Annotated in this window: 59 protein-coding genes and 1 pseudogene (2 of these 60 running past the window's edge); 38 read left to right on the forward strand and 22 right to left on the reverse strand. The window is 60.6% G+C overall.

What is annotated here, in order from left to right; genetic code table 11:
• The 3 genes in view from RXV86_RS14800 to RXV86_RS14810 are tightly spaced (at most 1 nt apart) and all read left to right on the forward strand, a layout consistent with a single transcriptional unit that may run on beyond the window.
• Window positions 1–522, forward strand: the 3' portion of a protein-coding gene (locus tag RXV86_RS14800) for a TIGR01620 family protein (RefSeq protein WP_316301019.1). It extends 471 nt beyond the left edge of the window; the window shows 522 of its 993 coding nt (coding positions 472–993); the start codon falls outside the window, past its left edge; its stop codon occupies window positions 520–522.
• On the forward strand, window positions 519–1,817 hold the full coding sequence (locus RXV86_RS14805) for an SDR family oxidoreductase (protein ID WP_316301020.1): 1,299 nt from the start codon (window positions 519–521) through the stop codon (window positions 1,815–1,817). The genes RXV86_RS14800 and RXV86_RS14805 overlap by 4 nt, the downstream gene beginning before the upstream one ends.
• A 1-nt stretch (window position 1,818) precedes the next feature.
• Window positions 1,819–2,301: a DUF2269 domain-containing protein gene (locus tag RXV86_RS14810; protein WP_316301021.1), complete on the forward strand. Its 483-nt coding sequence runs from the start codon at window positions 1,819–1,821 to the stop codon at window positions 2,299–2,301.
• A gap of 361 nt (window positions 2,302–2,662) precedes the next feature.
• On the opposite strand, the gene RXV86_RS14815 is transcribed toward RXV86_RS14810, so the two are convergent.
• Together RXV86_RS14815 and RXV86_RS14820 are read right to left on the reverse strand one after the other, a co-directional pair.
• Window positions 2,663–3,070 carry a group III truncated hemoglobin gene (locus tag RXV86_RS14815; protein WP_316301022.1) on the reverse strand — a complete coding sequence of 136 codons (408 nt, stop codon included), beginning with the start codon at window positions 3,068–3,070 and terminating at the stop codon, window positions 2,663–2,665.
• Window positions 3,071–3,156: 86 nt separating this feature from the next.
• On the reverse strand, window positions 3,157–3,771 hold the full coding sequence (locus tag RXV86_RS14820) for a hypothetical protein (RefSeq protein ID WP_316301023.1): 615 nt from the start codon (window positions 3,769–3,771) through the stop codon (window positions 3,157–3,159).
• A 48-nt stretch (window positions 3,772–3,819) separates the two neighbouring features.
• Here RXV86_RS14820 and RXV86_RS14825 point away from each other — a divergent pair, with 48 nt between their 5' ends.
• The 3 genes from RXV86_RS14825 to RXV86_RS14835 are packed head-to-tail and all read left to right on the forward strand — an operon-like array spanning window position 3,820 to window position 7,764.
• Entirely contained in the window at window positions 3,820–4,008 is a 189-nt protein-coding gene (locus RXV86_RS14825) for a hypothetical protein (protein WP_316301024.1), read from the forward strand.
• Between the two features lie 34 nt (window positions 4,009–4,042).
• A complete protein-coding gene (ileS, locus tag RXV86_RS14830; RefSeq protein ID WP_316301025.1) occupies window positions 4,043–6,964 on the forward strand; it encodes an isoleucine--tRNA ligase in 2,922 nt (973 codons plus the stop codon).
• A complete protein-coding gene (locus RXV86_RS14835; RefSeq protein ID WP_316301026.1) occupies window positions 6,961–7,764 on the forward strand; it encodes a hypothetical protein in 804 nt (267 codons plus the stop codon). The genes ileS and RXV86_RS14835 overlap by 4 nt, the downstream gene beginning before the upstream one ends.
• A gap of 63 nt (window positions 7,765–7,827) precedes the next feature.
• Here the strand turns inward: RXV86_RS14835 and RXV86_RS14840 are convergent, their stop codons facing one another.
• Window positions 7,828–8,331, reverse strand: a complete 504-nt coding sequence (locus tag RXV86_RS14840; RefSeq protein ID WP_316301027.1) for a hypothetical protein — start codon at window positions 8,329–8,331, stop codon at window positions 7,828–7,830.
• A 123-nt stretch (window positions 8,332–8,454) separates the two neighbouring features.
• On the opposite strand from RXV86_RS14840, the gene RXV86_RS14845 reads away from it, so the two are divergent.
• Window positions 8,455–8,913 carry a methylated-DNA--[protein]-cysteine S-methyltransferase gene (locus tag RXV86_RS14845; protein WP_316301028.1) on the forward strand — a complete coding sequence of 153 codons (459 nt, stop codon included), beginning with the start codon at window positions 8,455–8,457 and terminating at the stop codon, window positions 8,911–8,913.
• A gap of 122 nt (window positions 8,914–9,035) precedes the next feature.
• Here the strand turns inward: RXV86_RS14845 and RXV86_RS14850 are convergent, their stop codons facing one another.
• The 4 genes from RXV86_RS14850 to fsa are packed head-to-tail and all read right to left on the reverse strand — an operon-like array spanning window position 9,036 to window position 12,077.
• Complete coding sequence (locus tag RXV86_RS14850) at window positions 9,036–9,740, reverse strand: CDP-alcohol phosphatidyltransferase family protein (protein ID WP_316301029.1); 705 nt, start codon at window positions 9,738–9,740, stop codon at window positions 9,036–9,038.
• 19 nt (window positions 9,741–9,759) lie between these two features.
• Window positions 9,760–10,683 (reverse strand): tyrosine recombinase XerC, encoded by a 924-nt coding sequence (locus RXV86_RS14855; RefSeq protein WP_316301030.1) that lies wholly within the window; start codon window positions 10,681–10,683, stop codon window positions 9,760–9,762.
• On the reverse strand, window positions 10,680–11,387 hold the full coding sequence (locus RXV86_RS14860) for a DUF484 family protein (protein WP_316301031.1): 708 nt from the start codon (window positions 11,385–11,387) through the stop codon (window positions 10,680–10,682). Before RXV86_RS14860 ends, RXV86_RS14855 begins: the two co-directional genes overlap by 4 nt.
• Window positions 11,388–11,423: 36 nt before the next feature.
• Window positions 11,424–12,077, reverse strand: coding sequence for a fructose-6-phosphate aldolase (gene fsa, locus RXV86_RS14865; RefSeq protein WP_316301032.1), 654 nt, complete (start codon window positions 12,075–12,077; stop codon window positions 11,424–11,426).
• Window positions 12,078–12,175: 98 nt separating this feature from the next.
• Between fsa and RXV86_RS14870 the strand changes: the two genes are divergently transcribed.
• Complete coding sequence (locus tag RXV86_RS14870; protein WP_316301033.1) at window positions 12,176–14,365, forward strand: primosomal protein N'; 2,190 nt, start codon at window positions 12,176–12,178, stop codon at window positions 14,363–14,365.
• Window positions 14,366–14,369: 4 nt separating this feature from the next.
• Here RXV86_RS14870 and RXV86_RS14875 read toward each other — a convergent pair whose 3' ends face one another.
• Complete coding sequence (locus tag RXV86_RS14875) at window positions 14,370–15,431, reverse strand: YeeE/YedE family protein (RefSeq protein ID WP_316301034.1); 1,062 nt, start codon at window positions 15,429–15,431, stop codon at window positions 14,370–14,372.
• A gap of 108 nt (window positions 15,432–15,539) precedes the next feature.
• Here RXV86_RS14875 and RXV86_RS14880 point away from each other — a divergent pair, with 108 nt between their 5' ends.
• The 4 genes from RXV86_RS14880 (at window position 15,540) to RXV86_RS14895 (ending at window position 19,496) form a co-directional block, all read left to right on the forward strand.
• The gene (locus RXV86_RS14880) at window positions 15,540–16,775 is read left to right on the forward strand and encodes an MFS transporter (protein WP_316301035.1); all 1,236 of its coding nucleotides are present in this window, start codon (window positions 15,540–15,542) and stop codon (window positions 16,773–16,775) included.
• Between the two features lie 3 nt (window positions 16,776–16,778).
• Window positions 16,779–18,173: an MATE family efflux transporter gene (locus RXV86_RS14885; RefSeq protein WP_316301036.1), complete on the forward strand. Its 1,395-nt coding sequence runs from the start codon at window positions 16,779–16,781 to the stop codon at window positions 18,171–18,173.
• A gap of 1 nt (window position 18,174) precedes the next feature.
• Complete coding sequence (locus RXV86_RS14890) at window positions 18,175–19,044, forward strand: 50S ribosomal protein L11 methyltransferase (protein ID WP_316301037.1); 870 nt, start codon at window positions 18,175–18,177, stop codon at window positions 19,042–19,044.
• A 107-nt stretch (window positions 19,045–19,151) separates the two neighbouring features.
• Window positions 19,152–19,496 carry a hypothetical protein gene (locus RXV86_RS14895; protein WP_316301038.1) on the forward strand — a complete coding sequence of 115 codons (345 nt, stop codon included), beginning with the start codon at window positions 19,152–19,154 and terminating at the stop codon, window positions 19,494–19,496.
• A 95-nt stretch (window positions 19,497–19,591) separates the two neighbouring features.
• Here the strand turns inward: RXV86_RS14895 and RXV86_RS14900 are convergent, their stop codons facing one another.
• Window positions 19,592–19,798 (reverse strand): DUF1127 domain-containing protein, encoded by a 207-nt coding sequence (locus RXV86_RS14900; RefSeq protein WP_316301090.1) that lies wholly within the window; start codon window positions 19,796–19,798, stop codon window positions 19,592–19,594.
• Between the two features lie 322 nt (window positions 19,799–20,120).
• Here RXV86_RS14900 and ruvC point away from each other — a divergent pair, with 322 nt between their 5' ends.
• The 12 genes and pseudogenes from ruvC to RXV86_RS14960 all read left to right on the forward strand — a co-directional run bounded on the left by ruvC (window position 20,121) and on the right by RXV86_RS14960 (window position 30,874).
• Window positions 20,121–20,627 (forward strand): crossover junction endodeoxyribonuclease RuvC, encoded by a 507-nt coding sequence (gene ruvC / locus RXV86_RS14905; protein ID WP_316301039.1) that lies wholly within the window; start codon window positions 20,121–20,123, stop codon window positions 20,625–20,627.
• Window positions 20,624–21,289 (forward strand): Holliday junction branch migration protein RuvA, encoded by a 666-nt coding sequence (gene ruvA, locus RXV86_RS14910; protein ID WP_316301040.1) that lies wholly within the window; start codon window positions 20,624–20,626, stop codon window positions 21,287–21,289. Before ruvC ends, ruvA begins: the two co-directional genes overlap by 4 nt.
• 3 nt (window positions 21,290–21,292) lie before the next feature.
• Window positions 21,293–22,321 (forward strand): Holliday junction branch migration DNA helicase RuvB, encoded by a 1,029-nt coding sequence (gene ruvB / locus RXV86_RS14915; protein ID WP_316301041.1) that lies wholly within the window; start codon window positions 21,293–21,295, stop codon window positions 22,319–22,321.
• A gap of 210 nt (window positions 22,322–22,531) precedes the next feature.
• Window positions 22,532–23,155, forward strand: coding sequence for a hypothetical protein (locus RXV86_RS14920; protein ID WP_316301042.1), 624 nt, complete (start codon window positions 22,532–22,534; stop codon window positions 23,153–23,155).
• 108 nt (window positions 23,156–23,263) lie between these two features.
• A complete protein-coding gene (gene thpR / locus RXV86_RS14925) occupies window positions 23,264–23,794 on the forward strand; it encodes an RNA 2',3'-cyclic phosphodiesterase (protein WP_316301043.1) in 531 nt (176 codons plus the stop codon).
• Window positions 23,795–23,962: 168 nt separating this feature from the next.
• Window positions 23,963–25,219 (forward strand): NAD(P)/FAD-dependent oxidoreductase, encoded by a 1,257-nt coding sequence (locus RXV86_RS14930; RefSeq protein ID WP_316301044.1) that lies wholly within the window; start codon window positions 23,963–23,965, stop codon window positions 25,217–25,219.
• An 11-nt stretch (window positions 25,220–25,230) separates the two neighbouring features.
• Window positions 25,231–26,364, forward strand: a complete 1,134-nt coding sequence (locus RXV86_RS14935; protein ID WP_316301045.1) for a Rieske 2Fe-2S domain-containing protein — start codon at window positions 25,231–25,233, stop codon at window positions 26,362–26,364.
• A gap of 11 nt (window positions 26,365–26,375) precedes the next feature.
• A complete protein-coding gene (locus RXV86_RS14940) occupies window positions 26,376–27,551 on the forward strand; it encodes a LysR substrate-binding domain-containing protein (protein ID WP_316301046.1) in 1,176 nt (391 codons plus the stop codon).
• 70 nt (window positions 27,552–27,621) lie between these two features.
• Window positions 27,622–28,038: pseudogene (locus RXV86_RS14945) on the forward strand (RidA family protein).
• 71 nt (window positions 28,039–28,109) lie between these two features.
• The gene (locus RXV86_RS14950; protein WP_316301047.1) at window positions 28,110–28,787 is read left to right on the forward strand and encodes a DUF1028 domain-containing protein; all 678 of its coding nucleotides are present in this window, start codon (window positions 28,110–28,112) and stop codon (window positions 28,785–28,787) included.
• Window positions 28,788–28,802: 15 nt separating this feature from the next.
• Window positions 28,803–29,933, forward strand: a complete 1,131-nt coding sequence (locus RXV86_RS14955; RefSeq protein ID WP_316301048.1) for an aromatic ring-hydroxylating dioxygenase subunit alpha — start codon at window positions 28,803–28,805, stop codon at window positions 29,931–29,933.
• Window positions 29,930–30,874: a LysR family transcriptional regulator gene (locus RXV86_RS14960; RefSeq protein ID WP_316301049.1), complete on the forward strand. Its 945-nt coding sequence runs from the start codon at window positions 29,930–29,932 to the stop codon at window positions 30,872–30,874. The genes RXV86_RS14955 and RXV86_RS14960 overlap by 4 nt, the downstream gene beginning before the upstream one ends.
• A gap of 468 nt (window positions 30,875–31,342) precedes the next feature.
• Here RXV86_RS14960 and RXV86_RS14965 read toward each other — a convergent pair whose 3' ends face one another.
• Window positions 31,343–32,197 carry a helix-turn-helix transcriptional regulator gene (locus RXV86_RS14965; RefSeq protein ID WP_316301050.1) on the reverse strand — a complete coding sequence of 285 codons (855 nt, stop codon included), beginning with the start codon at window positions 32,195–32,197 and terminating at the stop codon, window positions 31,343–31,345.
• 10 nt (window positions 32,198–32,207) lie between these two features.
• The gene (locus RXV86_RS14970) at window positions 32,208–32,666 is read right to left on the reverse strand and encodes a hypothetical protein (protein WP_316301051.1); all 459 of its coding nucleotides are present in this window, start codon (window positions 32,664–32,666) and stop codon (window positions 32,208–32,210) included.
• Window positions 32,667–33,013: 347 nt separating this feature from the next.
• Here RXV86_RS14970 and RXV86_RS14975 point away from each other — a divergent pair, with 347 nt between their 5' ends.
• The 4 genes from RXV86_RS14975 (at window position 33,014) to RXV86_RS14990 (ending at window position 35,926) form a co-directional block, all read left to right on the forward strand.
• Window positions 33,014–33,613 (forward strand): thymidine kinase, encoded by a 600-nt coding sequence (locus RXV86_RS14975; protein WP_316301052.1) that lies wholly within the window; start codon window positions 33,014–33,016, stop codon window positions 33,611–33,613.
• A gap of 5 nt (window positions 33,614–33,618) precedes the next feature.
• The gene (locus tag RXV86_RS14980) at window positions 33,619–34,776 is read left to right on the forward strand and encodes a benzoate/H(+) symporter BenE family transporter (RefSeq protein WP_316301053.1); all 1,158 of its coding nucleotides are present in this window, start codon (window positions 33,619–33,621) and stop codon (window positions 34,774–34,776) included.
• Window positions 34,777–34,788: 12 nt separating this feature from the next.
• Window positions 34,789–35,559, forward strand: a complete 771-nt coding sequence (locus tag RXV86_RS14985) for a fumarylacetoacetate hydrolase family protein (RefSeq protein ID WP_316301054.1) — start codon at window positions 34,789–34,791, stop codon at window positions 35,557–35,559.
• A gap of 124 nt (window positions 35,560–35,683) precedes the next feature.
• On the forward strand, window positions 35,684–35,926 hold the full coding sequence (locus tag RXV86_RS14990; RefSeq protein ID WP_316301055.1) for a hypothetical protein: 243 nt from the start codon (window positions 35,684–35,686) through the stop codon (window positions 35,924–35,926).
• On the opposite strand, the gene RXV86_RS14995 is transcribed toward RXV86_RS14990, so the two are convergent.
• The 5 genes from RXV86_RS14995 to RXV86_RS15015 form a co-directional block, all read right to left on the reverse strand.
• Window positions 35,923–37,044 (reverse strand): beta-ketoacyl-ACP synthase III, encoded by a 1,122-nt coding sequence (locus RXV86_RS14995; RefSeq protein ID WP_316301056.1) that lies wholly within the window; start codon window positions 37,042–37,044, stop codon window positions 35,923–35,925. The genes RXV86_RS14990 and RXV86_RS14995 overlap by 4 nt on opposite strands.
• A 349-nt stretch (window positions 37,045–37,393) precedes the next feature.
• Window positions 37,394–38,350, reverse strand: a complete 957-nt coding sequence (locus tag RXV86_RS15000) for a D-glycerate dehydrogenase (RefSeq protein WP_316301057.1) — start codon at window positions 38,348–38,350, stop codon at window positions 37,394–37,396.
• Complete coding sequence (locus RXV86_RS15005; RefSeq protein WP_316301058.1) at window positions 38,347–38,688, reverse strand: tRNA-binding protein; 342 nt, start codon at window positions 38,686–38,688, stop codon at window positions 38,347–38,349. The genes RXV86_RS15000 and RXV86_RS15005 overlap by 4 nt, the downstream gene beginning before the upstream one ends.
• Complete coding sequence (proC, locus tag RXV86_RS15010; protein WP_316301059.1) at window positions 38,685–39,497, reverse strand: pyrroline-5-carboxylate reductase; 813 nt, start codon at window positions 39,495–39,497, stop codon at window positions 38,685–38,687. The genes RXV86_RS15005 and proC overlap by 4 nt, the downstream gene beginning before the upstream one ends.
• A gap of 31 nt (window positions 39,498–39,528) precedes the next feature.
• Complete coding sequence (locus RXV86_RS15015; RefSeq protein WP_316301060.1) at window positions 39,529–40,029, reverse strand: YbjN domain-containing protein; 501 nt, start codon at window positions 40,027–40,029, stop codon at window positions 39,529–39,531.
• 572 nt (window positions 40,030–40,601) lie between these two features.
• On the opposite strand from RXV86_RS15015, the gene RXV86_RS15020 reads away from it, so the two are divergent.
• From RXV86_RS15020 to RXV86_RS15050, 7 genes are all read left to right on the forward strand, one after another.
• A complete protein-coding gene (locus RXV86_RS15020; RefSeq protein WP_316301061.1) occupies window positions 40,602–41,843 on the forward strand; it encodes a branched-chain amino acid ABC transporter substrate-binding protein in 1,242 nt (413 codons plus the stop codon).
• Window positions 41,844–41,934: 91 nt separating this feature from the next.
• Window positions 41,935–42,891 carry a branched-chain amino acid ABC transporter permease gene (locus tag RXV86_RS15025; RefSeq protein WP_316301062.1) on the forward strand — a complete coding sequence of 319 codons (957 nt, stop codon included), beginning with the start codon at window positions 41,935–41,937 and terminating at the stop codon, window positions 42,889–42,891.
• Entirely contained in the window at window positions 42,888–44,192 is a 1,305-nt protein-coding gene (locus RXV86_RS15030; protein WP_316301063.1) for a branched-chain amino acid ABC transporter permease, read from the forward strand. Before RXV86_RS15025 ends, RXV86_RS15030 begins: the two co-directional genes overlap by 4 nt.
• Window positions 44,189–44,944 carry an ABC transporter ATP-binding protein gene (locus tag RXV86_RS15035; protein ID WP_316301064.1) on the forward strand — a complete coding sequence of 252 codons (756 nt, stop codon included), beginning with the start codon at window positions 44,189–44,191 and terminating at the stop codon, window positions 44,942–44,944. Before RXV86_RS15030 ends, RXV86_RS15035 begins: the two co-directional genes overlap by 4 nt.
• Window positions 44,944–45,654, forward strand: coding sequence for an ABC transporter ATP-binding protein (locus RXV86_RS15040; protein WP_316301065.1), 711 nt, complete (start codon window positions 44,944–44,946; stop codon window positions 45,652–45,654). The genes RXV86_RS15035 and RXV86_RS15040 overlap by 1 nt, the downstream gene beginning before the upstream one ends.
• A complete protein-coding gene (locus tag RXV86_RS15045; protein WP_316301066.1) occupies window positions 45,639–46,838 on the forward strand; it encodes a serine hydrolase domain-containing protein in 1,200 nt (399 codons plus the stop codon). The genes RXV86_RS15040 and RXV86_RS15045 overlap by 16 nt, the downstream gene beginning before the upstream one ends.
• A 393-nt stretch (window positions 46,839–47,231) precedes the next feature.
• Entirely contained in the window at window positions 47,232–47,573 is a 342-nt protein-coding gene (locus tag RXV86_RS15050) for a hypothetical protein (protein ID WP_316301067.1), read from the forward strand.
• Window positions 47,574–47,594: 21 nt separating this feature from the next.
• Here the strand turns inward: RXV86_RS15050 and RXV86_RS15055 are convergent, their stop codons facing one another.
• Together RXV86_RS15055 and metF are read right to left on the reverse strand one after the other, a co-directional pair.
• Window positions 47,595–48,086: a PaaI family thioesterase gene (locus RXV86_RS15055; RefSeq protein WP_316301068.1), complete on the reverse strand. Its 492-nt coding sequence runs from the start codon at window positions 48,084–48,086 to the stop codon at window positions 47,595–47,597.
• A gap of 75 nt (window positions 48,087–48,161) precedes the next feature.
• Window positions 48,162–49,025 carry a methylenetetrahydrofolate reductase [NAD(P)H] gene (gene metF / locus RXV86_RS15060; protein ID WP_316301069.1) on the reverse strand — a complete coding sequence of 288 codons (864 nt, stop codon included), beginning with the start codon at window positions 49,023–49,025 and terminating at the stop codon, window positions 48,162–48,164.
• 108 nt (window positions 49,026–49,133) lie between these two features.
• On the opposite strand from metF, the gene RXV86_RS15065 reads away from it, so the two are divergent.
• The gene (locus tag RXV86_RS15065) at window positions 49,134–50,039 is read left to right on the forward strand and encodes a LysR family transcriptional regulator (protein ID WP_316301070.1); all 906 of its coding nucleotides are present in this window, start codon (window positions 49,134–49,136) and stop codon (window positions 50,037–50,039) included.
• Window positions 50,040–50,060: 21 nt separating this feature from the next.
• On the opposite strand, the gene RXV86_RS15070 is transcribed toward RXV86_RS15065, so the two are convergent.
• Together RXV86_RS15070 and RXV86_RS15075 are read right to left on the reverse strand one after the other, a co-directional pair.
• Window positions 50,061–51,041: a phosphopantetheine-binding protein gene (locus tag RXV86_RS15070; RefSeq protein ID WP_316301071.1), complete on the reverse strand. Its 981-nt coding sequence runs from the start codon at window positions 51,039–51,041 to the stop codon at window positions 50,061–50,063.
• Entirely contained in the window at window positions 51,038–52,003 is a 966-nt protein-coding gene (locus RXV86_RS15075; RefSeq protein WP_316301072.1) for a radical SAM/SPASM domain-containing protein, read from the reverse strand. Before RXV86_RS15075 ends, RXV86_RS15070 begins: the two co-directional genes overlap by 4 nt.
• A 242-nt stretch (window positions 52,004–52,245) precedes the next feature.
• Between RXV86_RS15075 and RXV86_RS15080 the strand changes: the two genes are divergently transcribed.
• Together RXV86_RS15080 and RXV86_RS15085 are read left to right on the forward strand one after the other, a co-directional pair.
• On the forward strand, window positions 52,246–53,034 hold the full coding sequence (locus RXV86_RS15080) for an inositol monophosphatase family protein (protein ID WP_316301073.1): 789 nt from the start codon (window positions 52,246–52,248) through the stop codon (window positions 53,032–53,034).
• 187 nt (window positions 53,035–53,221) lie between these two features.
• Window positions 53,222–53,374 (forward strand): hypothetical protein, encoded by a 153-nt coding sequence (locus tag RXV86_RS15085; RefSeq protein ID WP_316301074.1) that lies wholly within the window; start codon window positions 53,222–53,224, stop codon window positions 53,372–53,374.
• Between the two features lie 267 nt (window positions 53,375–53,641).
• Here RXV86_RS15085 and hpaD read toward each other — a convergent pair whose 3' ends face one another.
• Both hpaD and hpaE read right to left on the reverse strand, forming a co-directional pair.
• Complete coding sequence (gene hpaD, locus RXV86_RS15090; RefSeq protein ID WP_316301075.1) at window positions 53,642–54,493, reverse strand: 3,4-dihydroxyphenylacetate 2,3-dioxygenase; 852 nt, start codon at window positions 54,491–54,493, stop codon at window positions 53,642–53,644.
• Window positions 54,494–54,534: 41 nt separating this feature from the next.
• Window positions 54,535–54,705, reverse strand: partial view of a 5-carboxymethyl-2-hydroxymuconate semialdehyde dehydrogenase gene (gene hpaE / locus RXV86_RS15095; RefSeq protein ID WP_316301076.1) — the final stretch only. It continues 1,341 nt past the right edge of the window; only the last 171 of its 1,512 coding nucleotides appear in the window; its start codon lies off the right edge, out of view; the stop codon is at window positions 54,535–54,537.

The raw sequence follows: 54,705 nt of genomic DNA on the forward strand, positions 1-54,705 counted from the left end.
AGGCTGTCCGAAAGGTCAGACGAGCAATTCGATGCCGAAGCCCTTCTGGGCTTGGCCGAGACCGAGTTGCTGACCCCGCTCGACAAGGCCGCTTTGCGCGAGGTCGAAGCCGCCGCCAGACAGGTCGCCACCGTCACCGCCATCGTGCCACTGGCCCTGGCCGACGTGGTCGCCGCGCTCACCGCCAACCTGCGCATGATCCGCCGGGTGGCCGAGGTCTATGGCGGGCGCTCTGGCACTTTGGGCTCCTGGCGGTTGACGCGTGCCGTGCTGACCCACCTTGTCGCCACCGGTGCAGTCGCCGTGGGCGATGACATGCTCGGCTCGCTCGCAGGTGGTGGCCTTCTGAGCAAGCTTTCGCGCCGTTTCGGCGAAGGCGTGGTCAATGGCGCACTCACCGCCCGTGTCGGTGTCGCGGCCATCGAGGTCTGCCGTCCCTTGCCGTTCTCCGCCACCAAGCGCCCCTCGGTCTCGGCCACCGTGGGCCGGGCGCTCAAGGGCCTCTTCGGGAGCAGCAAATGAGCCGGATTCTCGTTGTTGGCGCCTATGGCATGATCGGGGCGGCGATCACCCGCCACCTGATCGAGGCAGGCCATCACGTCACCGGGCTGGGCCGTTCGATCCTGACCGCGCGGCAGGCCTTTCCCGGGCTCGATTGGTATATCCACGACATGGCCCACATGACCGTGCCGTCGGATTGGCTGCCCTACCTGCGCGACATCGACGTGGTGGTAAACGCTGCCGGGGCGTTGCAGGACGGCCCAAGCGATGATCTGACAGCGGTGCATGCCACATCCGTCGCCGCCCTGGCCGAGGCCTGCGCCACCCACAATACCGCGCTGGTGCAGATCTCGTCGATCGGCGTCAGGCCCGACGCCACGACGCATTTCTTCCGTTCCAAGGCCGCGGGTGATGCCGCCGTGCGCACCTCGGGGGCCAAGCACTGGGTCCTGCGCCCCGGCCTTGTGCTTGCCAGCACCGCCTACGGCGCGACTGGCCTCTTGCGGATGCTGGGCGCCGTGCCGTTGGTGCAGCCGCTGGCGATGGGCGGCATCCCGATCCAGACCATCGGCACGCGCGACATTGGTCGCGCCGTCGAGGCCTGTATCAGGGGCGACATACCCTCGGGCACCGAGGCCGACCTGGTTGAGGACAGTCCTCACAGCTTGGGCGAGATTACTGCGTCCTTGCGGTCCTGGCTTGGCTTTGCGCCGGCCAACAGAACGATCAACGCCCCGAAATGGCTGCTGAAGCTGACGTCCTTCGGTGCCGACTTGCTGGGTCGTCTCGGCTGGCGTTCGCCGCTGCGCTCGAACGCGCTCACAGCGCTCTCCGACGAGGTAGTTGGCGACCCGGAACCATGGCGCGCCGCCGGCGGTTTCCCGATCGCATCGCTGGGCGAGACGCTCGCCCGGATGCCCGCCCGCTCCGAGGACCGCCTGGCGGCCCGCGCCCGTCTGGTCATGCCTTTCGTGGTCGGCACGCTGGCGCTGTTCTGGGTGCTGTCCGGCCTGATCGGGCTGGCACAGCTTGATTTTGCGGCGGGTACATTGCTTGAGGCCGGCTGGCCACTCTGGGCCGCCCAGCTTTCGGTCGCGGCTTGGGCGCTGGTCGATATCGGCCTCGCGGCGGCGCTCTTGTGGCGGCCCACGGCACAGAAGGCGGCGCTGGGCATGGTATTGGTCAGCCTGGTCTACCTGGGGCTGGGCACGGTGATAACGCCGTGGCTCTGGGCCGACCCTCTGGGGCCGCTCCTGAAAATCCTGCCGGGCATGATGCTGGCCGTTGTGGCCCTGCCGCTTCTGGAAAGCCGCTAGGATGGAGCTTGTTGACCTGCTGCGCTGGCTGCATGTGATCGGTGCCTCAGTGCTTTTGGGCACCGGGGCCGGGATCGCGTTTTTCATGCTGATGGCGCATCGCAGCGGTGACGCCCATGCCGTCGCCCATACCGCTGGCGTGGTGGTGATCGCCGATATGATCTTCACCGCCTCGGCCGTGGTGATCCAACCGATCACAGGGCTCTGGCTGGCCCATGAACTGGGCTGGTCCCTCACCGAAGGTTGGATCGTGCTGTCACTGGCGCTCTACGTTTTGACAGGGGCTTTCTGGCTACCGGTGGTCTGGATCCAGACCCGCCTGCGCGACCTTGCCCGCGCCGCCGTGGCCGCGAACCAGCCCCTGCCGCCACGCCATTACCGCCTGTTCCGCATCTGGTTCGCCTGCGGGTTCCCGGCGTTTTTTGCGGTGATGGGGATCCTCTGGTTGATGCTGATGCGGCCCGACGTCGTGCTGCCGTTCTGAGGCCGTGCGGGCAGGGTTTCTTCGGTGATCCATGAACCGTGGTTCGGGGGCCTTTCTGATGTGACACAAGCGACGTCTGCTTCGGTCTTGAGCGGTCCTTTGGCTCGGGGAACCCGCACGGAATCAAGGCGCGTAGCGCCGCCGTGCGATCACCAGACCGCCCGCAGGCGCTGGTGATTTTGAAAGGGCAGTGCAACGCAGAGAGTTAGTACGGATTTCTCGGAGATAAAGTTGTTCAAACGTGTGTTGGACCACCATCCCACGGTCTGGTGATCGCACGGTTCATCCTCAAAGGTCCCATCCCGGCTAAAAAACCGTACGTCCATGCGAGAGGGCCGCCTTAAGTGCGACGTTGCCCTTCTCACCGCAGGATCGGCACCCCGCCCGGTCCCTGTATCCGCTCGACAACGCCTGCCCGCAGGGCCCGCCCGATCTTGTGGGCCAGTGCCGACCAGGCCCGTGCCTGGTCCTCGCGCAATTCCTGCGCCAACACCCGATCGAACAGATCTAGCCAGATCTCGAACATGCCCGGGCGCACATTGCCCGCCTGCATATGCGCCACCATCGGGTTGCCGTCATAGTCACGCTCGTTCAGGATCGCATTCGCCCAGAACCGGGCAATCTTGGCCTCATGCGCCGGCCAATCCTCAACATGTGCCGCAAAGACTGGCCCCAGCCCGGGGTGTTCTCGAATACGTGCATAGAAGGTTGCCACCACCCGCTCGATATCCGCGCGGGTCACATCGAACTTCGGGGGTAGGGCAGTCATCTCGTGCGGTCTCCTGTCACCGGCCGGACCCTAGCTGTTTTTCCTGACCCTGTCAGGCGCCCTGATGTCGCGCCATCCTTGGGACCTCAGTCGTCGATGTATATCTTCAGCGGGTAGCCATAGACATTCGGCGTTTTGTCAAATTTCTCGGCCTGCTTGGCCGCGGCCATCACCGCGATCATCCCGAATCCCATCATCAGCATTTTTGACTGTGCCTGACGTGTTTCAGTCGTCAGGTTCACCGCATTGACGGCCTTGGTCAGTGTCTTCGCACCGACAGCGCACGCCACTGTCATCGGCGGTGTCTGTTTCCCATATCCAGGCAGGTTCAGGGGTTTGTCGACCTTGGTCTTGGCGGTGAAAGTTGTGCTTGTCAGCGTGCAATCCGCACTCCAGGCAGCCTGGGGCAGGTCGAAATCTGCCTTGTCGAACGTGAGAACCACCGGCGTCACTGCCTGCATCTTCATTGCCTTGCCCTGTTTGGTCAGCTGCACGCCGTCGGACAGCCTGTAGGTCGCGGTTTGCTGCGTGGTGGGCTTGCGGGTTTGCTTTTGCGGCTTGGCCGCGGGTTTGGTCGGGCTCTTGGTCGCGCTGTCCGCAGTTGGGGCAGAGGTCTGTGCCGTCTGCTTGGCCTGCTCGTCGCAGCCGCTCACAAGCAGGGCCGCCGCAGCGGTAAAGCATGCAATGCGCAATACACTCATCATCAATGTCCTAAACACGTTATAGCTGTTTTGACGCTCTCTAGCGTCATGCCGGTCCTGATGCAAGGCTTCTCGTCCGCCCGCGCCATTCCGCCTCTGGACGCCCCGCGCAACCCGCCCTATAACGCCGCTCAAGATGACAGGTTTCGTGACGATCATTATTCGAATTATTTCCCCGGCGCTCTGAGGCAAGAGCCGCCGGGCCAAGGCGTATGGAATGCCACGCCGATCTCGTGAAACCGAATACCCCCATACAGGAAAGATACGGGCCATGACCGATCAGACCCCCGCAGACAAACGCGACTACAAATCCACCCTGAACCTGCCGCAGACCGATTTCCCGATGCGCGCGGGCCTGCCCAAGCGCGAACCCAAATGGTTGGCGCGCTGGGAAAACATCGGCGTCTACGACAGCCTGCGCGAACAGGGCAAGGCCGAAAACCGCCCGCCCTTCGTGCTGCACGATGGCCCGCCCTATGCCAACGGTCATTTGCACATCGGCCACGCCCTGAACAAGACGATCAAGGACATGATTGTGCGTTCGCATCAGATGATGGGCTTTGACAGCCGTTACGTCCCCGGCTGGGACTGTCACGGGTTGCCGATCGAATGGAAGATCGAGGAACAATACCGCAAGAAGGGCAAGAACAAGGACGAGGTCGACATCGTCGACTTCCGTCAGGAATGCCGGGCCTTTGCCGATGGCTGGATCGACATCCAGCGCGAGGAATTCAAACGCCTTGGCGTCACCGGCAACTGGCCCGATCCGTACCTGACGATGAATTTCCACGCCGAGGCAGTGATCGCCGCCGAGTTCCAGAAGTTCCTGATGAACGGTACTTTGTATCAGGGCTCGAAACCGGTGATGTGGTCGCCGATGGAACAGACCGCCCTGGCCGAGGCCGAGGTCGAATACCACGATAAGGACAGCTTCACCATCTGGGTGAAATTTCCGGTCGCGACCGAGGGTGACCTGCAAGGGGCCAATGTGGTGATCTGGACCACCACTGCCTGGACCATCCCGTCGAACAAGGCTGTGGTATTCGGCGATCACGTCGAATACGGCCTCTACGAGGTCACCGACACGCCCGACGAATGCTGGGCTGCAACTGGTGACCGCTATATCCTGGCCGACACCCGCGCCACTGACACCTTTGCCCGCGCCCGGCTCGAGGATGGCATGTGGACCCGTGTGCGCGATGTACCGACCTCGGAACTGGCCGGTCTGACCCTCAAACACCCCCTCCACGGGGCCGAAGGCGCCAATGGCGAATGGGACGACCTGCGCGACTTCCGCGCCGCCGATTTTGTCAGCGACGAAGAAGGCACCGGCTTCGTGCACTGCGCCCCGTCCCACGGGATGGAAGAATACGAGCTCTACCGCGATCTGGGCATGCTGGAACAGGTCATCACCTACAACGTGATGGACGATGGCGGTTTCCGCGCCGATCTGCCGTTCTTTGGCGGCACCTACATCCTCAACCGCAAGGGCAAGGAAGGCGACGCCAACACCGCCGTGATCAACAAACTGGTCGAGGTTGGCGGGCTGCTGGCGCGTGGCAAGATCAAGCACTCCTATCCGCATAGCTGGCGCTCCAAGGCCCCGGTGATCTATCGCAACACGCCCCAGTGGTTTGCCGCGATCGACAAGGATGCAGGTGGCAACAATGAGCATGGCACCACGATCCGTGAACGGGCGCTGAATTCCATCGACAACCTGGTGAAATTCACCCCTCAGACGGGCCGCAACCGGCTCTATTCGATGATCGAGGCGCGCCCAGACTGGGTGCTGTCGCGTCAACGTGCCTGGGGTGTTCCGCTCACCTGCTTCACCCGCAAGGGCAAACTGCCCACGGACGAAGGTTTCCTGCTGCGTGACGATGCCGTCAACGCCCGCATCGTGCAGGCGTTCGAGGAAGAAGGCGCCGACGCCTGGTACAAAACCGGCGCCAAGGACCGCTTCCTCGGCAATGACTACCATGCCGAAGACTGGGAGCAGGTGTTTGACGTGCTTGACGTCTGGTTCGACAGTGGTTCGACCCACGCCTTCGTCCTGCGCGACCGTGAAGACGGCACCGAGGACGGCATCGCCGATGTCTATATGGAAGGCACCGACCAGCACCGCGGCTGGTTCCATTCCTCGATGCTGCAGGCCTGCGGCACCATGGGCCGTGCGCCCTATCGCAACGTCGTCACCCACGGCTTCACGCTGGACGAGAAGGGCAACAAGATGTCCAAATCGCTCGGCAACACCATCGTGCCGGACGAGGTGATCAAGCAATACGGCGCCGACATCCTGCGCCTCTGGGTGGCCCAGACCGATTACACCGCCGACCAGCGGATCGGTCCGGAAATCCTCAAAGGTGTGGCCGACAGCTATCGCCGCTTGCGCAACACCATGCGCTTCATGCTGGGATCTTTGTCGCAGTTCGACGAAAGCCAACGCGTCGCGCCCGCCGACATGCCCGAGCTGGAACAATGGGTTCTGCACCGTCTGGCCGAGCTCGACCACACCGTGCGCACTGGCTACAAGGCATTCGATTTCCAGGGCGTCTTCTCGGCGGTGTTCAACTTCTGCACCGTGGACCTGTCGGCCTTCTACTTCGACATCCGCAAGGACGCGCTTTACTGCGATGGCGAAAGCCCCCGGGCGCATGTCGCCCGCACGGTTCTCGACATTCTGTTCCACCGCCTGACCACATGGTTGGCGCCGATCTTGGTTTTCACCATGGAAGACGTTTGGCTGTCGCGCTTCCCCGACGATGCGGGCTCTGTGCACCTCACGGATTTCCCCGACACGCCCGCCGATTGGCTCAATGAACCGCTGGCCGCAAAATGGTCCAAGGTCCGCAAGGCCCGTCGTGTCGTGACCGCCGCGCTGGAAGTGCAGCGTAGCGACAAGGTGATTGGGGCCTCGCTCGAGGCCGCTCCGGTGGTCCACATCCGTGAAGAGGACATGCTTGCAGCGCTGAAATCGGTGGCCTTTGATGACATCTGCATCACCTCGGCCATCGCGTTGACTGGTGACCCAATGCCAGCTGAGGCCTTCCGCCTGCCGGAAATCGAAGGCGTCGGCGTGGTGTTCGAGAAGGCAGACGGTGAGAAATGCCAGCGCTGCTGGAAAATCCTGCCGGACGTGGGCACCCACGGCCATGGCGGTGTCTGCGGCCGCTGTGACGCGGCGCTGGGATGAGTGATCGCACATCAACCGATACCGCGCTGGCCAGGCAAATTGCCGGCCAGCGCACGGTTGATATCGACCGGCTTGATGCCACCGCGCGGAGGGCGCTGGGGGACGCGCTCTATCCCGTCCAGCAACTGATCTTCCACGGGCCCGAGAAGGAAGAGTTCCTCGACCACGTCATGTTCCCCGACGCGGAACGCAACATGGTGCGGCTCTATCTCGACGAGGCCGGCGCCACCGTCGGGTTCTGTGCCGTGCACCGCTATCGCCGCAAGCTCAATGGCCGCACCTATCTGGTGCTCCGGGCCGAGGCGGGGTTGCACCCCGATTTCCGCGGTCGCGGCAGCACCTATTGGTTCGGCATCACCCGGGCGCTGCGGCAGAAACTGCGCCACCCGTTCACGCCGCTCTACTATCTCGGGACGCTGGTGCATGTCTCGTCCTACCACCTGTTCTACAAGTATTTCCCCAAGATCTACCCGACGCCCGACCGTGACATGCCCGACAGGGTGCGCGATCTGGCGCTTGATCTGAGTGAAAGCTTCCACTTTCCGGCGGTCGATCCGTCCGATCCGCTGGTGCGCGACGCAGGCTGGACCACGATCGAGACCCCGCAGGAGGCCGTGCTGTCCCATCAGGACAACCGCCTCGACGTTGCCTATTACCGGAAACGAAACCCGGGCTATGCACATGGCCACGGGCTTGTCGTGCTGGTGCCACTCAGCTGGCCCAATCTTGCCGGGGCGGTGTTTCGCCGCCTGCGCGAAGTGATCAGCCACAAGGTCACGGGTCGCAGGCCGCATCTGTAAGCAGCGAGGCTCCGTATCCGAGGCCAACTGTCGTCATGAACGGACGTGTCAGGTCGTGGCGCACTATTTTATGTCGAAAGACTGCAGGACTTGATTAAATGCAGGCTGATGCATCTTCCAAAAGCTCGTACCGGTTTCGCAATCCAAGGCGTAAGCCTTTTTTCCGACAACGAAATACAGGCGCTTAGAACGCCCGCCTGTTCGGAGATCGACCAACTCCTCATAGCCCTGAGCGCCGGATTTTGTTTTAGCCTTCCGGTAACTGAGCCGAACCTGGGAAAGCCCCTGCTTCGCAAGCTCTCTCTTTGTAAAGTTTGACAGGTACGCTGCTAATTCTGAAGAAGACTTAAAGGCGGATTTGGTCACGTGAATACCACAGAGAGCGGTTTTGTCCGCAGACCACAACTCGGTTGTGATACGGTCAACTCTTCGCATGCTCCACCCCGCTGGCAAAACGGCAGTCCATCCTTTGCCGTCAATTGCCCTCGGCCCTGCCTCGGTAGGCTGCACCGCGAGCAGGAAGATGGAAACCAAACCCACAAAGGCACGACTGCATATGCGTTTCATCACGTTGCCCTCCTCGCAGCGATTGTCGTTCAGTCTACCGCGCGTGCACCATGATACGGATCATTGACAGGAAGTGCAGGAAACGGATTGCTTGGCGATGACGTGATAAGGCATGTTCCATCCATGCCCCGCCTGACCCTCGATACCCCAACCGGCCTGTTCTCGATCACCGAGGAAGAAGGTGCCATCATCCGCGCCGAATGGGACGCGGGCGGCGGTGCCGACGAAACCCCGCTGCTGCTCAAGGCGCGTGATCAACTCACAGAGTATTTCGCCGGCACGCGAGCCGAATTCGACCTGCCGCTCCGCGTTCACGGCTCCGATTTCCAGCGCGCGGTTTGTGACGCCATACTGGCCATCCCGCTGGGCGAGACCTTGACCTATGGCGACATTGCCAAGGCGCTGGAGGTTCCCGCGCAAGCGGTGGGACAGGCCTGTGGCGGCAACCCGATCCCGGTGATCATCCCTTGCCATCGCGTGATGGGGGCAGGGGGCAACCTCACCGGGTTTTCGGGCGCCGGCGGGGTCGAGACGAAAGTCTGGCTCTTGCGCCATGAAAAAGCCGGCGGATTGCTGATCTGATAACGCAGCGCGCGCCGCTTTAACGTCTTCCTGAACGAGATCCTGCCCCACCGAACGCCAGACGGATGCCAGCCGGAAACCAGACGGATTCCATACACCAGACATCCGCCAAAATTTGGCTGTTAACCTGCCGGGGCGCCCCGCTCATAAATGATTTGCTGGGCGATCCCGGCAAACAGCAGATAGACGCTGGTGATGATCAACCCCCAACTGGCCCAGCTCTGCGGGTGAAAATCGACCCACGCCGCCCAACCGGCAAAGAAGGTCCAGGCCAAAGCCATTGGTAATGTTACATTTCTCCAGCGTTCCGTGCGCACCGGGTGGACAAATTTCAGCGGCAGGAACATCGCCACGGCCAGTCCTGTCACCAGCGCAAGAATGACCCAGAAATTGGGCGTCAGCGCAAAGACGACAATCGCCACCATGTTCCAGCACCCGGGAAAACCGGAAAAGGAATTATCCTTTGTTTTCATGCGCGTATCGGCAAAATACAAGGCGCTGGTAAAGGTGATCACGATGATCACAAACCACCCGGTCCACCCCTCGAATAGCCCTGATTTGAACAAGGCAAAGGCGGGAATGAAGACATATGTCAGGTAATCGATAATCAGATCGAGCAGCACCCCGTCGAACTCGGCTGCGTATTCCTTGACCTGGTATTTGCGCGCCAATGGCCCGTCGAGCCCGTCCACGGCAAAGGCCACCACCAGCCACAGGAACATCATGTCCCACTGTTTCTGAGTCGCTTCAAGCATCGCCAGCATGGCAAAAACCGCCCCGGTCGCGGTCAGAAGATGAACCGACAATGCCTTGAATTGGTTTGACATTTTCTCTCCCTCTCCGCGTCTACCCGGCCTTGGGATGGGCCTTGTCATAGACTTCCATCAGGCGCGCCTGGTCCACACTAGTATAGGCTTGCGTCGTCGAAAGCGAGGCGTGGCCCAACAGCTCCTGAATGCTGCGCAGATCGCCCCCCGCGCTCAGCAAATGCGTGGCAAAGGAATGGCGCATCGCGTGCGGCGTGGCGCTCGCCGGTAATCCCAGTTGCGCCCGGACCTGCTCCATTACCTTTTGGATCGCCCGCGGATTGAGCCGCCCCCCGCGGGTGCCACGAAACATCGGTCCGTCGTCTTCTTGCGGATAAGGGCATTCGCTCAGATAGCGCTCGACCGCTTGTCGGGCCGCATCGATCACTGGAACAACCCTTTCTTTACCTCCCTTGCCGACAATACGCAGCACGGGCGGTAAAGGCGCATCGCACCCATTCAAACTCAACGCTTCGGAAATCCGCAGCCCGCAGCCGTACAGAAGGGTAATCACCGCCATGTCGCGCGCTGCGATCCATGGCTCGGCATGTTGCAGCTCGACCGTGTCGATCATGGCCCGTGCCGCATCCACGGCCAGCGGGCGCGGCAGCTTGCGCTGGAATTTCGGTGAGCGCGCCGCCAGAACCGCGCTGATTTCGGCGCCTTCGCGCTCGCTCAGCCAACGAAAGAAGCTTTTCACCGAGGAAAGTTTCCGCGCCAGGCTGCGTGGTCCGACCCCGGTGCCACGGGTGAATACCATCCAGGCGCGCATGTCGCTGATGCTCACGGCCATCAGCGGCTTGATCCCCTGGGCCTCGCCCTTGTGTTCGGTGATGAACGCCAGAAACCCACCCACGTCACGGCCATAGGCATCCAGTGTGTTCGGGGACGCACCTTTGAGCGCTTTTGCGTGCGCCAGCCAGCCCTCAAGCGCATCACGCGCGGCTGGCGAAATCAGGCTCATGACAGCCAGCGGCGCATCGCTCTTTCAAAAACGCCCGCAAAAAATACAAGAAGATCAGTGCCTTGCTGTGGAGTGAACAAGTGCGGATCCTCTGATCCCATGATCAGCATCCCCGGCAGTTTGCCCTCGCCCAGGTCCAGCGTCAGGCAGGCCTCGGAGCGGATCCAGCTCGCCTTGTCGCCATAGACATCGTCGTCGCCCTTGTCGATCTGGCGCAATGTCGCCTGCCGCATCGGCGCGCCGCGCTCGCCGGTGACGTACGCGTCGATATAGCCCGGCTCGGCCACGCTCAGCACCTGGCCCAGCCGTTGCACAGCCGGGTCATCGTCGCTCTGCACCGATTCCAGTACCAGCTTGACGCAATCCACCCGCAAAATCTCTGCCACTTCCCCGCTCAGATCGCGCAGGAAGCTTTCAAATTCCGTGGGGTCCAACATCCGCAGAATGGCTCGATGCACCTGGTTGGTGCCAGCCAGATTTTCGTAGGCCGCCGCAATCACGCTGCGATGGGTGTCTTCAAGCCGGTCCAGCCGGGCTTCAAGCCGCTCCATCGCGATACCACGCAGATCGACGATATTGCCGCCCATCGAGCGTTCATTGGCCGCGATCAGGGCGCGCATAACGTCCTGATCTTCAAGGATAACCTCGGGGTCCGCGATGATTTTCTCGCGAAGGGAATCGTCCATACGGGGCGAACTGCTCATTTTTGCCTCGTTAATTTTCGGGCTTTATATCATAGGTTACAGAATATTCTGCCCTGTTTTTTCCCAATCGGCCATAAATGCCGCAAGCCCGTTATCGGTCAGCGGGTGCTTGACCATTGCCTTGATCACGTTGGGCGGCGAGGTGATGACGTCAGCCCCGATGCGGGCACAATCGGCGATGTGATTCACCGACCGGATCGAGGCTGCTAGAATCTCGGTTTCAAACCCGTAGTTGTCATAGACCTCGCGGATATCGGCAATCAGGTCCATCCCGTCGAGGTTGATGTCATCTAGACGCCCAATGAAGGGGCTGATGAAGCTCGCGCCGGCCTTGGCGGCAAGGATCGCCTGATTGACGCTGAAGCACAGGGTGACGTTGACCATATTTCCTGCGGAAGACAACACCTTACAGGCTTTCAACCCATCCCATGTCAGCGGCACTTTCACCGCGATATTATCGGCGATCTTGGCAAGCTTGCGGCCCTCTTCGATCATCGCGTCGGCTTTGAGCGCCACCACTTCGGCACTGACCGGCCCGTCGATCATCTCGGCGATTTCTTTCGTGACCTCGACAATGTCACGGCCCGACTTCATGATCAGCGACGGGTTGGTGGTCACACCATCTGCCATGCCCAGGTCGTTCAGCTCGGCAATCGCGTCGACCTCGGCGGTGTCTACAAAAAATTTCATGGTTTTAAACCTTGCGTGGGTTGGGTTTTGTCAGCGGCGGGTTTAACCGATAGATTGACCTCTCGAAACCCTTAATCCAACTGGCGGGCATTGCGGGCGTGAAAGACTTTTTCGACCAAGGCGATCTTGTTGCGGTGCAAACCACGCAACCGCTCGACCGGCTGCTCGACTACAAGGCACCCGCCGGCGGCTGTCATGTAGGTGCCTTTGTCGAGGTGCCTCTGGGCCCGCGCAAGGTGATCGGTGTGGTCTGGGGGCCGGGCAAGGGCGACTATGACCGCTCGAAAATCCGCTCGGTGATCCGGGTGCTCGACGTGGCCCCGATGCGCGAAGAAATGCAGGGCTTTCTGGAACGCGCCGCCGCCTACACGCTAACGCCCATGTCGGCGATGCTGCGGCTGGCCACCCGTGCGCCGGGCCTGTCCGATCCGCCCTCGATGCGCAAGGTTTACCGCCCCGGAGCGGGTGAGCCGGACCGAATGACCGATGCCCGCGCCCGCGTGATGGCAGCTTTGGCCGAGTACGGCGGGTTATCCTTTACTTTGAAAGAGTTGTCGCAGGCAGCTGGCGTAACACCTTCAGTGGTCAAGGGTCTTGTTAAACAAGGCGTTGTTCGGGAAGAGGACACGCCGCGCGATGTCCCGTTTCCCTATCTCGACGTTGATTTCGGCGGCAAGGATCTGACGGGCGATCAGGCCGGTGCGGTTGCAACGCTCAACGTAGGCATCAGTGCCGGAACCTATGGCACAACGCTTCTGCGCGGGGTGACAGGGTCGGGCAAGACCGAGGTCTATCTCGAAGCGGTTGCCGAAAGCTTGCGCCAAAAACGGCAAGCTCTGGTTCTCTTGCCTGAGATTGCCCTGACGGCCGAGTTCATGACGCGGGTCGAGGCGCGTTTCGGGGCCAAACCCGCCGAATGGCACTCGGGTGTGACCATGACCGAACGCCGCCGGGCGTGGAAGATGGTTGGGCAGGGCGGAGCCCAGCTGGTTGTCGGCGCACGCTCGGCGTTGTTTCTGCCGTTCCTTGATCTGGGTCTGATCGTCGTCGATGAAGAGCATGATACCTCCTACAAACAAGAGGATAGCGTGCTTTACAACGCTCGCGATATGGCCGTTTTACGCGCCTCGCTGTGTTCCGCACAGGTGATCCTCGCTTCGGCTACGCCGTCGCTTGAAAGCTGGGCCAACGCCGATGCGGGCAAATATACCAAGCTGGAATTGACCGCGCGCTTTGGCACGGCGGTGCTTCCGAAAATGCGGGCGCTGGACATGCGTGGGGTGCAACTGCCGTCGAACCGCTGGATTTCACCCGAACTGGCGGGCGCGGTGAAATCGCGTGTCGAAAATGGCGAGCAGGCGCTGTTGTTCATCAACCGGCGCGGCTATGCACCGGTCACGATCTGTCGCGCCTGCGGGTTCCAGATCGGTTGTGACCACTGCGACGCGCGTATGGTTGAACATCGTTTCCTGAAGCGGCTGATCTGTCACCAATGCGGTGAAAGCAAACCCATCCCCGAAGCCTGCCCTTCTTGTCAGGCCGAGGGTAAACTGGCCGCCGTCGGGCCGGGCGTGGAACGCCTGACCGAAGAAGCGACCGAACTGTTCCCCGACGCTCGAATCGCCACCCTGTCGTCGGATCTGTTCGGCTCTGCGCGCGCTTTGAAGGCTGGTATCGAAAACATTGCCGAGGGCGGCGCGGACATCATCATCGGTACGCAACTGGTTGCAAAGGGGCATAATTTCCCGCTGCTGACTCTTGTGGGCGTGATCGATGCTGACCTCGGATTGCAAGGTTCAGACCTGCGCGCCGCGGAAAGAACCTTTCAATTGATGCGCCAGGTGTCGGGCCGGGCCGGGCGCGCCGACAAACCCGGCGAGGCAATCTTGCAGACCTATCAACCCGAACACCCCGTCATTCGCGCCATCCTTGCGGGTGAAGAAGAGGCATTCTGGAAGGCTGAGGCGGATGAGCGCCGCCGGGCCGGAGTGCCGCCCTATGGCCGAATGGCCGGGATCATCCTGTCGGCGCCGGATGTGCAGACGGTGTTTGATCTGGGCACCGAATTGGCCCGCCGTGATGGGCCGCTCAGGCAGGTCGGGGCGCAGGTGTTTGGCCCGGCGCCAGCGCCGATTGCCCGGATCAGAGGGCGCCACCGGGTGCGCCTGCTGGTCAAGGCCCCGAAGGGTGTGGCGTTGCAACAAGCGGTGGCGAAGTGGATTGGTGGCGTCAGGCCCGGCAACAACGTCCGCCTGACCGTCGATATCGACCCGCAGAGCTTCTATTGAGCACCTAGACGGTGGCGGCCACGCGGCTTTGATCGAACAGGATATCCGTGGCCATCGCGCCAACCCACATCGAGAACAGTGCCAGCCAGGCCGTCCCGGCAAAGACCGACCCGCCGGTCACGCCCGCGCCGATGGCACAGCCTCCTGCCAGCATCGCGCCGAACCCCATCAGCACTGCGCCGATCATCGCCCGGCGCATGCGCGAGGTGTCGGAAAAGCCCTGGAACTTGAACTCGCGCGCCAGGACAGAGGACGCGAACGACCCGACTACAACGCCGATCACCAGCCCGACGTCGAACCCGAGGATCGTGTCGCGTTCCAGGAAGAACATCAGAGTATGCGCGGAAGGTCCTGAAAACGTGACGGATTTGATCGCCACGGGCTCGAACGCCACCTGGCTGAGCGAAAAGATCAGAACGTAGCCCAGCGCGACGGCGAACCCGACGCCCGAGGCGAAGACGAGCCGTGTCCAGCCGATCCTGTATTGCGCTGACAGGATCAGCGCCAGCACAGCAAAACCCAGGCCGATCAGCAGGCCAGAAATCTTCGGCAGGCCGAAATAGGACAGCAAATCAACGTTTTGTCCGCCAGTTGTGATCCAAAGCGAAGCCAGGTAATCCCGCGCCGGCGACAACCAGCCTGATAGCGCCATCTGCGCCACAACGGCAAAGATCAGCCCTGACACGATTGAGCGCAGGTTGCCGGTTGCTGCCAGAACCAGAAGCCGCCCGGAACAGCCGCGTGCCAACACCATGCCGATGCCAAACAGAAGCCCACCAATGATGGCACCCGACCAACTGCCGGGAATGGCCATGACGCGGGCGTCTTCGCTGCGCATCAACCCCAATAACTCCGCCCCCTGGACCCAGACAATGGCGGTGGAAATGGTCAAGAGCCAAACCGCAACCTTGTCTTGCATTACCCCGCGGGCAAACTCGACCGTCGCCGCACGCAGGCAGAACCGCGAACGTTGGGCCGCCACTCCGAAGACCAGACCGGTGATCAGACCTAAAAGGGCCGCGGTCCGGCTTTCACCAATCATTTCGATAAGTTGTACAAGATCCATGCCACACCGCTCCGATGATTCCTGTGGACAAATGCAGTTTTTCTAATATGACACATTGATCTAGATCACTAGGCTGGGAATGTGCGGCGAAAAGACGTATGCCGGGCCATGACCAAGACGATTCCCATATCCGATGCGGCGTCCCTTCCAATTTGGCGGCGGCCGGTGAGTTTGTTGTTCGTGATGGCGGCGGCGATGCCGATTGCTTTTGCCACCTGGTCGGCACTTCTAAACAATTTCATCATCGAGGTGGGCGGGTTCGACGGGTCCGACAATGGCTGGCTGCATACGGTTCGGGAAATCCCGGGCTTTCTGGCCATCGGGGTGATTGCCATCATCATTTTCGTCCGCGAGCAAGTGCTCGGCATCGTGTCACTGATCCTGCTGGGCGTGGCGACGGCGGTGACCGCATATTTTCCATCGATGGGCGGCATTTTGACAATAACCATGCTGTCGAGCATCGGCTTTCACTACTACGAGACGGTCAACCAGTCGCTTCAGTTGCAATGGTTGCCAAAGGATCGTGCTCCGAAAGTTCTGGGGGTGCTTCTCGCGGTTGGATCGGCGGCAACTCTGGTGGCGTATGGGTTGATCGTTCTCACCTGGAAGAGTTTCGATCTGAGTTACAGCTTCGTCTACCTGACTGCTGGTGGCGTCACCGCTGCCATCGCGATCTTTTGCCTTTTTGCCTATCCGCAATTCGAGGCCCCGCATCCGCAGCGCAAACAGATGATCCTGCGAAGACGGTATTGGCTTTACTATGCACTCCAGTTCATGTCCGGCGCCCGGCGGCAGATCTTCATGGTCTTTGCCGGCTTCATGATGGTCGAGAAATTCGGCTTCGAAGTGCACGAGGTCACGGCGCTTTACCTTATCAACCTGGTGATCAACATTTTTGTTGCCCCCCTTCTGGGACAGGCGGTGGCGAAGTTTGGTGAGCGAAATGCACTGGTGTTTGAATATGTAGGTCTGGTGTCCGTGTTTCTGGCCTATGGCGGGATCTACTATTTCGGCTGGGGGGTTGTGCTTGCGGCGACGCTGTACGTGATTGATCACATGTTCTTTGCCCTGGCTTTGGCACTGAAAACCTATTTCCAAAAGATCGCCGATCCTGGAGATATCGCCCCGACCGCTGCCGTGGCCTTTACGATCAACCATATAGCAGCTGTGGTCCTGCCTGCATTGCTCGGCTATCTCTGGCTGGTCTCGCCCGGGGCCGTGTTCATGTTGGCGGCGATGATGGCCGGGGTGTCGCTCTTGCTGGCGCTGTTGATCCCGCGCCACCCGGAGCCGGGCAATGAAACCATTTTCACGCGGTTCGTTGCCACGCGTCCGGCCGAATAGGTCATGTCGCGCGACGCCCGATTTCTGACTGGTCCGACCATGGGCCACGTGGCGCGCATGACCTTGACCGGGGCGATGGGGATCACCTTTGTTTTCTTGGTCGATGCCGCCAATCTCTTCTGGATTTCACAGCTCGGCGACGAGAGGTTGATGGCGGCCATCGGCTTTGCTTTTGCGATACAGTTCTTCTCGGTCTCGTCTGGTGTGGGGTTGATGATTGCGGCCACCGCGCTGGTTTCGCGCCGTATAGGGCAGGGAGACCGGGCGGGCGCGCGGCACTTGGCAACGGCGGCGATGGTAATGACCTGCGGTATCCAAAGCCTGGTGGCGCTGTTGATCATCCTGTTTCGCTGGCAACTTCTGGACATGGTCGGCGCGGAAGGCGAGACCCGGACCCTGGCGGCACGTTACCTGGTGATGACCGTGCCGTCGCTGGCCTTGATGGCGATCGGCCTCATCGGTTCGGCGGCGTTGCGTGCCGAGGGCGACGGCAAACGGGCGATGTTCGTCACCCTGACCTCGGGCTCGGTCAGCATGGTGGTCGATCCGATCCTTATATTGTGGTTGGGGATGGGGCTGGATGGCGCGGCAACCGCCCTGGTGATCAGCCGTCTGGTGCTGACCGTCATGGCGTTGCGCTTTGCCACTGGCACCAATGACCTTCTGGCCTGGCCCAGCCTGTGGGCGGTTCGTGAACATGCGCGCGCTTTCCTGGGACTGGCCGCACCGGCTATTCTGACACAACTCAGCGCCCCGTTCGGCAACTACCTGCTGACCGGTGTCATGGCCCAGTTCGGTGATGGCGCGGTGGCGGCTTGGGCCGTGGTCAACCGGCTCTATGTCATGGCCTTTGGCGGCATTTTCTCGCTCAGCGGCGCCATCGGCGGGATCTTCGGGCAAAATTACGGTGCCCGGCTTTATGACAGGCTGCACAGCACTTATCGCGATGCGCTGATCTTCTGTATCCTGTATTCTCTGGTCGCCTGGGGGGCGCTGATGTTGGTGACACCGCTGGTGGTGCGGGGCTTCGGCCTTGATGCCGCAGGTGAAGAGGTGCTGCGCGCCTTTACTTTCACCACCGGGGCGGCACAGATGGTGATGGGCATGGTTTATGTCTCGAACGCGGCCTTCAACGCGCTGGGGCGGCCGATGCGTTCAACCCTGGTCAACTGGCTGCGAGACGGGGTGCTGTTGCTGCCAGTGGCGTGGTGGACGGCCGGTATTTGGGCCGCACCTGGTGTTATCTATGGCCAGGCCATGGTCGGGGTATTGGTCGGCATCCTGGCGGCGCTCTGGGCCTGGCGATTTGTTCATCGGTTCCGGGCCGATGCGGGGTCGGCGCTTGACCTGACCGCGCGCCGGGGCTACCGCGACGTGAACAGATACCGGAGGCGTTGACGTGCCCACCTTTACTGCCCTGACCACCCTGACCGGAAAAGCCGCGGCGCAAGCCTTGGGAGAAGCGATGGAACACCTGACCCCGGAACCCACCGGCGTAGGTGTTTTTGAAATCGAGGACGGCTCGGGCCTGTGGGAAGTAGGCGGATACTTTACCGAAGAACCGGACAAGGCCGGTCTGGCTTTGCTTGAAGCGATGTTCGACGCCAAACCATTCAGCATTTCCGAATTGCCCGAAACCGATTGGGTTGCCGAGGTCAAACGCGAGTTGGCCCCGGTCGAGGCCGGGCGGTTCTTTGTCTATGGCAGCCACGACGCTGACAAAGTGCCCGAAGGAGTTGAACCGCTGTTGATCGAGGCAGCGATGGCGTTTGGCACCGGGCACCATGGCACAACGCTGGGCTGCCTGCGGGCGTTGGATCATCTGATTGGACAAGGGTTTCACGCAAGAAACGCAGTTGACATTGGCTGTGGCACTGCCGTTCTGGCGATGGCCGCGGCGCGGATCTGGCCTGAGCCGGTGTTGGCCAGCGACATTGATGAGGTCGCCGTCGATGTGGCGTTGGCCAATGTCCGGGCAAATGGGCTGGAGAAGCGAGTCCGCTGCGTCGAGGCTGCCGGGTTCGATCACCCGGACCTGCGCGCGGCTGCGCCTTTTGATCTGATCTTTGCCAATATTCTCAAAGGGCCACTGATCGCGCTGGCCTCGGATATGGGCGTGTCACTGGCCCCGGGCGGCAGGGCGATTCTGTCCGGTATTCTGAACGAGCAGGCCGACGAGGTGATCGAGCATTATGCACGATCTGGCATCAATCTTGTGTCCCGCGATGAGATTGGTGAATGGACCACGCTTCTGCTTGAAAAACCCTAACGCATTTTCGTCGAAATCCGGCCTCAATCGAATATTATGCCATAATCCTGCCGTAATTCGGACCTTTAATTAAGATCATCCAGTGGGGGCTAGCACTGGAGGCTGCCATGCTTGGTGGACAAAAGAGTTTCGACAAGCGCCTGCACGGGATCAACAAGGCGCACCGGCGCGCACCCAAGCGTGCGGCCTATGTCGTTAATGCAAACGGCACGATTGCGGCGCGCCGTACCCGCAAAGGGCCAAATATCTCGATCAAGGGGATACTATACCTGGCCTTGGGCCTCGCCCTATTCAAATCCATCGCGATGGCTCAGTTTGGTCTTCCCGTCTATACCGAACGTGTGGAAGCCTTGCGCCAAGGCACATTTGTTGAACAAGCTGGCGCTGTGGTTATGCAGCCCGACCGGATTTCCATCCTCATCGCCGGACAGATTGCACCTTATCTGCGCTGATCTCCGCACCCCGTCATGCAAAAGAAAAGCCGCGCAACCCAGATGGGTGCGCGGCTTTGTCCGTCAAACCGTCGCGAACAGAAGCGTCCGGCGGTTCAGTGGTTGTCGGCGATGAATTCGATGTCACCGCGGCACAGGCCGATATCTTCCAGCTCGCGATCGCTGAGTTGCGATAGCGCGTTGCGGGTTACGCGGGCGTCGTTCCAAGCAATGAAGCGCGCTTGCACCGATGCAAAAATATGGCCGAAGAAGCCGTGTGTGTCAGCGGAGAGCGTGACGCGGGGTGTGTCGATTGCAGCCATATCTGTGTTCCCTTTTCTGGAGTTGATGGTCAGCGGTTTTAACAAAACGGCAGATAATCCGGGAAATGCGCTGCGACAAGCGGTGAAAACTGCATAGGGCCTATGCATTTTTTGCATGGGTTTCCTGTGTCCCAGAAACCATGAAAATAAGGCCCAAATGCGTCTTTTCGGGTGTCGTTTTTGTCGCTTTTGGTTGCAAAAAGCACCGTTCATGTCGCCTGTGGGAAACTCGTGTCGATTTTCGCCATTTTCACCTTTGCCCTTGGTAAATGTTCCCGTTTCGTGCTAGTGGTTCCCAAAAGCAACAGGGCAGTGGAAAATCATGAGGGTTTTAGGGATCGATCCCGGGTTGCGGAACCTCGGCTGGGGTGTGATCGACGTGGATGGCTCGCGATTGTCCCACGTTGGCAATGGTATTTGCCGCTCAGTGGGATCTGATCTGGCTGCCAGGTTGTTGTCATTGCATGAACAACTCAGCGCGGTGCTGGCGCGGTTTGCTCCCGATACGGCGGCGGTCGAACAGACCTTCGTCAACAAAGATGGCGCATCGACGCTGAAACTTGGTCAAGCGCGTGGTATTTGCCTGTTGGTCCCGGCACAAGCCGGGCTCGCAGTGGGTGAATACGCCCCCAACACGGTCAAGAAAACCGTTGTTGGTGTCGGCCACGCGCAAAAGGCGCAGGTGGACCACATGGTGAAGATGCAACTTCCCGGCGTGCAGATCGAAGGGTCGGACGCGGCGGATGCACTGGCTGTCGCGATTTGCCACGCCCATCATACCCGCAGCGGTGCGGCGGTGCGGGATGCGCTCAGGAAGGTGGGCACATGATTGGCAAGATTGCAGGCCGGATCGATTATCGTGGCGAAGATCACGTGCTGATCGACGTGAAAGGCGTGGGCTACCTCGTCTATTGCTCGGACCGCACTCTGGCGGCGCTACCCGGCCCCGGCGAGGCGGTGGCGCTCTACACCGACCTTCTGGTGCGCGAGGACCTGTTGCAGCTTTTCGGGTTCACCTCGCTTGTCGAAAAAGAATGGCACCGGTTGCTGATGAGTGTTCAGGGTATCGGGGCCAAGGCGTCGATGGCGATCATGGGTGCACTGGGTGCAGAAGGGGTTAACCGTGCAATCGCGCTGGGCGACTGGAACGCGGTGAAGGCTGCCAAGGGGGTCGGCCCCAAGACCGCGCAGCGGGTGGTGAATGAACTAAAGGATAAGGCGCCCACAGTTATGGCGATGGGGGGTACCGCGCCGGACGTGCCGGTGATCGAAGAGACGGAAGTAATCGAACCTGTGACGGCCCTCAAGGCGCAACCTGTACCCAAGGGCAACATGGCGGCCCAGTCCGAGGCGCTTTCGGCCCTGTCGAATCTTGGTTACGCGCCCGGTGAAGCTGCCGGCGCGGTGGCACAGGCTGCGGGTGAGGCCCCCGAGACCGATACCGCCACGCTTATTCGTGAAGCGCTTAAGCTGTTGGCGCCGAAGGGGTAATGGATGGAACAGCCTGACCCCACATTGCGCGCCACCCCCTTGCCCGAGGATACCGATCGTGCGCTGCGGCCTCAATTGTTGGACGAGTTCGTCGGCCAGGAAGAGGCACGGGCGAACCTGAAGGTGTTCATCCAGTCGGCCCGGATGCGCGGCGAGGCGATGGATCACACGCTGTTCTTTGGGCCTCCCGGCCTGGGCAAGACCACGCTGGCACAGATCATGGCGCGCGAGTTGGGGGTGGGGTTCCGGATGACGTCCGGCCCGGTGCTGGCCAAAGCGGGGGACCTGGCGGCGATCCTGACAAATCTTGAAGCCAACGATGTGCTGTTTATCGATGAAATTCATCGCCTTAACCCGGCGGTGGAAGAGGTGCTTTATCCGGCGATGGAGGATTTCGAGCTGGATCTGGTGATCGGGGAAGGCCCGGCTGCACGCACGGTGCGGATCGAATTGCAGCCCTTTACGCTGGTGGGCGCAACTACGCGGTTGGGGCTGTTGACGACTCCGCTGCGAGACCGGTTCGGCATTCCGACGCGGCTACAGTTTTACGAGATTCACGAGTTGAATCAGATCGTTACCGCCAATTCGCGCAAGTTAGGTGTGATGGCAGACGCGGAAGGGGCCTTGGAAATTGCCCGCCGTTCACGGGGCACGCCACGAATTGCCGGACGCTTGCTGCGCCGGGTGGTGGATTTTGCACTGGTTGAGGGTGATGGCAAGATCACCAAGGCGCTGGCTGATGGAGCGCTGACCCGGTTGGGGGTGGATCACCTTGGCTTGGACGGCGCGGACCGGCGTTATCTTACTATGATTGCAGAGAATTATCAGGGTGGCCCGGTGGGGATCGAAACCCTTGCGGCGGCGCTATCCGAAGCGCGCGATGCGATTGAAGAGGTGATCGAGCCGTTCCTGTTGCAACAGGGTTTGATCCAGCGCACGCCGCGCGGGCGAATGCTGGCGCAGAAGGGTTGGAACCATCTCGGGCTGGCGGCACCCGTACCCAAGGGGCAGAACGACCTGTTCGACGGGTAGGGCGGGCGTTGCGTTAGGTACGGATTTTCGAAAGAAAGCCGGGGTCTGGAATCCGTATGGCACCTGCCGGCTATCCGTCTGGCAGGTGCGCGGCTCCGGCGAATCGGGGGTGGCGTCAACTTTTTTCCGGGTCTCGGGCAGATGCGACGGGCTTGCCCTGCTGGACCATTCGCGGCATGTGGAGGCACGTGACGAAAGAGGGCCCAAGCGATGACACCGGACGAGATTGAAAAGCTGTTTTCCCGTGGCGACGGGAGTTATCTGTTTGCCCGCTGGGGCCGACCCATCGTGCCGGTGGTTTTTGGCGTTGACGACAACACATTGTCCGTGATCAAGGGGGCCATCGAGGCGGTGGTGACGCTGGCCGGGCACAAGATGGCCGAGACCGATCCGGAGCTGGGCTCGAACCTCATGTTCTTCTTCTTCCGTGAATGGGACGAGCTCTTGGAGCTTGAAGGGTTCGAGCAGATGGTACCCGAGATCGGCGACACGGTGCAGAAATTGAAAGCACGGGGGGCCAACCAGTACCGCTTCTTCCGCTTCGAGAAAACCGGCGAGATCAAGGCCGGGTTCGTCTTCCTGCGCATGGACAGGGCGTTGGGAGCGATGCCGGCAGAAGACTTGGCGCTGGCCCAGGCGGTGCAGGTGATCCTGCTCTGGGGCGAGACGGCCTTTGCCGAGCGCTCGCCGCTGGCAAAACTGCCCGAGGGGCAGGTGGTTTTGCGGCCCGAGATCGCAAGTGTGATTGCGGCCGGGTATGATCCGATGATGCCAGGGATGGACCAGGACGGCGCGGCCCACTCTTTGCGGATGTTTGCGCGGATGCGAGGGTGAGGATGACCCTGCAAAGGCACACCCTGCAACCGCCCTGTGCCCGTGTACGGCCATTCGGAGCCCCGCCCCAAACCCCGGGATGTATTGAGCAAGATGACGGGAGGGATCATGCGCGCTTTTGTGGCTATTGAACTGCCTGATGGCTTAGCCGAGTCGCTGGAAGGGGTGCAGGAGGGGCTGCCGGGGCGGCATGTGGCCCCGGGCAATCTGCATCTGACGCTGGCTTTTCTGGGGGATGTATTCGAGGGGCAGGTCTGGGCCTTGGCCGAGAGACTGGCCGAGTTGCGACTGAAGGCGCCGGTGTTGCGGGTGACCGGCCTGGACATGTTTGGCGGAAAGCGGCCGAACCTGTGCTTTGCCTCTGTCGGGAAGGATCAGGCGCTGGAGGCGGTGCGAGACACGGTACAGCGGACGTGCCGGGAGATCGGGATCGATCTGCGCCGCGAACGGTTTCGCCCGCATGTCACCCTGTCCCGGTTCGGCCGGGAACTGGGGCCAAGAGAGGAAGAGCGATTGGCTGCACAACTGGGACTGGTGCACATACCGGAGGTGCCGGCGGAGCGCTTTGCGATTTACCGATCCGATCTGCGGCCTGAGGGGGTGATATACACACCGGTTGCCGAGTTTGAATTCGATTAGTTTATAGCTAATCAAAAACTAGCAAAAAAATTCTTTTTCCTAAGAAACGTGCAAGGCATTGTCCCGCCAAAGGCGCGCGATTCCCGAAAAGGAAGCCTGGTCACGAATGCGGGCAACACGCTTGCCCTTGTGGGCATTACGGTGCGCAAGCGAAAAAAAGGTCGAAAAATGGCTGTGGAGCGAACGGATACATTGGTGATCGGCGGCGGTCAGGCAGGGGTGGCGATGAGCGAACACCTGGGCAAGCAGGGTGTGCCGCATCTGGTATTGGAGCGTGGGCGAATTGCAGAGCGCTGGCGCTCGGAACGCTGGGACAGCCTGGTGATGAACGGGCCTGCATGGCATGACCGGTTTCCGGGGATGTCGTTTGACGGCGAAGACCCGGACAGTTTTCCCGGCAAGGAGCGGGTGGCGGATTACTTCGTCGATTATGCCCGGATGATAGAGATGCCGATCCGTGAAGGGGTGGAGGTGATGCGGGTTACGCGCAATGAAGGGCGCGCCGGCTTTACCGCCGAGACCTCGGATGGAGTGATCGAGGCGTTGCGGGTGGTGGCCGCGACCGGGCCCTTCCAGCAGCCGGTGATCCCGCCAATCGTGGCCGAGGGTGCGGATGTCGTCCAGATGCATTCGGCGCAGTACAAGAACCCGGGCCAGTTGGCCGACGGTGCGGTGCTGGTGGTCGGCGCCGGATCATCCGGAGTGCAGATCGCAGACGAGTTGAACAAGGCCGGGCGCAAGGTTTACCTGTCGGTCGGGCCGCATGACCGTCCGCCGCGCTCCTATCGCGGGCGCGATTTTGTCTGGTGGCTGGGCGTGCTGAACATGTGGGATGCTGCTGCGCCGCCCGCCGGGGCTGAGCACGTGACCATTGCCGTCAGCGGCGCCGAGGGTGGTCACACGGTGGATTTTCGCAAGCTGGCCGAGCAGGGGATCATTCTTGTGGGACGTACCGAGGGTTTTGATGGTGTGGTGATGCGCTTTGCCGGGGACCTGGTCGACAATGTGAACAATGGCGATGCCAACCTGATGTCGGTGCTGGATGCGGCGGATGCTTATGTCGCCCGCAACAGGCTGGACCTGCCTGAGGAACCCGAGGCGCGCAAGGTTGGGCCCGATCCGGATTGCATGGTCAATCCGCAGCGCACACTGGACCTGAAAGAGGCCGGGGTCACGACGATCCTCTGGGCCACCGGGTTCAAGACCGATTACAGCTGGCTTAAGGTTGATGCCTTTGATGAGAACGCCAAGCCGATACATCAGCGCGGTGTGTCCAGCGCGCCGGATGTGTACTTCGTAGGGCTGCCTTGGCTGTCGCGGCGGGGGTCGTCCTTTATCTGGGGCGTGTGGCACGATGCCAAGTTCATCGCCGACCAGATTGCAATTCAACGTGGTTACGCGGCCTACAAAGGCCCCGAGGACTAGGAGACGAGACAATGGCAAATGATCTGACCCCGAATGCACTGGAAGAGCTGGCCGCGAATGTGGCTCAGCCATTCGAGAGCGCACATGCAATGCCGCCATCGGTCTATACCAGCCAGGCCTTCATGGAGCAGGAGATCGACGGGGTTTTTGCCAAGGAGTGGTACTGTGTTGGCCGTGCCGATGCGTTGAAGGAACCGGGCGATTATGTAACCGCCGAACTGGCGCGGCAGCCGGTGGTGGTGCTGCGCGACCGCGACGGCGACTTGAAGGCACTGAGCAATGTCTGTCTGCATCGAATGAGCACGATGCTGGAAGGGCGGGGTAAGGCGCGTGCCGTGACCTGTCCTTATCACGGCTGGACCTACAACCTTGATGGCACGCTGCGTGGCGCCCCGGCGATGACGCTGAATGAGGGTTTCTGCAAGGAGAGCTACAAACTGCCATCCGTGCGCTGCGAGGAATGGTTGGGCTGGGTGTTCATCACGCTGAACGCCGATGCTCTTCCCGTGGCCGAGCAGTTGCGCGAAGTCGAGGCGATGGTCGCCGGGTACGACATGACCAATTATACCGAGACCTTCTACGAAGAGCATGAGTGGAACACCAACTGGAAGGTGTTGGCCGAAAATTTCATGGAAAGCTATCACCTGCCGGTGTGTCACGCGGGCACGATCGGCGGGCTGAGCAAGCTGGAAGAAATGGTCTGTCCGCCGGGATTGGAGGCGTTCAACTATCACACCATCCTGAAGGATGATCAGCTGCGCATCGCCATGGCGCACCCGACCAATGATCGTTTGGAAGGCGAGATGCGGCGCACGACTTTCTTGTTGGCGATCTATCCCTCATTGCTGATCACCCTGACACCGGGGTATTTCTGGTATCTCAGTTTGCGTCCGGTCGAACCGGGCAAGGTCCACATCCGCTTTGGTGGTGGCATGTCGGACGATTACAAGAACGACGAGGACGCGCAGGAAAACTTTGTCGCGCTGAAAACGCTGCTCGACGAAGTGAACGTCGAGGACAAGGGCTGTACTGAAAAGGTTTATGCGGGACTCAAGTCTGATCTTGCGCGACCGGGGCATCTGTCGCACCTTGAACGCCCGAACTATGATTTCGCGCAATATCTCTACGCGAAGCTCAAACCATGAAGGTGTATCGCATGACCCACTCCCCCGATGCCGCCCTGCGCGACAGGTTCATCGGCGGGATGAGCCATGCGGCGGCCACGGTCAATGTGGTGACAACCGACGGCCCGGCGGGGCGGGGCGGCGTGACGGTTTCAGCCATGTCATCGGTCAGCGCCGACGGGCCGCGCCCGACGCTGTTGGTCTGCGTCCATCACCAAAGCAAGGTCGCGCAGCAGATCATCGACAACGGGGTTTTCGTGGTGAACATCCTCAAGGATGACCAGGCCTATATCTCGGACGCCTTTGCGGGTCGGTTCAAGGATCAGCTGGCCGACAAGTTCGATTGCTGTGATTGGGAGGTCATGGCCTCGGGCGCGCCGCGGGTGCGTGATCCGTTGGTCGGGTTCGATTGTCATGTGATCTCGTCAGAGCGGGTGGGCACGCATCACGTCTTTTTTGGCGAGGTCGACGATATCTTCATCGCCGATGGCGGCTCGCCGCTGATTTATGCGCGGCGCTCCTATGGCGCGGCAACACGGATCGAGGTGCCGGGTAGCATCGCGGCCGGAAAAGAGGCCGAAGGACAACGCCTGAGCGTCGGATGCTTTCACACCTTCGCGCCGATCCTTCTGCCGGACATGATTCGGCGGATGACGGCGCTGCAATCGGGGTTGAAGATCGACCTGATCGAAGGCGATCAGCGCCGGGTGCAACAGGCGGTGATGGCGGGCGAGGCCGATCTGGCGTTGCTCTATGACTATCAATTGCCGGACGAATTGGAGGCGATCGCGCTGACCGAGTTGCAGCCCTATGTGCTGTTGGCGCATGATCATCCGCTGGCCGAGATGCACGAGTTGCGGCCTGCAGATCTGTCGGGGCAGCCAATGGTGCTTCTCGGGGCGACCCCGTCGAGCGACTTTGCTACCTCGATCATGGAAAATGCCGGTGCCGATCTGAACGTGGCCTATCGCAGCGCCAGTTTCGAAATGGTGCGCGGGCTGGTGGGGCAGGGGCTTGGCTTTACCATCTTGGCGACGCGGCCCGCGTCGACCGTGAGCTATGACGGAAGGCTTCTTGTGACGCGGCCGCTGGTGGTGGATACTCCGCGGCCCAGCCGGGTGATGCTGGTCAGCCGCAAGGGCGCGCGGCTGAGCCCACAGGCCGAGCGGTTTCGCTGGTTCTGCAAGGATTTCTTTGACCTGCACTGAAGATCGGTGCGCAAAATGCGCACACTACGCAAGCGGCGTGGCAACATAACGCCACACGGGAGAGTATGCCATGGCGCATGAACGTATTCGCAAGTTCAACACTGGTGAAACATATCCGGAGCAGAACTTGGACAATGACCTGTGCCAGGCCGTCGTAACCCGAGGGGGCAAGACCGTGTGGATGCGCGGCCAATGCCCGCAGAACCTCGATGACGCGGTCAATATCGAAAGCCACGATCCGACCGAGCAGACCCACAAAGTGATGTAGAATATTCGCCAGTTGATCGAAGAAGCCGGCGGAGAGATGTCGCATCTGGTCAAGGTTGTCGTTTACATCACAGATGTGCGTCACCGCGAGGCGGTATACCGGACCATGGGGGAATACATCAAAGGTGTGCATCCCGTTTCGACCGGTCTTGTCGTGCAGGCATTGGCGCGGCCCGAGTGGTTGGTCGAAATAGATGCCACGGCGGTTATTCCGGATTGAGAGCGCTGGCTGGGGGGCCAGCCCCCCAGACCCCCCGGGATATTTGAAGCAAGAGGAAGAGGGGCTTTGGCATGACCTTTTCACTGGTGGCGCGATGTGCCGGAACTGGGATGTTCGGGGTGGCGATTTCATCATCCTCGCCTGCGGTGGCGGCGCGCTGTGCTTTTGCCCGGGCGGGCGTCGGGGCGGTGGCCTCGCAGAATGTAACCGACCCGTCGCTTGGGCCGCTGGCATTGGACGTGATGGGGCGGGGCCTGAGTGCCGCCGAGGCGATTGACGAGGTGCAGCGGCGCAGCAAGTTCATCGAGTACCGGCAGGTGCTGGCGGTGGACGGGCAGGGCGGTACGGCAATCCATTCAGGGCCGAATTCGCTGGGTATCTGGACCCAGGCCGAGGGCAGGGATGTGGCCTCGGGTGGCAATCTGTTGGCAAATGATGGCGTGCCGGCGGCCATCGTGGCCGGGTTCGAGGCTGCGCAAGGTCATCTCGGCGACCGGCTGGTCGCAGCGATGCAGGCTGGCTTAGCTGCGGGTGGCGAAGCCGGGCCGGTGCATTCGGCGGGGATGCTGATTGTCGACAAGGTCAGTTGGCCAGTGGCCGAGCTGCGCTGTGACTGGATTGACGAGGGCTGTCCCATTGCCGCAGTGGCGCGGGCCTGGGAAGTCTACAAGCCGCAGCTGGAGGATTACGTGATGCGCGCACTGAACCCCACGGCGGCGCCGTCCTATGGCGTTCCGGGAGACGAATGACAGGAGGGAAATGACATGGGAAACCAAGCGATTTCAATGCTGTTGCAACAGATAGCGGCTTGTCAGAATGACCGGCCATGGGGCATGCCGGGGCGGTTCTATACCGACCCGGACTGGTTTGCCCATGAATGCGATACCGTGCTGCGCCATGGCTGGCACGCGCTTGGTCGGGCCGATGAGATCCCCGAGCCGGGGGATTACTTCTGCGCTACTATCCTGAACGAGCCGCTGATTGCGGTGCGCGGCGAGGATGGCGAGGTGCGTGTTCTGTCGAATGTCTGCCGCCATCGCGGTATGCCGCTGGCCGAGGGGCGGGGCAAGGTGAAACGGTTCCTGTGCTCCTACCATGCGTGGGCGTATGGGCTTGACGGGGTGCTGTTGCGCGCGGCGCGGATGCAGAATGCTGACTTCGACGCCAGGACATGTCGTCTGGCCGGGTTCGAGGTGAGATTGTGGAACGGCATGATTTACACCTCGGTCGCCGATGATCCGCCACCTTTCGAGGCGCCCGAACTTGATGCATTGCTGGCGCCCTACGAGCCCGGGAACTTCCACCTCGTCCACGTCGCCGAGGAAGAGTGGAAATGCAACTGGAAGAGCCTGGTGGAGAATTTCATGGAAGGTTACCATCTGTCGGTGGTCCATCCCGAGACGCTGCATGGCTATACTCCCACCGGGATGGCGAAGAAGGGGCCGAGCGGGGCGGGTTTTACCACCTATTTGGCGAATTACCCCGACAGCGCGGAAACCCGGGGCCAGGGCGCACCGGGGTTGAGCGAGGCTGAGCGACGCCGCTCGACCCTGTTTGCGCGCTTCCCGACACAGGTGGCAAGCCAGGCGGCAACGCTGTTGGTGACGCTGTCGATCTTTCCACGGGCTGCGGACCGGATCTGGGTCAAATGGTCGATGGCGGCGTACGGCGACGAGTTGGACGAAGACACCATCGCCCAGCGGATTGCGCTGTGGGAAGACGTCAACCGCGAGGATCGCGAAAAATTGGAGAAGATGCAGACCGCGTTGGGGTCGAAACACGCCATCGGCGGACCGCTGGCGGGTGAGGATTACGAAGGCACAGTGCGCGATTTCCTGAACTGGCTTGCGGTCGAGGATCGTACGGCGGTGAAGTTGACAGACGGCGCGCGATGAGCAGTCGCTTCACCCTTCGACAGCTGGAGTATTTCGTTGCCGTGGGGCGCGCGGGCTCGGTTGTCGAAGCGGCGGAACGGGTGAACGTGTCCTCGCCGTCGATCTCCACCGCGATTTCACAACTGGAACAGGCGCTGGGCCTGCCGCTGTTCGTCAGACGGCGGGCACAGGGCCTGTCGCTGACTCAGGCCGGGCGACAGATGATGGAGCAGGCGGGTGAGGTGCTGGCCCAGGCCGAGGCGCTTGCCCGGCTGGCGGGCGACATCGCCGGCGAGGTGCGCGGGCCGCTGACTTTGGGCTGTTTGCTCAGTTTTGCCCAGATCATCGTGCCGGGGCTGCGCCGCGGGTTCGAAAATCTCTATCCGGACGTGGCTGTGCGGCAGCGGGAGCTGGACCAGGAGGGCATATTTGCGGGGCTCCGCCGGGCCGAGATCGATGTTGCGCTGAGCTATGACATGGGGATTCCGGCTGACCTTGAATTCGTGCCGCTGGTGCCGCTGCACCCATTTGCGATGATGGCGGTGGATCATCCGCTGACAGACCGGGATGCGGTGACGGTGGAAGAATTGAGGCCGCATCCGATGATCCTTCTCGATCTGCCGTATTCGTCCGAGTATTTCCTGTCGTTTTTTACCGCGCGCGGGACCCAGCCGGTGATCGCCGAGCGCACCCGCGACATGGCGGTCATGCGCAGCCTGGTGGCCAATGGCTATGGCTATTCCATAGCAACCATCCGACCGCTGAACGACCGCGCGCCCGATGGCACGCCGCTGCGTTTCGTGCCGCTTGAGGGCGCGGTCGAGCCGATGCAGCTGGGTCTGGTGATGGCCAAGGGGGCGACAAGTGTGCTGACCTTGCGTGCGTTCATTGACCATGCAAAGGCTTATGTGGCGGGTGGGCACGTACCCGGGATCATGCCATCGGGGGGCGGGGCAGTTTGACCCCAGAACTTCAAGACTTAGAAATATATAGAAAATTTTTTGGCAAAACTGCCTGCGCCTGACCGTGGGTGTTGACCATGTTCGCTCCGGGGTCAATCTATTTTTTTTGCTTCGGCTTGCGGAGAGATGGGCCACCCAAACGTGTAGTAAATTGCAGGTTGTCCCCTTTCACCTGTGGACAATCACATGGGCGCGTGGCGCCTTTTGCGTAGGTTGAGAGACGCTGGGGGATTTGATTGCGCTAGGTTGCGCTGCAGAGAAGAGGCCGTCCACGAACCGTGCAATCCCCACGCGGAGCTTCGATGTCGTTCTTGTCTGAGACGACGGATGGTTGCCTCTCTGGGTTCAGGCATTGGGCTTGGGTGACGATTTGGCGTAACGCACGTGAATCGCGGAGCGCCCGAATTTGAGCAAAGCCGATTTTCATGAGCCCGGGGGCACCTTTGACCGGGAGCCCCCATTTCCAGGTTAGCGCCGGCGCACGCCGCCCTTGTCCATCTCGATCAGGATGTCGTGATTGTCATGGCCCGGCCCGTGCAAGGGATCGGGTAGAGCGCCCATGCTCATCGCCAGGGCGGCGAGTTCGGCCCGGTTCGACAGGCCGGTCTTGTTCATCAGCGTGTTCATCCGCTGACGAACCGCCGAGATCGAGATGCCAAGTTCGGCCGCGATCTGCTTGTCTTGAAGCCCAAGGCCGATCTTGGCCAGCAATTCGTGCTGTTTCTCGGTGATATGGTTGCGCTCGCGGAACTCGGCCGAGAAGTGATGCATATAGCGTTGGTGGGCGGCCATGGCGGCAGCGGTCATGGTCCAGCCATGCGCCTTGACGATCTGGATCATCTCGCGCCGAGAATGATCCCCAGTAAAGGTGATCAAGGCCGCCTGGGGTGGTGCGTTGTGGCGAAGCGGGATCGAATAGCCCGCACGCATGCCGCGTTTCGCGCCCTCTTTCAGCACTTCGACACGGCGCGCCGGGATGTGGATGTATTCGTCGATGAATTCGATCCCCACCATGATCGGGGTCAGGTGATGCATGGCATGGCTGCGAAAATACGACCATTTGTGCAATTCGGGATCGGAGTTGAACTGATTCAACCAGGTCGAATCGTAGGACGTGCGGATAAACAGGGTTTTGCGGAAATCGGCGTAGGAACTTGCGCAGATCAAATCGATGAACGGCAGATTCAATTCCCGGCCAAGCGCAGTCAGATGCGCCCAGACCTCGCGTGAATGGGTCGTGACCTCCAGATCAGCTAAGAACCTCCTGAGCAGAGGCGGCGTGTAACACTCGGCCTCGACAAGGTCCCGGTGGCGGTCGCTCACCGCCGTATCCTCAACAGGATTCTTCTTCGAGGTGCAGCTTCATGTCGATCAGCACCTGTTGCAGCGCCACCGTTTCCTTCAACAGGCGCTTGGCCTCGTTCATGGTGATGATGCCGTCCTCGATCGACTGCTGGTATTCGGCCATCAGCATCGCAAACCGCTGGCTCAGCGCGATGACGTCGGCGTTGACGCCTCCCTTGTCATCGGCGTTCTTGCGGCGGTCGTCATAGCTCAGCGTGATGCCCTTCAGATCGGCCAGGGCCGATGTGACATGCGGATAGCTTGATGCCTCTTCCAAAGCGGCAACGGCGTCGATCGGCATGAACCGGTCGGTATGTTCGTCGCTGTCGGAATAATAACGGCCCAAGGTGGCCTTGGACTTGCCGGTCAGCTGGCAGGCCGGTTCGATGCCGACATCCTTGACCAGTGCCTCGGTGTGTTTCTTCAGATAGCTGCCTACACCAGCCATGATGGATCCATCCCCTGTTTGCCCTGTTCCCCGCGTGCGGCACGGGGGAAATCGTTAATCCTTTTCCCATTAGTCGGTTTGCCGACAAATGTCATCGTAGAAAAAGCCCGGGGCGACCCGGGTTGCCGGTGCGCGGAACCAATTCCCGCCACCGGAGGGCGAGACCCGGGCGGTTTTGTCGCAATTTGATGACGTGCAAGCTCCATCCCCAGTGGCCTGTCCTGCACGGTTTGAACCAGATCGCGACAAACCGGTGGGGTTTCGCCCAGGCGCGACCCGGAAAATGCGTGTGATGCCGTTTGAGCGGGGCCTTGCATCCCGTCTTGCAAAGGGTGAAAACCGGGCCCATGGCAAAGCTCTATTTCAATTTCTCAACCATGAATGCCGGCAAATCGACGGTGCTGTTGCAGGCCTCGCATAACTATCACGAGCGCGGCATGCAGACTTATCTTCTGACCGCGCAGCTGGACAATCGCGCAGGCGAAGGCCGGATTGCCAGCCGGATCGGGATCGGGGCGGATGCCGACACCTTTGCCGCGGATGATGATCTGTTTGAAGCGATTGCAGCGCGGCTGAAGGAAGGGCCGGTTAATTGTGTTTTCGTGGACGAGGCGCAGTTCCTGACCAAGGAGCAGGTCTGGCAATTGGCCCGCGCGGTGGATGATCTGAAAGTGCCGGTGATGTGTTACGGCTTGCGGGTCGATTTCCAGGGTGAGTTGTTTCCCGGTTCAGCCGCGCTTCTGGCCTGGGCCGATGAGATGCGCGAGGTCCGCACCATCTGCCATTGCGGCAAGAAGGCCACGATGGTGGTGCGCATGGGACCGGATGGTCAACCTCTGGTCGAGGGGGAACAATTCCTGGTTGGTGGCAACGAAACCTATGTCAGCCTGTGCCGGAAGCATTGGCGCGAAACGGTGGGCGACAGCTCCGCGCCGTCGGATGAGTGACCTGCATGCCCGTTTGGCTTGACCGTTCGACCTTCCTGACCGGGCTTGTCGTGGCCGTGGTCGGCTTTTTCAGCTCTTTCCCGATCCTGTTGCAGGGGATCAACCAGATGGGGGCCAGCCCATCCCAGGCGGCCTCGGCCCTGATGGCGGCGGCGCTGGCGATGGGGCTGGCAGGCATTGGTCTCAGCCTATGGCAGAGGATGCCGATCAGCGTCGCCTGGTCCACGCCCGGTGCAGCGCTATTGGCGGTGACCGCGCCCGATGCGGCGGGTTTTGCCGGTGCAGTGGCGGCGTTTCTGGTGGCGGGCCTTCTGACGATGATTGCCGGCCTCTGGAAGCCACTGACCCGTGCAACCACGATGGTGCCCGCCCCCGTGGCGCATGCGATGCTGGCCGGTATCCTGCTGTCGATTTGTGCCCGCCCCGTTCTGGCGGCGGTCGAGATCCCGCAATACGCCCTGCCAATCATCGCCACCTGGTTCATCGTCAGCCGGTTCAACCGGCTATTCGCCACACCGGCTGCGGTTCTGGTCATGGGGGCCGTCATCATTTGGGCCAATGGTGGCACCTGGCCCTTGCCCGATTATGTCCTGACCGCGCCCGAGTTCGTGGCACCGGTGTTTTCCTGGGGCGGGGTCATGGGAATTGCTCTGCCGCTTTTCGTTGTCACGATGGCGACCCAGAATGTGCCAGGCATCGCCGTTCTGCGGGCCGAACGGTATGATCCCAGCCCGGGGCCGTCGATTGCTGCAGTGGGCGGGTTCAGCGTGCTCTCGGCTCCGTTTGGCGCACCGGCCACCTGCCTGGCCGCGATCACGGCAGCGATGTGTGCCAGCCCTGACGCCCATCCCGATCCGGAGCAGCGCTATCTGGCGGCAGTCTGGGCCGGGCTGTTCTATTGCCTGTTCGGTATCTTCGCCGGGGTCATTACCGCGTTTACCGCCGTCGCGCCGGCGATGGTTCTGCCGACGTTGGCCGGGGTGGCGCTGTTCGGCGTGTTCGTCGGCTCAGCATCAGCGGCGATGGCCGACCCCAGCGGCCGCGAGGCGGCGGCGCTGACCTTCGTCATCACCGCGTCGGGGGTCAGTTTCCTTGGGCTGGGCGGAGCGGTCTGGGGCTTGATTGCGGGCTCGCTGGTGTGGATGCTGCGGAGCAGAGGATAACGCGAGGGCGATATGGACATTCAGGAAACCGGGCAGACATTGGCCGAGGCGCGCAAGGCCGGTGAGAAACTGGCGAAATATCCCGGCGCGCGCCCCGCGAACCTAGCGCGAGCTTTTTCTGTGCAAGAGGCAATGATCGCGGCCATGGGGCGCGACATTGTCGGTTGGAAAGTTGGCTTGACCTCTGAAAAGGCACAGGAAATCTGTGGCTACGGTGCGCCTTTGGCCGGTCCGGTCTTTGCCGGGGACTCGCATGAGGATGGCGTGGTCCTGCCCGTGCTGGCAGGTGATCTGGGGATACTTGAGGCTGAGATCGGGTTGCGGATGGCAACCGACTTGCCACCGCGTGCAACGCCCTATACCCGCGACGAAGTAATCTCGGCTATCGGCACGGTGTTGCCAATGATTGAGTGGGTCAACAAGCGCTTACCCGGTGGTCTGCGCGAGGATGCCGAGTGGATCGTCGCCGACGGGGTGATGAACCGTTGCGTGATCTGCGGATCAGAACGGCCCTTTCATGCGGGTTTAGATCTGGCCCAAACCTCGGTGCAGGCCGAAGTGGATGGTCAGTCCGTGACCGAAGGGGTCGGGGCGAACGCCATGGGCGGGCCGCTTGAGGTGCTGACCTGGCTGGCCGGGGATCTGAACGCGCGCGGGCGGGGGTTGAAAGCCGGCGAGGTGATCTCGACCGGGCTGGTCTGCGATGTGATTCAGGCCGTCCCCGGTACGCAGGTTTCCGCGGCGGTTGCCGGTATCGGCACGGTCACGCTGACCATCGTTTAACCTCCAGTTAACCATTTTCCAAAGACATGCCGGAAGAGGGCCAGAATTGTGCCCGAATTGCCCAGTAGTACGGGGCATGGTCTCGTTCTTGATTAGTGGCGAGCTATATTAGAGGTGATAATTAATGTTCGGTCTCATCAGATTTCTTGATTACTTTGGTGGCTTTGCCATTCTGACCGGGTTGCTTTGGCTCTATACCCTGTATCGTCGTGTTGCAGAGGCGACAGAGGTGCCAATGTCGAGTTTCGACCAGCCGCTGGCTGCGGCCAGTATCTTTCTGATTGGCATTGCCATGATAATTGCGGCCCGGATCGTGGCCGCCCATGTGCGGATGCGGGCCAAACAGGTCGACAAAACCCGGGCCTAAACCCGTTCGACCAGAACCGACCCAACCGAATAGCCCGCGCCAAAGGAGCAGATGAAGCCCTTGTCGCCGGGTTGCATATCCTCGGAATGCTTGGAAAAGGCAATGATCGAGCCCGCCGACGAAGTGTTGGCGTAATCCTGCAGGATATTCGGCTGTTCACCCGGCTCGGGTTCACGGCCCAACACCTTGCGGCCGATGAAATCATTCATCGACTTGTTGGCCTGATGCAGCCACAGGCGTTTCAGGTCGCCGGCGTCCAGTCCCTCGTCGGTCATGTGTTGCGCGATGTGCTTCGACACCATCGGCACCACCTCTTTGAACACCTTGCGACCATTCTGCATGAACTGCATGTCGCGCCGGTCGGCTACGCCGTCGGGGCGGTTGCGGCGCAGGAACCCGTTATTGTTGCGTATGTTGTTGGAAAACTCGGTGGCACAGCGGGTTGAAATGACTTTCCAATGCGGCCCCTTGGCGTCCTCTTCGCGTTCCAGCACCGTGGCGGTGCAGACATCGCCAAAGATGAAATGGCAATCACGGTCGCGCCATTCCAGGTGGCCCGAGGTTATTTCCGGATTGACCACAAGGGCCTTTTTCACGCTGCCTGAGCGGATCATGTCGGCAGCCGCCTGGATACCGAACGTGGCCGACGAACAAGCGACATTCATGTCAAAGGCAAAGCCGCCCGCGCCGATTTCCTTCTGAATTTCGACGCCAATGGCTGGATAGGCGCGTTCCATGTTCGAGGCGGCACAGATCACCAGGTCGATCTCCGAAGCGTCCACCCCGGCCTGATCCAGCGCCTTTTTGCAGGCGTCCATGGCGATTTCGGTCATGATGCCGGGTTCGTCATCGCTGCGCTGGCGGAATTTGGGATACATCCGGGTTGGATCAAGAACCCCTTCCTTGTCAAGCACATAGCGCTGTTCGATTCCCGATGCCTTGAAGATGAAATCGGTCGAGGAACGTTCCAACGCCGTCACCTCACCGGCCTCGATGGCTTGCGCGTTCTCGGCATTGAACATGTCGACATAGGCGTTGAAGGCCTCGACCAGTTCTGCGTTGGTGATGGCAAGTTCGGGGGTGAAAACCCCAGTGCCGGTGATGGCTGGTTGATACATGGACCCACTCCGATCAAGCGTTTCGAGAAATCCTGGCTGAAGGATTGCTCGAAACGCGCAAATCCTCTCGATGTTGTGGGCGCTTCGAAACAAACTGTTATCCCGGTTCATTTCGAAACGCTTCGATGTCTCCCGAGATCACTCCTATTGGCCGCGGAAATCAAGGGCAAAGCGGTGAGATGGGGTGCGTCGGGGGCAGCCAGGGTCGGGTCTTGGCCTAGAGCGGACTTTCGAATTGGCCTTGCTAATCTGACCGGCTGGGGTGGTCGCCCCTCAGATCCCCGGAAAATTTGTGTCAGAAGACGGGCGCGTACGGTTCGTGTGACAGTCCGCTTCAGACCGGAACCAATCAGCAGTTCACCACGTTGGGCGGTGTCTCGGCCTTGAAAAAGGCGCGCAGGTTCTCGACAGCCATCATTCCCATCGCCGTGCGCACATCCAGCGCCGCTGTGCCCAGATGCGGCAGGAGTGTCACGTTTTCCAGCGCCATCAGATCCTTGGGCACCGCCGGTTCATGCTCGTAAACATCGAGACCCGCACCTGCGATCTTTCCCAGTTGCAGGGCATTGATCAGGGCGGATTCGTCCACCACATCACCGCGCGCGATATTGATGAAATGTGCGTGCGGTTGCATCGAGGACAGGAATCCCGCGCCGATCAGGTGATGGGTTTCGCGCCCGCCGGGCACTGCCACCACCACGATGTCGGCATGGCGCGCCAATTCGTGCTGAGCCATCTGTTCGGCTGGAAACTCCATGCGTTTTTCCGACCGGTTGGCATAGATCACCTTCATGCCAAACCCATAGTGGCAGCGTCTCGCAATGGCCGTACCTATGTTGCCCATGCCGATGATGCCGACAGTACGGCCCGTCACATGCATTCCCAGCATTTGCATCGGATTCCAGCCGTCCCATTTGCCCGCGCGCACCAGCCGCTCACCCTCTCCCAACCGCCGGGCACTCATCAGGATCAGCGCCATGGCGATGTCGGCGGTGGCGTCGGTCACCGCGCCAGGCGTGTTGGTCACAGTGATGGCGCGGCGGTTCGCCGAAATTGTGTCAATGTGGTTATAGCCAACACCGAAATTGGCGAGGATTTTGCACTTGGGCTCCATCACCTCATAAAATACCTGTTCCGAGAACTGGTCGCCAAGGGTTGGCATCACCGCGTCATAGTTTTGCAGTGCGTCGCGCAGTTCCTTGTCAGAGAGTGGGGCGTTTGACTGGCGCACCGTCACCTCCATGAACGCGCGTGCGGCGTCGACCACTGGGTCGGGCTGGGGGCGTGTGATCAGAAGCGTTCTCAATGCATGCGTCCTCCGTTCGGGACCGGTTGGTCCGGAGCCAGCAGTACGATACCGCCGTCAGGGTCCGAAGCCCCCAGCACCAGGCACTCTGACATGAACTTTCCTATCTGGCGCGGTGGGAAATTGACTACGCCCATGACTTGCCGGCCAATCAGGGATTCGGGGGTGTAATGGGCGGTGATCTGGGCCGATGATTTTTTCTCGCCGATCTCGGGGCCAAAATCGACCCACAGCTTGATCGCCGGTTTGCGCGCCTCGGGGTAAGGCTCGGCGCGGGTGACTGTGCCGACGCGGATGTCGACCTTGAGGAAGTCGTCGAATGCGATCGGCTCGCTCATTTGGCCAGTTCCTTTGATCTGTTGGTGGCGGCGGCCACGGTGTTCTTGATCAATGGCGGCAGGCCGGCTTCCGTGTCCATCAATACTTCGAGCCCGGCCTGGGTGGTGCCATTGGGGCTGGTCACGTTGATGCGCAGCTGTTCGGGGCTGTCACCGCTTTCCTTCGCCAGCGCGCCCGCGCCGGCGACGGTGGCCATGGCCAGCTTCATTGCCAACTCGGGGGCCAGCCCCTGCGCAGCCCCGGCTGCGGCCATGCATTCTATCATATGGAAGACATATGCCGGACCCGAACCGGACAGGCCAGTAACGGCATCCATCTGAGATTCGGTGTCCAGATGCACAACCTCGCCTACGGCAGACAGCAGGGTGTCTGCCATGCCCATGGCGGATGCGGGGGCGTGGGCGTTGCCGATGATCGCTGTGATGCCGCGGGCAATGGCGGCGGGGGTGTTGGGCATGGCACGGATGATCGGGGTTTCGCTGCCCAGAACGGATTCGTAATGGGCAATTGGGGTGCCCGCAGCAACAGACAGGAAGATCGTGTCGCCATTACCCAGCGGGGCCAGCACCGGCAGGGCTTCGGCCATCATCTGCGGTTTGACGGCGATCAACACGACAGCGGGGTTGTCTGGCAGATCGGTATTGATTTTGACGCCGGTCGATTTCAGCCAAGCCGACGGGTAAGGGTCCAGCACGTGCACGGACATCGCAGGCAACCCTCCGGCAAGCCAGCCCTCGAGCATCGCGCCGCCCATCTTGCCACAGCCCAAAAGCACCAGGCCGCGCGCGGCAATATCCGAATAGTCCATGAATCCCCCGTCGCTAACTCAGGGGCAAATGTTACGCGCGACCGTAGGCCTCGGCAATGGCAACCTGCAGTGCGTTCTCGGGACTGCGGTCGCCCCAGACGACAAGCTGGAAGGCCGGGTAATAGCGTTCGGCACTCAACACGGCGGCCGAGATCAGCGTGTTGATCTGATCGGGGCTGGCCATCTGCCCACCTGCCAGCAAAAGCCCGTAGCGATAGACCATCAGCTTCTGCTCGGCCCAATAGGTAAACGCCCCGGCCCAGCATTGATCGTTGACCGCGTTCAGCGCCTCGTAAAGCTGCGGCAGTTTTTCTTCGGGCGGTTCCATCTCGAAACTGCAGACCATGCGCAGGGTTTCGTCATAGCCGGACCATGCGAGCGTGATCGAGTAGGTGCGCCATTGGCCTTCGACCGCCATGGCGATCTGATCATCAGCAATCCGGTCGAACTCCCAGTCATGATGGGCTGCCAGGCTTTCCACGATGTCGATGGGGTGAATCTCGTCCTCGAAAAACTGCTCGCTAAGTGCCATAACGCCACCTCTTTCTTTTTTTACGCGGGGGCGAGGCTGCGCCCCCCAGCGCTTGGTGCCTGCTCTAGACCATGCGGCGATCCCGCCAGGTCCTACGAGATATGGTAGGGGGAGGACTGAGAAGCTGTAAAGCAATTTGTTGGGGATAACCCCAAGAAGTTGTGGATTACTGGGGGAAGGCTACAAGATTGTGCAGCCGAGATCCGGATGGCGCCGGGCTTGCATCCCACCTGGGTAGCGGGGCAAGCTGAAGGCAGGGGGTGCGGTGGTCTGACGTGACGTAATGAACCGCATTCGAAACAAAGCCTTGAGTTGCGTGGGAGCGGCTTTCTTTAATGGCTGTGTCACTTGGCGCGACGTTTCCGGTGCAGCTCGCCCCGGGGCCCGTGCCCGCCACCCCGCAAAGACGGAGGAGACCGCATGATATGACATCAGGCCGCAAGGTCGACGGCAAATCGGAAAACACGGGAGCAACAACACCGGGGTCCGAAATGTCGGAGAAGGCATGCGGCACAACGACCGGAGCATCAAAGCGTCGGCAATACTCAATACATCCATGGGAGGATATATCTATGAAATCATTGAAAAAACTCGCCCTTGGCGTGGCGGTGGCGGCGTTGACCGCAACCTCAGTCATGGCCGAAAATATCAAGATCGCCTTTATCGACCCTCTGTCGGGTCCATTTGCGGCCACTGGCAGTGAGGGTCTGGCGCTTTACCAATATGCCGCCGAGGAACTGGTCAACAAACAGGGTGGCGTGCTGGGCGGTCAGAACTTCGAAGTGATCGGGTTCGACAACAAGATCAGCCCCAAGGAATCACTGATCCAGCTGCAGGTTGCCATCGACCAGGGCATCCGTTTCGTGGCGCAGGGCAACAGTTCGGGTGTGGCCAACGCGCTGACCGACGCGATCAACAAGCACAACAAACGCAACCCCGATGACCGGGTTTTGTTCCTGAATTATTCGGCTGTCGATCCGGCGCTGACCAACGCGAAGTGCAACTTCTGGCACTTCCGGTTTGACGCCAATGCCGACATCAAGATGGATGCGATGACCGATGTGATCGCGGGCGATGACAGCATCAAGAAGGTTTATATCATCGGTCAGGACTATTCGTTTGGTAAGGCCGTGGCCGCGGCAGCGGTCAAGTTTCTGGGCGAAAAACGCCCCGATATCGAAATCGTAGGTAACGAGCTGCACCCGATCGGCAAGGTCAAGGACTTTACCCCTTACGCGCGTAAGATCATGGCGGCCGAGGCGGATGCGGTGATCACCGGCAACTGGGGCGCCGACATGGTGGGTCTTGGCAAGGCCGTGCTGGGCGCGGGCTTTGATGCGCCGATCTTCACCTACTATGCTGCCGGGACCGGCATCACCAAGACGTTTGGCGCCGACGGTGTTGGCAAGCTGAAACTGGTTGGTGAAGGTCAGCTGAACCCGCCGGTCAGCGACCGCGCCAGCGCCTTTGTCAAAGGTTTCAAGGAAAAGAACCCGGACAAGGATATCGGTCAGCCGCGCATCGCCAACGTGATGGAAATGCTCGCCCGCGCCATCAACGACGCCGGTTCGGCTACTGATGTGGTTGCGATTGCTACCGCACTGGAAGGCATGGAGCATGACAGCATCTGGGGCACCAAGGTGAAAATCCGCGAAAGCGATCACCAGGCGATCCAGAATGTGCACATTCTGGCCCATACCGATCAGGGCGTGACCCACGACATGGACAACTCGGGCTTTGGCCTTGTGGCCGAGAAAACCGTGACCATGGCGTCGGCGGATATCGAAACCACCTGCAAGATGAAGCGCCCGTAAGCTAGGGTCGACCTCATCTGACAAAAACGCCGGGCTCTTGGCAAAAAAGGGCCCGGCGACATTCCCCCAAGCAGTCGGGCAGGAGCACTACATGTCCCTTTTCATCGTCAACATTTTGGACGGGCTGGTCACCGGACTACTGTTGTTCATGCTGTGCAGCGGTCTGACGCTGATCTTTTCCATGATGGGTGTTCTGAACTTTGCCCACGCGAGTTTCTACATGCTGGGGGCGTATTTCGCCTATCAGATCAGCCTGTTTACCGGCTTCTGGCTAGGCCTGATCGTGGCGCCCATCGCCGTGGGCGTGATCGGTGCGCTGATCGAACGATACGGGCTCAGGCGCGTGCACAAATACGGCCACGTTCCGGAATTGATCTTTACCTTCGGTCTGGCGCTGCTGATCGAGGAAGTGGTGCAGTTCTTCTGGGGCAAGAACCAGATGAACTACGAGGTGCCCGCGGCGCTGGATTTCGCCGCCTTCTCGATCGCCGGTAATGCCTTTCCGGCATTTAAGGTGTTCATGATTTTTGTCGCCATCGGGATTTTCCTGGTGCTGCTTTACATCCTCACCAAAACCCGCGTCGGCATGACCATTCAGGCCGCACTAAGCTATCCCGAGACGGTGCAGAACCTGGGCCACAACGTGCCCCTTGTGTTCATGGGCGTGTTTGGGGTCGGCACTGCTATGGCCGGGCTGGCCGGTGTAATTGCCGGACCGGTTCTGGGAACGTTCCCGGGCATGGCCGTGGTGTTGGGGTCAATCGTATTCGTAACGATTGTGATTGGCGGGCTTGGGTCGTTATGGGGCGCGCTCGCCGCGTCGCTTTTGATTGGCTGGATCACCACATTCGCCAAGGCCTATAACGTGCGGATGGAGGACATCCTGACCGGACTCGGGTTCACCAAGCCCGAACCAATCTGGGACAGCTCCTGGCAGGATTTATGGACCCTAACCCTGCCGCAGATTGCCGACATCTTACCTTATCTTTTGATGGTCATCGTCCTCGTGCTACGTCCGCAGGGCCTGTTCGGGAAGCGTGAAACATGAGCACTCCCTCAACGACTCCGCTCACGGCTGGCACGCGCCGCCTGATCCCCTTGAACCATGCGATGCCATGGATCGTGGCTGCGATTTGCCTGATCATCCTGCCATATGTGTTTGACAGCCGTTCGGCTCTGACGATCATGAACCAGATGGCGATCACCATCGTCTTTGCTCTGAGTTACAACATGTTGTTGGGCCAGGGCGGGATGCTCAGCTTCGGTCACGCCGTTTATATGGGCCTTGGTGGGTTCTTCTGCATGCATCTTCTGAACATGGTTGAATATGACGGGTTGTGGCTTCCTTTGCCGCTTTTGCCGTTGTTTGGCGGGCTATTTGGTCTGTTGTTCGCGCTGATCATTGGGACGTTTTCGACCCGACGGGCGGGGACGGTTTTTGCAATGATCAGCCTTGGCGTGGGTGAGCTGATCGCCGCCTGTTCGATCATCATCGTCGTCTTCTTTGGCGGCGAAGAAGGTGTCAGTGGCGACCGGACCATGGGGCCCGAGGTGTTCGGCTGGGATTTCGGCGCGCAAAGCCAGGTTTATTATCTGACCGCCGGTTGGCTGCTGATCGCCGCACTTGGCATGTATCTCTATTCCCGTACTCCTATTGGCCGCATTGCAAACGCGGTGCGCGACAATGAAGAGCGGGCCGAATTCTTGGGCTATTCCCAGCGCCACGTGCGCTGGATTTCCTTCTGCGCCAGCGGCTTCTTTGCCGGGATCGCCGGGGCGCTGTTTGCCATCAATTTCGAGATTCTGACCGAGGAAAACCTGAACCTTGCCACGTCCGGGTCAATCCTGCTGATCACCTTCCTCGGCGGCGTCGGCTTCTTTGTCGGGCCGATCATCGGGGCGATTGTGTTCACCCTGCTGCAAACCGTGCTTAGCCTCTACACCGAAATCTGGTCGCTCTATCTGGGTATCCTGTTCGTGGCCACGGTGATGTTCTTCCCAGGCGGTCTGGCCGGGCTTCTGGCGATGCATGTTTTGCCATGGAAGCTGGGTAAGCTGGGGCATCTGATAGCGCCTTATGCCAAGATGTTCCTGCCCGCGATCGCCTTTGTGCTGTCCTCGGCGGCCGTGCTGGAAATCCTGTTCCATCGCCGCCATGCCAGCGTGGGCGACCATGAAATGACCCTCTACGGGATCACGTTTGACAGCCATCACCTCTTGCCGCTGATTGCTGCGTTGGCGTTGGCTGCAGTCAGTTTTTGGGCACTGGTCAAAATGGCCCCGGCACTCAAGGAAGCCTGGGACGAGGCCACCCATATGGATGCCCCCGGGGCAGGGGGTGCGTCATGACGGCCGCTATCGAACTCAGACAGCTGAGCAAAAGCTTCGGCCTCGCCAAGATCATTCAGGATGTGAACCTCGGTATTGCCAAGGGTGAACGCCATGCGATCATCGGGCCGAATGGGGCCGGAAAATCGACGCTCTTCAACCTGATCACTGGTAAGTACCTGCCGACCACCGGTAGCGTTCACCTGCATGGGGTGGATGTCAGTGGCAAGAAACCCTATGAAATCAACCGCATGGGTCTCAGCCGCAGCTTCCAGATCACCAACATCTTCCACAACATGACCGTGTTCGAAAACGTGCGATGCGGGCTGATGTGGTCGATGGGTTACAAATACAGCTTCTGGCACATGGTGAACCGGCAGCATGATCTGACCGAAAAGGCCGACGAAATCCTCGAACAGATCAACCTGACCTCGCGCCGAAACATGGTGGCGGGGGCCTTGGCCTATGCCGAGCAGCGCGCGCTGGAAATCGGCATCACCATCGCCGGGGGCGCTGACATTGTCATGCTAGATGAGCCCTGTGCAGGCATGAGCCATTCCGAAACCGACTATATCGTTGACCTGATCCGCAAGGTGACCGAGGGAAAGACGCTGGTCATCGTCGAACATGACATGGGTGTGATTTTCGACCTCGCCGACAAGATCAGCGTGCTGGTCTATGGCGAGATCATTGAAAGCGACACCCCTGAAGCAGTGCGTGCCTCGAAGGCCGTGCAAGAGGCCTATCTCGGCACCACATTGGAGGACGCGTGATGTCAGCGATGCTAGAGGTCAGCGACCTGCACGCCTATTACGGTAAAAGCCACATTCTTCAGGGCGTTAACTTCAACGTGGGCGAGGGTGAGATCGTCGCGTTGTTGGGCCGTAACGGCGTGGGCCGTTCCACCACCTGCAAGGCGGTGATGGGCGAAGTTTCCCCGAAAGGGTCTGTAAAGTTTCGTGGCGAGGAGTTGGCCGGAAAACCGTCCTACGAGATTGCCAAGGCCGGGATCGGTTACGTGCCGGAAAACCGCGACATCTTCCCCGGTCTCACCACCCGTCAGAACCTGATCCTTGGCCTGAAGCCAGGCCAGAAAGACGGGCAGGGGCGCTGGTCGATGGAGATGATGTTCGACCATTTCCCCAACCTGCGTGAACGTGCCGATATCGAGGCTAGTGTCTTGTCGGGCGGTGAAAAGCAGATGCTGACCGTCTGCCGCAGCCTCATGGGCGACCCGGATTTCATCATGATTGACGAGCCGACCGAGGGGTTAGCCCCCAAGATCGTCGAACAGGTTGGTGACATGCTGGAGATGATTGCCGAACGCGGTGTATCGATCCTGCTCGTCGAACAGAAATTGACAATCGCGCTGCGGGTGGCGACACGGGTCTACGTGATGGGCCATGGCCACATGGTTTTCGAGGGTACACCTGAAGAGCTGACGGCCAATGAAGAAATCCGTAAGGAATGGCTGGAAGTATGACGCTTGATCCGAACCGGTTGAAACGCATCGACGATTGGATGGTCCGCAACCGGGAAGGCGGGCGTTACACCGGCTCTTCGCTTCTGGTTTTGCAAGGGGGCGAAGAGGCCTATTTCGGCTGTGACGGGTTGCGCTCGGTTGAAAACGACCTGCCTTACGAACGTGACACCATCGTGCGCATCTACTCGATGACGAAAATCGTGACCTCCGTCGTGTTCGGCATGCTTCTGGAACAGGGCCGCGTGGTGCTAGAGACGCCGGTTAGCGAGTTCATCCCGGCATTTTCCGACCTGCGCGCGCTGATCCGTGGGGCGACGCAGGAAAACCAGACAGAATCGACCCAGCCGCCGACCTTGGCGCAGCTTCTGACCCACTCGTCGGGCCTGACTTATGGCTTTAACCCGGGACTGGCAGGGCGGATCTACGAACGTGAGAAGATCGACTTCAACCCGCGCTCCGGTGTGTTGGCGGATATGTGCGACCGGGCGGCCGCGCATCCGCTTGCGTTCCAACCGGGGACGAAATGGGAGTACTCCATCGGCATCGATGTGATTGGACGGGTGATCGAAGTGATCACCGGACAGCCGCTCGACCAAGTGTTCCGCGACCGGGTGTTCGAGCCCCTGGGAATGAAGGATACGGCCTTCTCGGTGCCCTCGAACAAGGTCGCGCGCTTTGCCGATTGCTATACCAAAACACCCGAGGATCCGCGCGCTCTGATGGACCCCGCCGAAGGCAGTTCCTTTGGCGAGGACAAGGTAACGATGTTCTCGGGTGGCGGTGGCCTGGTTTCGACTCTCGACGATTATGCGCGCTTCGGCGAAATGATCCGCCGGGGTGGTGAATTGGACGGCGCGCGCCTCCTGTCGCCCAGCACCTTGCGCTTCATGCGCCGCAATTTCCTTGCCGGGGATATCGCCTCGATGGGCGCTGAAAGCTTCATGGAGATGCCCATGGCCGGGATGGGCTTTGGCATCGGCGGCGCGGTTCTTTTGGACCCGGCTTTGGCCCGAATGCCCGGCTCGGTCGGAGATTTTGGCTGGGGCGGAATGGCGAGCACCTATTTCTGGACCGACCCGGTGCATGACCTGACGGTTGTCTATTTCACGCAACTGGTGCCAAGCTCCTCCTACCCCAGCCGTGTCGAACTCAAGGCATTGGTGCATGGCGCGATCACAAGCTGACGTTTGGCTCGCTGTCAAAGGGGAGCTCCCGCCCGTCCTGCGCCGATCAAAGATCGGCTTGGCCCGTTGGGCCCGGCCTCGCTGAGCTCGGAGATATGTCGCGCCGTTTCATCTGCACAGACGGCTTGGCCAGATATCAGCGTTGATATGGAGAGTCCAACTTACCAGCCCGCCGAGCGCCGGCTCGGCACCTCCAGATTCCATGCGGGCCGAGCGAAACAAGGCCCCCGCGACGCCGTCGGGCGGCGCAATCTCACCCGGTCGACGTTCAACCCGTCACGTCAACCCGAAGACCTGCGCGGAAATGCCCCGATGGAAGTGATTGCGCTAACGGGTCTGTTTCGCCGAAACTGATCCGACCCACGCAGTCATAATCGCTAAAGGGAGGAAGCGATGAAGGCACTTAAGATAGGCGCGTTGGCTGCCGCAATTGGAACACTTACGCTGGTGGGCATGGCCCATGCGGACAGCTACATTCGCAAAGGCAGCCAGGAGATCAAGGTCGTCAACAAGAACGGCAAGCTCTACTGCACACGCGCCAGTGACGGTTACGAGATGTGCAACGGTATGACCGAGCGCGAAGACGGATCCTGGAGAGGCAAGAAGATGAAGCACCCGGACATGCCGCGTTGGATGAGCTTCAACGGCACGGTGGTGTTCACCAATGCTGGCCTCAAGATCAAGGGTTGCGCCGTCGGCATGTGCGATAGCGAAAGCTGGTCCAAGAAGAAGTGAGTTGCGAAAGGACCCAGGCGGTCACTTTATTTTCATGATGATGCAAGTGGTCGAGCCGGTGGCATATAATCTGCCATCGGCTTTTCCACGAATTTCGCCGTCGGCAATGCCGGTCGAACGGCCAGCGTGGTGCACGATGCCAATGGCCTCGACTTCGGTGCCAATCGGGATCGGGCGAATGATATTCACCTTGTATTCCAGTGTCGTATAGGTCGAACCCTTTGGCACCTTTGTCTGGATTGCGCAGGCCATGCAGCTGTCGAGCACCGTGCCATACCAGCCGCCATGCACCGTGCCGACCGGGTTCATCACGTCAAATGTCGGCGTACCAGTGAAGATGACCTTGCCGTCCTCGACATGCGTTGGCCAGAAGCCCATGGTCTTGCCAATCGGCGGGCCAGGATAATGCCCTTCCTTGACTGCCTGCATGAACTCTAACCCTGTCATCGACAGGATATCGTCCAATGCGGGCAAATCATCGGTGCTTTGGGCGTATTTTCGTTGATCGGACATGCGCATTCCCCCTTGGGTCACAAGGGGGAATGCTATGGTCGCGCAGTGGGATCGTCCAGACAGGGGGCCGGACCGTTACGCGACGTTCTCAAGTTGAATTTGCGGGGTGACGCCCAGAGCGTGACAGACGTCACGGGTCAGTTCGGGACGATTCAGAGTATAGAAGTGCAGGGCGTCGACGCCTTCATCCATCAGGTCCGAGCACAGCTCGGTGCAAAGCGCGGTGGCCAGAAGGTCGTGCCGGCCGTCGCGTTCGGCCTTGGCAAAGGCGTCATCGAGCCATGCAGGCACCGAAGCGCCACAGCGGAAGGCGAAGTTGCGGGCGCCCTTCCAGTTCTCGATCGGCAGGATGCCGGGCAGGATCGGCTTGTCGATGCCAGCCTTCGCACATTCATCGCGGAACCGCAGAAATGTTTCCGCTTCAAAAAAGAACTGGGTGATCGCCTCGGATGCTCCGGCATCCAGCTTGGCCTTGAGCCAGTCGATATCGGCCTTGGAGCCGCGCGCTTCGGGGTGGATGTCAGGATAGGCGCCAACACGCAGGGTGAATTTTCCGGTGTCCGCCAGTGCCTCGATCAGTTCGATTGAATTGGCAAACCCGTCGGCATGCGGCTCGAACGCGCCCGATCCCTTGGGCGGGTCACCGCGCAGGGCAACAATTTCGCTGATCCCTGCGGCCGCGTAACCCTCGGCAATCGCCATTGTCTCTTCACGGGTTGCATCGACACAGGTCAGGTGCGCCGCGGTGTTGAGTCCGGTGGACTTGTTGATCGCGCGCACCGCGTCGCGGGTCAGGTCGCGGGTCGTGCCGCCCGCACCATAGGTGACCGACACGAACCGCGGGGCCAGCGGCGCCAGCGCATGGATCGTGTCCCACAGCCGGAACGAGCCTTCCAGGTTCTGCGGCGGGAAAAACTCAAGCGAAATTTGCGGTGTCATATCGATCTCATGTCTTTGGGTTGCACTCTTGTGGCGCACTGTCGTAAATGAGGCAAATTCATAATCCTCAAGGTCAACATGAGGATTGCTCACTTAGTGGACCATGGGATGCATATCGAATTTCGCCACCTGCGCACGATCCGCGCCATTCACGATGCGGGGGGACTGGCCCGGGCAGCCGACCAGCTTCACATCACTCAGTCGGCGCTTTCGCATCAGATCAAGGGGATTGAGGATCAGGCCGGAGTCGAGCTTTTCATCAGGCGCTCGAAGCCCCTGCGGTTGTCAGCGGCCGGGCTGCGATTGCTCAGGACCGCCGAACGGGTGCTGCCCGAGATCGAGGCGCTGGTGGCCGAGTTTGAAGGGTTGCGCGAGGGCTCGGCCGGGCGGATGCATATTGCCATCGAATGCCATGCCTGTTTTGACTGGCTGTTCCCGGTGCTGGAACAGTTCCGGAAAGCTTGGGGTGATGTGGACGTGGATATCAGGCCCGGTTTGGCCTTTGACGCGCTGCCTGCGTTGACGCGCGAGGATGTGGACCTGGTGATTTCCTCTGACCCCGAGGACATCCCCGGTGTCACTTTCAAACCGCTGTTTGACTATGAACCGGTCTTCGTGGCGGCGGGCAGCCATCCGCTGGCGAAGAAAAAATTCATCGAGGCCGAGGATTTCGAGGGCGAGACGCTGATCACCTATCCGATGGATCGTGATCGGCTGGACGTGTTTTCCGAACTGCTTTCCCCGGCGCGAATCGAACCGAAGGCGGTGCGGCAGGTGGAACTGACCGCTGTGATCCTGATGCTGGTGGCCTCGGGGCGCGGGGTGTCGGTGCTGCCTGACTGGGTCGTGCGCGAGGTCAAGTACTCCAGCGATTACGTCACCCGCCCGATTACCGAGGCGGGTCTGAACAAGCGGCTCTACGCGGCGATCCGTGACGAGGACGCGGACAAACCCTATATCGCGCATTTCCTTAAGCTGGGGCGCGAGATTCCGGTGCGGTTGCAACGCGGTTGAACTGAGCCGGACGGTTTCGTCTCACACATGCGCCTTCTGGCGACGACGGCGAATGTCGGCCCGTGAGGGGCGTTTGGCGTCTTCCGCGTGATCGAATTCGGTATTGCCGAACAGGTGGGTGGCAAGCGCACCGGGGCTGGGAAAGCGGAAAATATCGACGACGCTCACCGGAATACCAAGTTTCTGGCGAAGGGCAAGCTGCAGGTCCAGGGCCTGTTTCGAGTTTCCGCCAGCGTCAAAGAAATTGGTGTCCCTGGCGATCGAGGGCATGTCGAGAACTCCGGCGAAAACGGCCTGTACCGCGTCGTAACTATCCGAGGTATCGTTATGGGACGTGGCTATCGTGGCAGGTTTCGCTCCGGCAATTGTCGGCAAACCGACGATTTCGGCTGGCACGCCGATAACGGTGCATCCGTCCGGCACGTCGCCCACGGTCGCCGAACAGGCGCTGACCGTGGCGTCCTCACCGACCGCTAGGTCCGGCAATACCGAGGCATTGGAACCGATATAGGCACGATCCCCGACCCGGACCCGGGCGTTGATCACAGCGCCTGGTGCCAGCACCGCACCAACGCCCAGCGTGGCACCGTGGCCCAGAACCGCCTGGGTAAAGATCACCGCGTGGTCGCCGACATTGGAAAGCGCCGAAATGGTGCTGCCCGCATAGATTGTTACCGACCGCCCGATGGTGGCAAACCGTGTATCCACCGACGGATGCACCATGCTGACCAGTGGAAGGCCAAAGCTTTCGATCCTTTCGCGGGCCCGGTCGCGACCCTTGGTCGAGCGCGCCACCAGGTTGACTGCAACGTCGCCCGGCTGGTGAGTGGCCAGAGCAGCGAAGGGCCCGATCACGGGGACACCCAGAATCTCGCCTCCCTGTTTGGTGGCATCATCGTCCAACAGCACGATCCGGTCCCACTCTCCTTTGGCCTCGTTGACCTCCAGTGCCAACCGGACCCCCTCGGGGTTCCCGGCGGCGCATAGGTAGAGGGTGGTCATGACGCCACCGTCGCATGATCCCGGTGCACCGCCCCACCGGGGCGCAATTTCAGCGAGGCGCCAGTTTTCCAGTCGGTGCAGTCATGGCAGCGCTCGGGCAGATCATCGAACAGACGATCCAGATGCATCTGGCGGTAGTCGTGCAGCTTGGCCCACAGATCGACCAGGCTGTCGTCCCAGGCGTTGCCAGCGCTTTCCTCGCCCTCGGTGTCGCCCGGGCAGCGCGGCACCCTCCCGTCCCAGAACAGGTGCATCATGGTCATCGCCCAAGGGCAGGGGATACGCTTCTCGTTGGCCACGTCGATCGCGGTTTCGAACTTGCCGCCCCAGCTGAGTTGACGGCGCAGCTTGACCGTGGCGCCAAGCCCCAGCCAGTGATCGCGGTAGCGTTCGAATTCATCTGCGTTGTCGTCCATCTCGATGAACTGAACCATGATCTCGGGGCCGTGTGCGCGCTTGTTGCGTTCTTTCAACAGGTATTCGACATTGGCATAGACCCGGTCGCGATCTCCCAGAAAGCGGTATTTCTCGTAAGTGTCCTTCTCGAACCCGTCGATGCCGATGACGATGTTTGACAGCCTGGTCCCCAGCAACCTTGTCGCGACATCATTGCTTAGACGATTGCCATTTGTGTTGAGGTTGAGCGAGCGCAGCCCAACCTTGGCACCATACTCCAGCATCTCGATCAGCCGGTCCGGCATCAACAGCGGCTCGCCGCAGAACGAGAACCAGACATTGGTGCTGGGCGCCTCGCGGGCAATCTCATCCGCGCACTTCTGCCACAGCGGCATCGGCAGATTGCCCTTGGGGCGCTTCATCTGGTCGTGGTGGCACATCGAGCAGTTGAGATCGCAATCGGCGCAAAGCTCGACGGCGAAGATTTTTGGAAAGGCCGGGTTCTTCAAACCCGACGCAATGCGTTCCAGTTCCGCGACATGTGTGGATTGAGCAGTTTTTTCCATGCAATTCGACCCCTTCGGCAGAATGGTGAATTGCCCCCACAGAAATCGTTAGGATTGGCTCGGAGCCATTGACTTGATCGAGATCAAGTCGCCAGAAGGTTTCAATTTGATGTTGCCGATATGTTGCAGGCATCGCCGGGGTGCGTGCATTTGCACGACCGGCCGGGCTTTGCTGCACAGGCATCTTGGCAAGGCCAAAGCGACCGGCTATACGCCCCCTCTGACACCAAGGAGCCATAGCCATGCAGGGCAGTGCAAATCTCAACATCATGATGAAGGCCGCGCGCAAGGCGGGCCGGTCGCTGGTCAAGGATTTCCGCGAAGTGGAGAACCTGCAGGTTTCGATGAAGGGCGCTGGTGACTTTGTCTCCAAGGCCGATCTCAGGGCCGAGGAAATCCTGAAAGAGGAATTGCTGGGCGCGCGTCCCACCTATGGCTGGTTGGCTGAAGAGCTTGGTGGCGTCGATGGCGACGATCCAACCCGCCGCTGGATCGTTGATCCGCTGGATGGGACCACCAACTTCCTGCACGGGCTGCCGCATTGGGCCATATCGATCGCGCTGGAACATAAGGGCAAGATCGTCTCGGGCGTGATCTATGATCCGGCCAAGGACGAGATGTTCTATGCCGAGAAGGGCGAAGGTGCCTGGCTGAACGATTCCAACCGCCTGCGGGTTTCGGGCCGTCGCCGGATGATTGAATGCATCTTTGCCACTGGCCTGCCGTTTGGCGGTCGCGCCGACCTGCCCGATACTTTGAAGGACCTGGGGCGGCTTTTGCCCGGTTGCGCCGGGGTGCGCCGGTTTGGGTCGGCAGCTTTGGACATGGCTTACGTGGCCGCGGGCCGCTATGACGGGTTCTGGGAGCGCAGTCTGAACCCCTGGGATCTCGCGGCCGGAATCGTGATCGTGCAGGAGGCTGGCGGGCTGATCGAGCCGCTGAACCCGGAGGGTGACATCTTGGACGATGGCGAAGTGGTCTGCGCCAACGAGGCGATGTTCGACCCCTTCGCCAAGATCATTCGCGACTGACCGGGCTGTTTCACGCTGAATTGGCTTGAGGTTCCATCGCAGGAATCCTGGCTGCTCTTTTGAGCGGGAGGCATCTGCAATATGAACAGACCCGTTTAACAGCCGGTGCGCTGCTTCTGCTTGGCAGTATAGCGATTTGGTGGGGCGAACCGGCCATCATGCAGATGGCGGCGCTTTGCGCCATGCGATGAGCAGCACGGCCATTGTGGATATTGCGGACGGTGCCGCCACAGAAATTCCTATGCTGCCGGAAAACCTGAGTTCCGCGGCACGTGCCGGCAAGCGGGTCTTCGAGGCCCGTTGTGTGGAGTGTCACGGTCAGAACACGGCCGGGATATAAGGGGTCGGGCCACCGCTTGCGCACAGGATTTACGAGCCATCACACCATGCCAACTATGCCTTCGTGATGACGCCCAAAAAAGCGGCTGCGCGCGCATCATTGGCCCTTTGGTGGCATGCCGCGGGTCGAGGGGTTGACCCAGGATGCTGCCAAGGCAATCATACCCATGTCCGCGAACTTCAACCGGTCAATGGGATCAAGTGAACGCGGCGCCCGCAAGCGCCGCCACAGTTTTGGCTTTCACGGAAAGCCGGTGGAAAACCCACCCTACACCGGGAAGATCACGTTGGTTTGGCCGGTGCCCGACGAGGGGAAATACTCTGTCACCACCTCGCATTTCTTATCATAGCTGTCCCAGCCCAATGCACCGTACAGCATCGACGTATCGTGCATTGATCCCTCACCGCAGCAGAACTGCGCGTAATCGCCCAGCATCTTGAGGAAGGTGGCGTGGTCGCCGTTTTTCCACATCTCGAGCACGTGCAGATCTACTTGCCGGTTGAATTCGCTGCTGATCGTGAAGGTGCCGTTGTTGGCGGCGTAATCCTTGTTTGGCCAGATCTTGTGGGACAGGCTACCGCTGGCGACCAGCAGAACTTTGCTGTCGCTGGCTTCGACTGCTTTTCGGATCGCCTCGCCGATGACGCGGCTTTCTTGGTGGTCATGCACAGTGCACCAAGCGGCCACCGAGACGACCTTCATCTCGTGTTCGCGCGCCATAAACCGCATCGGGACAAGCGTGCCGTACTCCAGCTCCAGACTGTCGAGGTGATGCGCCAGCGTGTGCACGCCCATGTCGCGGGCTGTCTCGGCAATTGCATCGCCCAGTTCCGGGTTGCCGTCATAGGCATAGGGTAGGTCCTGGATGAATTGCGGGAACTCGTTTGAGGTAAAAAGCCCCTCGAACCGGCTGTTGGCGTTGATGTGAAAGCCAGCATTGATCACCCAGTGGGTATCGCAGATCACCACCGTATCGGCGCCTAACGCCTTGGCTCGGCGGGCAATTTCGGCGTGCCCGTCAATCGCGGGCTGGCGTTTGCCTTTCACGGGTCCTTCCTGCTCGGACATGAGCATGGTGGGCACGTGGGTCATCTTGGCGGCGAGAACGATCTCTCCCATTGTCTTTCCTCCCTGGTTCTTTTTCGCGGTTCACTCGGGGCCTAGAGCCCAAGCTGAGGTATCTTGTGATGGCCCATGGCAAGGCCGATATGTTTTTGCTCCATGTAGAACTCGAATGACCAGTCGCCGCCATCCCGGCCGATGCCGCTGGCCTTGACCCCGCCAAAGGGCGTCGGCAGGTGGCGCACGTTTTCCGAGTTCACCCAGATCAT

Source organism: Aliisedimentitalea sp. MJ-SS2 (assembly GCF_032586155.1).
Classification (GTDB): Bacteria; Pseudomonadota; Alphaproteobacteria; order Rhodobacterales; family Rhodobacteraceae; genus JAWHTC01.

Excerpts from the sequence above, each read along its gene's own strand:
- RXV86_RS14850 (WP_316301029.1), bottom strand. The coding sequence starts at position 9,740 with ATGTCAAACCAATTCAAGGCATTGTCGGTTCATCTTCTGACCGCGACC.
- RXV86_RS15085 (WP_316301074.1), top strand. The coding sequence starts at position 53,222 with ATGAGCAGCACGGCCATTGTGGATATTGCGGACGGTGCCGCCACAGAA.
- RXV86_RS14950 (WP_316301047.1), top strand. The coding sequence starts at position 28,110 with ATGACCTTTTCACTGGTGGCGCGATGTGCCGGAACTGGGATGTTCGGG.
- RXV86_RS14955 (WP_316301048.1), top strand. The coding sequence starts at position 28,803 with ATGGGAAACCAAGCGATTTCAATGCTGTTGCAACAGATAGCGGCTTGT.
- RXV86_RS14975 (WP_316301052.1), top strand. The coding sequence starts at position 33,014 with ATGGCAAAGCTCTATTTCAATTTCTCAACCATGAATGCCGGCAAATCG.
- RXV86_RS14970 (WP_316301051.1), bottom strand. The coding sequence starts at position 32,666 with ATGGCTGGTGTAGGCAGCTATCTGAAGAAACACACCGAGGCACTGGTC.
- ruvB (WP_316301041.1), top strand. The coding sequence starts at position 21,293 with ATGGAACAGCCTGACCCCACATTGCGCGCCACCCCCTTGCCCGAGGAT.
- RXV86_RS15005 (WP_316301058.1), bottom strand. The coding sequence starts at position 38,688 with ATGAGCGAGCCGATCGCATTCGACGACTTCCTCAAGGTCGACATCCGC.
- ruvA (WP_316301040.1), top strand. The coding sequence starts at position 20,624 with ATGATTGGCAAGATTGCAGGCCGGATCGATTATCGTGGCGAAGATCAC.
- RXV86_RS15065 (WP_316301070.1), top strand. The coding sequence starts at position 49,134 with ATGCATATCGAATTTCGCCACCTGCGCACGATCCGCGCCATTCACGAT.
- RXV86_RS15015 (WP_316301060.1), bottom strand. The coding sequence starts at position 40,029 with ATGGCACTTAGCGAGCAGTTTTTCGAGGACGAGATTCACCCCATCGAC.
- RXV86_RS15055 (WP_316301068.1), bottom strand. The coding sequence starts at position 48,086 with ATGTCCGATCAACGAAAATACGCCCAAAGCACCGATGATTTGCCCGCA.
- RXV86_RS14900 (WP_316301090.1), bottom strand. The coding sequence starts at position 19,798 with ATGGCTGCAATCGACACACCCCGCGTCACGCTCTCCGCTGACACACAC.
- thpR (WP_316301043.1), top strand. The coding sequence starts at position 23,264 with ATGCGCGCTTTTGTGGCTATTGAACTGCCTGATGGCTTAGCCGAGTCG.
- RXV86_RS15025 (WP_316301062.1), top strand. The coding sequence starts at position 41,935 with ATGTCCCTTTTCATCGTCAACATTTTGGACGGGCTGGTCACCGGACTA.
- RXV86_RS14840 (WP_316301027.1), bottom strand. The coding sequence starts at position 8,331 with ATGAAACGCATATGCAGTCGTGCCTTTGTGGGTTTGGTTTCCATCTTC.
- RXV86_RS14985 (WP_316301054.1), top strand. The coding sequence starts at position 34,789 with ATGGACATTCAGGAAACCGGGCAGACATTGGCCGAGGCGCGCAAGGCC.
- RXV86_RS14875 (WP_316301034.1), bottom strand. The coding sequence starts at position 15,431 with ATGGATCTTGTACAACTTATCGAAATGATTGGTGAAAGCCGGACCGCG.
- RXV86_RS14980 (WP_316301053.1), top strand. The coding sequence starts at position 33,619 with ATGCCCGTTTGGCTTGACCGTTCGACCTTCCTGACCGGGCTTGTCGTG.
- RXV86_RS14995 (WP_316301056.1), bottom strand. The coding sequence starts at position 37,044 with ATGTATCAACCAGCCATCACCGGCACTGGGGTTTTCACCCCCGAACTT.
- proC (WP_316301059.1), bottom strand. The coding sequence starts at position 39,497 with ATGGACTATTCGGATATTGCCGCGCGCGGCCTGGTGCTTTTGGGCTGT.
- RXV86_RS14930 (WP_316301044.1), top strand. The coding sequence starts at position 23,963 with ATGGCTGTGGAGCGAACGGATACATTGGTGATCGGCGGCGGTCAGGCA.
- fsa (WP_316301032.1), bottom strand. The coding sequence starts at position 12,077 with ATGAAATTTTTTGTAGACACCGCCGAGGTCGACGCGATTGCCGAGCTG.
- RXV86_RS14940 (WP_316301046.1), top strand. The coding sequence starts at position 26,376 with ATGACCCACTCCCCCGATGCCGCCCTGCGCGACAGGTTCATCGGCGGG.
- metF (WP_316301069.1), bottom strand. The coding sequence starts at position 49,025 with ATGACACCGCAAATTTCGCTTGAGTTTTTCCCGCCGCAGAACCTGGAA.
- RXV86_RS15075 (WP_316301072.1), bottom strand. The coding sequence starts at position 52,003 with ATGGAAAAAACTGCTCAATCCACACATGTCGCGGAACTGGAACGCATT.
- RXV86_RS14815 (WP_316301022.1), bottom strand. The coding sequence starts at position 3,070 with ATGACTGCCCTACCCCCGAAGTTCGATGTGACCCGCGCGGATATCGAG.
- RXV86_RS15040 (WP_316301065.1), top strand. The coding sequence starts at position 44,944 with ATGTCAGCGATGCTAGAGGTCAGCGACCTGCACGCCTATTACGGTAAA.
- RXV86_RS14960 (WP_316301049.1), top strand. The coding sequence starts at position 29,930 with ATGAGCAGTCGCTTCACCCTTCGACAGCTGGAGTATTTCGTTGCCGTG.
- RXV86_RS15070 (WP_316301071.1), bottom strand. The coding sequence starts at position 51,041 with ATGACCACCCTCTACCTATGCGCCGCCGGGAACCCCGAGGGGGTCCGG.
- RXV86_RS14990 (WP_316301055.1), top strand. The coding sequence starts at position 35,684 with ATGTTCGGTCTCATCAGATTTCTTGATTACTTTGGTGGCTTTGCCATT.
- RXV86_RS15045 (WP_316301066.1), top strand. The coding sequence starts at position 45,639 with ATGGCTGGAAGTATGACGCTTGATCCGAACCGGTTGAAACGCATCGAC.
- RXV86_RS14860 (WP_316301031.1), bottom strand. The coding sequence starts at position 11,387 with ATGAGCAGTTCGCCCCGTATGGACGATTCCCTTCGCGAGAAAATCATC.
- hpaD (WP_316301075.1), bottom strand. The coding sequence starts at position 54,493 with ATGGGAGAGATCGTTCTCGCCGCCAAGATGACCCACGTGCCCACCATG.
- RXV86_RS15020 (WP_316301061.1), top strand. The coding sequence starts at position 40,602 with ATGAAATCATTGAAAAAACTCGCCCTTGGCGTGGCGGTGGCGGCGTTG.
- RXV86_RS15080 (WP_316301073.1), top strand. The coding sequence starts at position 52,246 with ATGCAGGGCAGTGCAAATCTCAACATCATGATGAAGGCCGCGCGCAAG.
- RXV86_RS15050 (WP_316301067.1), top strand. The coding sequence starts at position 47,232 with ATGAAGGCACTTAAGATAGGCGCGTTGGCTGCCGCAATTGGAACACTT.
- RXV86_RS14825 (WP_316301024.1), top strand. The coding sequence starts at position 3,820 with ATGCCGGTCCTGATGCAAGGCTTCTCGTCCGCCCGCGCCATTCCGCCT.
- RXV86_RS14880 (WP_316301035.1), top strand. The coding sequence starts at position 15,540 with ATGACCAAGACGATTCCCATATCCGATGCGGCGTCCCTTCCAATTTGG.
- RXV86_RS14895 (WP_316301038.1), top strand. The coding sequence starts at position 19,152 with ATGCTTGGTGGACAAAAGAGTTTCGACAAGCGCCTGCACGGGATCAAC.
- RXV86_RS15035 (WP_316301064.1), top strand. The coding sequence starts at position 44,189 with ATGACGGCCGCTATCGAACTCAGACAGCTGAGCAAAAGCTTCGGCCTC.
- ileS (WP_316301025.1), top strand. The coding sequence starts at position 4,043 with ATGACCGATCAGACCCCCGCAGACAAACGCGACTACAAATCCACCCTG.
- RXV86_RS14810 (WP_316301021.1), top strand. The coding sequence starts at position 1,819 with ATGGAGCTTGTTGACCTGCTGCGCTGGCTGCATGTGATCGGTGCCTCA.
- RXV86_RS14820 (WP_316301023.1), bottom strand. The coding sequence starts at position 3,771 with ATGAGTGTATTGCGCATTGCATGCTTTACCGCTGCGGCGGCCCTGCTT.
- RXV86_RS15030 (WP_316301063.1), top strand. The coding sequence starts at position 42,888 with ATGAGCACTCCCTCAACGACTCCGCTCACGGCTGGCACGCGCCGCCTG.
- RXV86_RS14805 (WP_316301020.1), top strand. The coding sequence starts at position 519 with ATGAGCCGGATTCTCGTTGTTGGCGCCTATGGCATGATCGGGGCGGCG.
- RXV86_RS14885 (WP_316301036.1), top strand. The coding sequence starts at position 16,779 with ATGTCGCGCGACGCCCGATTTCTGACTGGTCCGACCATGGGCCACGTG.
- ruvC (WP_316301039.1), top strand. The coding sequence starts at position 20,121 with ATGAGGGTTTTAGGGATCGATCCCGGGTTGCGGAACCTCGGCTGGGGT.
- RXV86_RS14920 (WP_316301042.1), top strand. The coding sequence starts at position 22,532 with ATGACACCGGACGAGATTGAAAAGCTGTTTTCCCGTGGCGACGGGAGT.
- RXV86_RS14835 (WP_316301026.1), top strand. The coding sequence starts at position 6,961 with ATGAGTGATCGCACATCAACCGATACCGCGCTGGCCAGGCAAATTGCC.
- RXV86_RS14855 (WP_316301030.1), bottom strand. The coding sequence starts at position 10,683 with ATGAGCCTGATTTCGCCAGCCGCGCGTGATGCGCTTGAGGGCTGGCTG.
- RXV86_RS14845 (WP_316301028.1), top strand. The coding sequence starts at position 8,455 with ATGCCCCGCCTGACCCTCGATACCCCAACCGGCCTGTTCTCGATCACC.
- RXV86_RS14935 (WP_316301045.1), top strand. The coding sequence starts at position 25,231 with ATGGCAAATGATCTGACCCCGAATGCACTGGAAGAGCTGGCCGCGAAT.